Here is a 56574-nt window from a genome sequence, read left to right on the forward strand (position 1 = left end):
GTTGTGGACAGTTCAAATGAAGATTACGTCAATCATGAAAAAACGGTCTATAAACTGCTTGAAGAACTGAAGGTCACGACAATTCCTGTCTTAACGGTGTACAACAAGCAAGATAAGCAGTCGCAAGGCTTTGTTCCTTCCCCAAAAGGCGAGCATGTGCTGATCAGCGCCTTTTCAGATGCGGATATTGCAAAACTGAAACAGAAAATTCAGTCGTTTTCGATGGAGCAGATGGAAGAATACAGCATTGATGTGCCTGCTTCAGAAGGCAAGTTTCTGGCTTTATTAAAAACAGAAACAATGGTAGGGCATTTTGCCTTTAATGAAGAAGAAAATCATTATGAAATACAGGGACACTTCCTGCCGGGGCATGCAGCTTCCGGCCAGATAGAGATGTATAAGAGAAAGGGAAACAAACATGTTTAACCAATTGAAGTACGGCGATAAGCTTGCGCAGCTTGCTGCACAGGCAGAAGAAAAAATTAGAGACACCCACAAAAAAATTGATGAACGAATGGAAATGAACCAGTTCCGGGTTCTTCAAAGCTACAGAGACCATAGAGTAAGCGACTCTCATTTTATCCCGACCACAGGATATGGATACGATGATCATGGACGGGATACGCTGGAACAGATTTATGCGGATGTTTTCGGCGGGGAGTCAGGGCTTGTAAGGCCGCAGATCATTTCAGGCACCCATGCCATTTCCATTGCCCTGTTCGGAGTGCTGCGTCCATTTGATGAACTTCTATATATAACGGGAAAGCCTTATGATACCCTTGAAGAGATTGTAGGCATCAGAGGCAGCGGCACCGGTTCACTCAGCGAATTCAAAATCGGTTACCGGGCAGTTGAACTGAAAGAAGATGGCGGCATAGATTATGATGCCGTCGGTGCTGCCATTACAGAAAAGACAAAGATGATCGGCATTCAGCGCTCAAAAGGATATGCCACAAGGCCTTCTTATACCCTTGCAGAAATCAAGCAGATGATTGACTTTGTCAAATCCATTAAGCCTGATGTTGTCGTTTTCGTGGACAATTGCTACGGTGAATTTGTTGAAGAACTTGAACCTTGTCACGTTGGTGCTGACCTTATGGCAGGTTCGCTTATTAAAAATCCTGGCGGCGGACTTGCGAAAACAGGCGGTTATATCGTTGGGCGCAAGGATCTTGTGGAAGCATGCTCCTACCGGATGACATCTCCCGGAATTGGGGCAGAGGCAGGTGCGTCCCTTTACAGTCTTCAGGAAATGTATCAGGGGTTCTTCCTTGCTCCGCACGTTGTTGCACAATCTTTGAAAGGTGCAGTGTTTACAGCAGCGATGCTTGAACTTGCAGGGCTTAAAACGAACCCGTCATGGGATGCAGTCCGCACAGACCTTATTCAGTCTGTCCAGTTTGAGCAGTCTGATTTAATGGTTGCGTTCTGCCAGGCCATTCAATATGCATCACCGGTCAATTCGCACGTGACGCCATATCCGAGCTATATGCCGGGATATGAGAACGATGTCATAATGGCTGCAGGTACATTCGTACAGGGAGCAAGCATCGAACTTTCGGCAGACGGTCCGCTGCGTCCCCCGTATACAGCGTATGTTCAGGGCGGATTAACGTATTCGCATGTGAAAATTGCCATCTGTTCTGCACTTGATCATCTTCTGGATAAGAATTTAATTCATCTGTAAACCAATATAAATACAAATGTCATTTTTCCTAACATAGTGTTGACACATTATATGACATGGAATATAATATGATTAAGTTAAGAAAAGGAGGGAATACAATGGGTGATACGATTCGACGCTCGATGCCCTTATTCCCGATCGGAATTGTCATGCAGCTGACAGAGCTCTCTGCCAGACAAATTCGATATTATGAAGAAAACGGCTTGATTTTCCCTGCAAGAACTGAAGGGAACAGACGCCTATTTTCATTTAATGACGTAGATACGCTTCTTGAAATAAGAAGCCTTATCGAACAAGGCATTAACATGGCCGGCATCAAGCAGATTTTTTCTTCTAAGGATAAAAGGATGGAACGCGAGGAAGAAGGCCAGCCTAAAAAAGTGGAAAAACCGGATCTGACCGACGCTGAACTCAGAAAGCTTCTGAAAGCTGAACTGATGCAGGCCGGAAGGTTTCAGAGATCATCACTCAGACAGGGTGACATGTCTAGATTTTTCCATTAATTAACGCAGCTTCACTTAAATTTCACAATAAATATTACTTAGTATTGTTAGGAGAGGATTTTCACAATGGCAAAGTATTCGAGAGAAGATATTGTACGCTTAGTACAAGAAGAAAACGTAAAATACATCAGACTGCAGTTCACGGACATCCTTGGAACAATCAAAAACGTAGAAATTCCTGCAAGCCAGCTTGAAAAAGCACTTGACAACAAATGCATGTTTGACGGATCTTCAATTGAAGGATTTGTCCGCATCGAAGAATCTGACATGTATCTGTATCCTGATCTTGATACGTTTGTTATTTTCCCTTGGACATCTGAAAAAGGCAAAGTTGCACGTTTCATCTGCGACATCTACAGCCCTGACGGAACACCATTTGATGGAGATCCGCGCAACAACTTAAGACGCATGCTGAAAGAAATGGAAGACCTTGGATTCACTGACTTCAACCTTGGGCCTGAGCCTGAATTCTTCCTTTTCAAGCTTGACGAAAAAGGAGAACCTACTCTTGAGCTTAACGATCACGGCGGCTACTTCGACCTTGCTCCAACTGACCTTGGAGAAAACTGCAGACGCGACATCGTGCTTGAGCTTGAAGAAATGGGCTTTGAAATTGAAGCATCCCACCATGAGGTAGCTCCCGGCCAGCATGAAATTGACTTTAAATATGCAGGCGCAGTAAAAGCTTGTGATGATATCCAAACGTTCAAACTTGTCGTTAAAACAATTGCGCGCAAACACGGATTGCATGCTACATTCATGCCAAAACCGCTGTTTGGAGTAAATGGATCTGGAATGCACATGAACCTCTCTCTTTTCAAAGACGGAGTGAACTCATTCTATGACAAAAACAGTGAACTTGAGCTGAGCGAAACAGCTAGACATTTCATCGCCGGCGTCATCAAGCATGCTCCAAACTTCACAGCTGTTACGAATCCGACAGTTAACTCATATAAGCGTCTAGTACCTGGCTACGAGGCACCATGCTATGTTGCCTGGTCTGCACAAAACAGAAGCCCGCTTATCCGTATCCCTGCTTCACGCGGACTAAGCACACGCGTAGAAGTGCGCAGTGTTGACCCTTCTGCAAACCCGTACCTTGCAATGAGCGTATTGCTTGCTGCTGGTCTTGACGGCATTAAAAACAAACTTGCTGCTCCAAAACCGATTGACCGCAACATCTATGTCATGACGAAAGAAGAGCGCGTTGAGAATGGAATCGTAGATCTTCCTGCAACTCTTGCACAGGCTCTTGATCTTCTGAAAACAGACGAAGTGATCATCAACGCACTTGGCGAGCATTTGTTTGAGCATTTTGTGGAAGCGAAAGAAATTGAATGGGATATGTTCCGCACCCAAGTTCACCCATGGGAACGCGAGCAGTACATGTCTCAATACTAAGAATCACATTCAAAAACCTCAGCTGTTTGCTGAGGTTTTTTTGCTTATTTTTAGTCAATCCCGTCTGATTTTCTCTTCTGTAAATAATCCTTCAGCAGTCTCATAATAGCTATTGCGGCAAGCACTGAGCCAACTGCAATTCCTGATAAAGCAACCACCAGTGAAATGTATTCAAACACAGAGTAATCTGCAAGCTTGTTCCAGCTTATGCTGCCTTTCCAGTCCTCAATGACAAGGTTCATGCCATAGATTCCGGAAATAACCGTATAAGTAGTAAGGATCAGCAGCAGGGAATTATGGCGTTTGCTGGCCAGCTTCTCCTGATTTTGATAAAGACTGTCCATCGTATTCTTCACTTCTTTATAGAGGGTCTCAATTTTAAACCGGTCTTTCATCATGACAGAAAGCTCCTGTCCTTCCGTTCTGCTGCTGATTTCTGAAAAGATATACTTAGCCGTGAAATTAGCAATCGAGCGAATCAGACCTTCCATTTTATCCTGTTTCCGGTCAATGTAGAGCTGTGAATAGCTGTATGAAAGTTTTAAAAGGACAATTTTATAGAAAAGATGCAGGATGAGATTGTAATAGAGCTGACCGACCATTTCTTCCGCGGTCACGTTCTCCTGACCCACATCATTCGTAATTTTAGTGAATGTATGATCACTCACAACGTGAAAACTGCCTGGGGACCACCTGTCGTAAATGTGATCTTGAATATACTGGCTGATATAAGCAGGATTGCTTGCGGACATATACGGTTTGCCATTTTGATCATAACCATTTATGTGCCCTGTGCGAAACAAGGTTTCAGGTGATATTTCTGCGTCCTTTTCTGTCAAAAGATAACTGCTGACAAACATTCTCTCGTCAATAAAGTAGGGAAGGCTTCCAAGATAGGTTGACTGACTGTTTTCACTCTTCTCTATATATGGGACAACAGAGGGGCACAGCTCTTCAAAGATAAAATCCTGAATCTTTTCATAAGTGCCTTGTCCTGAATGGAGAACAGTTCCTTTTTCTTCTGTAATAAACGGTTCAAGAACTCTGAAGTGATCCATAAAATCAAGTGCATCGCTCAGTGTCAATGTTTTGCTGTCAGATGTAAGCTCCGTCCTGATTGTAATCATTCCAACAGAAAATGGGCAAATATACAGATCGATAGAGTGGATAGTGAAAGAATATTCATTTACAGCTGTACGAAGCGTGCATTTTTTGTCAAAGGATTTGGAGTATCTGTTAATAGCCTTATCCTTATGCTGATCTGGAAAGAGAATCTGTTCTATGTACGGCATAAAATAATGCTTCAGCCGTTTATGGGGAAGGCTCGTTTTCTCTCCGTAAAATTTGTTCTGCTGAGCGCTGCTGTTAATGCTGAAAAATTCAAATCCGCTTGCCTTAAGTTCATCAGTCAGCTGGGAGATGCAGTCCTTGTCCCATGAAAAAGGAAAAATAAACTGGGCATTTGCCCGCAGAATAGCAGGTTCTTTAGTCATAGGCACCCTCTCATCTTTTTTTCATTATTATCTTCCCCTGAGAGAAGGCTGTAAAACAGGCAAATAAAAAAACTTTGCCTGTAAAAGCAAAGTTTTCAGTGTATGTTTCTATAAACTCCAACAACTTTTCCCAAGATAACGACATGTCTGAGAATGATCGGTTCAAGTGTTGAGTTCTCCGGCTGAAGACGCACATAATCTTTTTCTTTGAAAAAACGTTTGACAGTTGCCTCATCATCCTCTGTCATGGCAACAACGATATCCCCGTTGTTTGCAGTGTTCTGCTGCTTGACAATGACCATGTCCCCATCAAGAATGCCGGCTTCAATCATACTGTCTCCCATAATCTCAAGCATGAAGATCTGATCATCGGATGCGGCGAACGTATCTGGAAGAGGAAAATATTCCTCGACGTTTTCAATGGCTGTGATCGGGGAACCGGCTGTAACTTTCCCGATTACAGGAACGTTAATCACACTTGAACGCGGAATCATCGCTGTCTCGTCCTCTAATATTTCAATCGCTCTAGGCTTTGTCGGATCCCGTCTGATCAATCCTTTGCTTTCAAGCCTGGCAAGATGGCCGTGCACAGTGGAGCTGGAAGCAAGGCCCACTGCTTCGCCGATCTCGCGGACTGATGGCGGATATCCTTTCTTTTGTACTTCAAGTTTTATAAAAGTGAGGATATCCTGCTGCCTCTTTGAAAGTTTTGTCATTTTATCCACCTCGCGTCCTGTAATTTATGTTGATTATAGCATGTTTTTCCTGCGCATACAAACATAAGTTCGAAAAACGGCGTTGACAGAAACGTTTGTTCGCATTATACTGAAAGTATCAAATATGCGAACAAACATTCTATTAAGGTGGGGATTGGGTTGAAAGGTTCATTATCTTACGTTATTTCTTTCTTTGCAGTTGTCATTGTAGCTGTCTTTGCATTATCATACACAGGTGAAAAAGAAAACCTTGATCATTATGTATCCATTGAAATAGCAGAAGGTGACAGCATCTGGAGCCTTGCAGATCAATATGAGGAGCATCACCGCATGTCCAAGACCGATTTCGTTGAATGGGTGCAGGACAAAAACGGACTGCCGACAGCTGTGATCAAGACAGGAGATTCTGTGGTTCTTCCTATTGATAAACAAACCTACCATGACGGGACACAGCTTGCATCAAGAAAATAGGGAAGTGAGAACACTGAACGCAATCATCTACTGCAGAGTCAGCACAAGAAAAGAAGAACAGGAGACATCACTCGCCAGGCAAAAAGAAGAACTTTTGGCCCTTTCAGCAGCGCACGGCATGAATGTGGCAAAGGTTATTGAGGAGCAGGCGAGCGGATATGAGGTTGAAAGAGAAGGTATTTTTGAAATATTTGACTGCATAAAGGAACAGAAAATTGACGCCATTGTTATTCAGGATGAGACAAGACTGGGGAGAGGGAATGCCCGCATCGCCCTTATTCATTTTTTCGCAAAAGAAGGCATTACGATATATACGGCCACGCAGAATGGAAAGCTTTTTTTGTCTGAAGCAGATTCTATGGTTCTGGAAATTGTAAGCATTGTTGAAGAATATCAGCGGAAGATCCATAATCTGAAAATTAAACGCGGCATGCAGCGGGCGGTTGAAAAAGGGTATAAACCTCAAAGGAATCTTACTAACAGAGATAAAGGGAGCGGCAGAGAGAAGAAGGAAGTGCCTGTCAGCGAGATTATCAGGCTTAAACAGAATAAACTGACATTCTCAGAGATTGCGGCTACGTTAAGAGGGTTTGGATACGAGGTTTCTAAAGCGACAGTACATAGAAGATATCAAGAGCACATGAAAGAGGAACAGGTCTAATCTGTTGTTTTTTGCCCCCGTATTTAGTACGATAGCATAGTAAATCGTATTAGGTAAAGGAGCTGCAGTCATGCTGCCAAAAGAAAAGATGGCAAGAATCAATACCTTATCCAGAAAATCAAAAACGTCCGGTCTTTCTCCGGAGGAAAAACAGGAACAGCAATCACTTAGACAGGAATATCTCAAGGCATTCCGGGGTTCTATGAAAAATACATTAAAAGGCGTTACAGTACTGGATCCAAACGGAAATGATGTAACACCTGAAAAATTAAAAGAAGAGCGCAGACGCGATCTTCATTAATCACCGGAATACGTCAATTTTTGATGTATTCCTTTTCATTTTGCACATAATACATTAGAATAGGTTCTTACACTTCTCATTTTTGCAATTCCCATGCGAAATGGTTGTATGAATAGGCCAGTAAAGCTATGATAAAAAAGTAGAATGTTATTTCTGAAAGGATGATCAATTAATGTCACATTCAATTCAAGACTTATCAATTGCTACCATTCGAACACTGTCGATTGATGCGATTGAAAAAGCAAAATCAGGACATCCTGGAATGCCTATGGGGGCAGCTCCAATGGCGTATTCGCTCTGGACGCAATTTATGAATCACAATCCTAAAAATCCTGAATGGTTCAACCGCGACCGCTTTGTCTTATCTGCAGGTCACGGATCTATGCTGCTGTACAGCCTTCTTCATTTATCAGGCTATGACTTGACGATGGATGATCTTAAAGAATTCAGACAATGGGGAAGCAAAACACCGGGACACCCTGAATTCCGCCACACAGCAGGTGTAGATGCAACAACAGGTCCGCTTGGCCAGGGAATTGGGATGGCTGTCGGAATGGCTATGGCAGAACGTCATCTTGCACATACATATAACCAAGAGTCTTATCCGGTTGTCGATCACTACACATATGCAATCTGTGGAGATGGTGACCTGATGGAAGGAATCTCTTCTGAGGCAGCTTCACTTGCAGGGCATCTAAAGCTTGGCAAATTAGTTGTTCTTTACGATTCAAACGACATTTCTCTCGATGGAGATCTTGACCGCTCATTCTCTGAAAACGTGGAAGACCGTTTCAAAGCAATCGGCTGGCAGGTCATTCGTGTAGAAGACGGCAACAACCTTGAAGAAATCGCTAAAGCGATTGAAGCTGCTAAACAAGATGAAACTCATCCTACTCTGATTGAAGTGAAAACGACAATCGGCTACGGATCACCGAATATGTCAGGAAAATCAGATGTTCACGGCAAGCCGCTTGGAGCAGATGAGATCAAACTGACGAAAGAAGCATATGCATGGACATTCGAACAGGACTTCCACGTTCCTGACGAAGTGTATGCTCATTTCAAAGAATCGGCAGAACAGTTCGGTTCGAAAAAAGAAGAAGAATGGAACGCTCTTTATGATAGCTATAAAAAAGAATTCCCTGACCTTGCAAAAGCTCTTGAAGCAGGAATTAAAGGCGAGCTTCCTGAAAATTGGGATTCCGAAGTGCCTGTATATGAAGACGGCAAAGCACTTGCTTCACGTGCTTCTTCCGGTGAAGTGTTAAATGGCCTTGCGAAAAATGTTCCTTACATTTTCGGAGGATCAGCTGACCTTGCAGGTTCAAACAATACTTCTATCAAGGGAGCAGCAGATTTCACAGCTGAGGACTACAGCGGACGCAACATCTGGTTCGGTGTCCGTGAATTCGCAATGGGTGCTGCACTAAACGGCATGGCGCTGCATGGCGGTCTTCGGGTTTACGGCGGAACGTTCTTTGTATTCTCTGACTACCTGCGTCCGGCAATTCGTCTTGCTGCCTTAATGGGTCTTCCGGTAACGTACGTATTTACACATGACAGTATTGCTGTAGGAGAAGACGGCCCGACTCATGAGCCGATTGAACAGCTTCCTGCCTTGCGTGCAATGCCGAACCTGTCGGTCATCCGTCCGGCAGACGGCAATGAGACTGCTGCTGCATGGAGACTTGCCCTTCAATCTGAAACGGCACCGACAGCACTTGTTCTTACCCGTCAGAATCTAAAAACGATTAAAGGTACGTCTGAAACGGCATATGAAGGAGTTTCTAAAGGAGCTTATACGATTTCTCCAAGCAAAAAAGAAACGGCTGACGCACTTCTTTTAGCATCAGGCTCTGAAGTAGGACTTGCTATCGAAGCACAAGATGCTCTTCAAAAAGAAGGCATCGATGTTGCGGTTGTAAGCATGCCGTCATGGAACCGTTTTGAAAGCCAGTCAAAAGAGTACCGCGCATCCGTACTTCCAAAAACAGTGAAGAAGCGTCTTGCTATTGAGATGGCAGCTCCTCTGGGCTGGGAGCGATATACTGGAGATGAGGGTGACGTTCTTGGCATCAACCAGTTCGGGGCCTCAGCACCAGGTGAAAGAATTATGAAAGAGTTTGGCTTTACAGTTGAAAATGTAACGGCACGAGTAAAGGCACTATTAGAAAAATAAGCCTTATGAGAGAGAACGAATATCTTCGTTCTCTCTTTTTCGACAAAAAAAGTGAAGTTTTGCCTTTCATTTAGACAAAATTCTTCCTCAACTTTCCAGTATAATAATGGGTAACCGTCATACGGAAGGGTGAAAGCATGAGACACTACACTGTCTATTTAATAGAGGAAGAGTTTGCGAATCACTTTTTTGGCCGTGAAGTAAAACTTTTTCAGCTTTTTCAGGAATTTATGCGGACAAGCCCTGAACAGCCTGAGTTTATTCACCTGAAAAAACAAATTACTTATATTACGAGAGAAATTCCGATAGACTATATAGATGAGATGATCAGAAGCAGCTTAAACGGACGATACAACTATGCATATTCCCACAACCGCCATCATATTGAGAGTGAATCCATGCAGGGAGGAGCCATCCTTGAAACGGGTGACAGATCGGTTACAGTCACGTCAGAAGGAAGCTTTGACATGGAAGCGATTTTCTTTGAAGTTCTCAGAAAGGCGGATTCATGCTTTTTAGCGATGGATTTTGAGGAAAAGCGGCACGGGTGGCTAAAACCGATAAAAGAAAGAAAATTTGTCTAAAAAGGCAGAAATTATAGAGTATATGTTGTATAATATCCTATGGTTTAGTACACTGTAAAATAGACAACATGAAGGAGGAAAGACGATGGATCTGTGGGTAGTCATTCTAGTAGGCGTTCTGGCTTTGCTTGCCGGAGTAGCACTAGGATTTTTCATTGCTCGCCAGTATATGATGAGTTATTTAAAGAAAAATCCGCCAATTAACGAGCAAATGTTAAAAATGATGATGATGCAAATGGGCATGAAACCGTCCCAGAAGAAAATTAACCAAATGATGAAAATGATGAATAATCAGGCAAAATAAAAACCCGGTTGCGGGATTTTAATAAAAAAGCACGCTTTCAAAGCGTGCTTTTTTTGCGGGGATTTTTAAGAATATGTAACCCGTTTCATGGCAGAGTAGCTGTACCGGTTGTATTCATTCAGCAAGTGATCCAGTTCCTGGCTGTATTGAATGGACACGTTCGAATTAATTCCATTTTTAGTGGCAATTTCGATCATTTCCGCTCGTTTTTTTTCAATTAGTTTTAATAGTTCTTGTTTAGACACGAAAACTTGTCCTTTCTGTATGTAAGTTCTGCACGAACCTTGCTGGTAATTTCTATTATATCCTAAAATGGAAAATAATTCGAAGGGAAAATAAGGATTTTTTTCTTTAATCTATGACTATTATAAAGGGAAGTCCGGGCCGAATAAATCCTTTTTAGCAGATGTTAAGGAATTGACATAAAACTGTCACACAGTGAAACATATGTTTTTCAGGCAGTATTTGCTAAAATATAGTGTGACTTTAAAGTTGAAAGGAGGATGCATGGATGACGGATGTTAATGTATTCTTAGCATTTGGAGCAGGATTTCTTTCTTTTATCTCTCCTTGCTGTCTGCCTTTATATCCTGCGTTTCTGTCATACATAACAGGCGTTTCAGTCGGGGAACTGAAGACAGAAAATGCGATGCTTCAAAAACGGAGTATGCTGCACACACTGTGCTTCCTGATTGGATTTTCCATTATCTTTATTGCTCTTGGATTTGGAAGTTCTTTTATTGCCGATTTCTTCTTTGGCTATAATGATCTGATCAGACAAATTGGCGCCATTTTAATCATTCTTTTCGGGCTTGTCATTGTGGGTGTTCTGCAGCCGGAATTTCTGATGAAGGAACGCCGGTTTGAATTAAAAAACAGACCCTCGGGGTATATTGGTTCCGTGCTTATCGGTCTTGCTTTTGCAGCAGGATGGACACCATGCACCGGACCTATTCTTACAGCTGTCTTCGGGCTTACACTGAGCAATCCAGGTTCTGCTATGCTCTATATGTTTGCCTATGTACTCGGTTTTTCCATTCCTTTTTTTATCATGGCCTTCTTTATTGGAAAGCTGGGATGGATCCGCAAGCACAGCCTGGTTATTATGAAAACGGGCGGATGGATCATGATCATCATTGGGATCATGCTGTTTTTTAACTGGATGACAAAGATTATTATCGTTATGAGCAGGCTTTTTGGAGGCTTTACGGGATTTTAGACCTATTTTTTAGAAATTTTTGAGTCTTTTTTACTACATTTTCTTCTGAAATTTGATATAATATCTCATAGAATAGTAGATCTTGCGTTCGTCGATTTAAAAAGGAGGCGCTTGCATGGCCAGAGTGCTAATTGTTGATGATGCCAAATTCATGAGATTAACCTTATCAAAGATTCTCGCATCCAAAGGACACGAGATTGCAGGAGAAGCGGAGAATGGCGCCGAAGCAGTCAAACTTTATGAAGAACTTAAACCGGACCTTGTCACGATGGACATTACGATGCCTGAAATGAACGGAATCGAAGCTTTGAGAGTGATAAGAGAAATGGATCCCGCTGCCAAAGTCATTATTTGCTCAGCAATGGGCCAGCAGAAAATGGTGGTAGAGGCCATTGAAGCAGGAGCAAAGGATTTTATTACGAAGCCATTTGATGAAACAAGAGTAAACGACGCGGTTTACCGCGTTTTGGGGTAAATTGCATGGAACGGCCATCTTTTGTGTAAAGAGATGGTTTTTTATTTGCTTCAGTAGTATATTATAGTAGTAACCATTTTAAAAAGGATTGATCACATTGGTCATTTTCTCAACAATTGCTGCTGTTATCATGGCTCTTGGCGTCATGATGATCCGCATGAGAGCTTCTAAGAAACCCGCAAGTGCCAGAAAGATTATCCTGCCGCCGATTTTTATGAGCACGGGAGCGTTAATGTTTCTGCACCCGATGTTCAGGGTGACGCCGCTTGAATTCCTGGAAGCGATCACACTGGGGTTTTTTTTCTCCATCTTTCTTATTAAAACATCAAATTTTGAAGTCAAGGAAGATAAAATCTACCTGAAGCGTTCAAAAGCCTTTGCATTTATATTAATCGGGCTTCTCGTAATCAGGATTGCACTTAAATTTTATTTGAGCAACAGCATTGATGTCGGTGAATTGAGCGGCATGTTCTGGATTCTTGCTTTCGGAATGATCGTTCCGTGGAGAATCGCCATGTATCTGTCTTTCAGAAAGCTTGAGAATCAGCTTCCTCCATCGAACATTCAGGCAACATAAAAACCCGCCGGGCTCATAAATTTGAGCCAGCGGGTTTTTTAAAATAATGCCCTGTACGGGGTATGATCAATATCTTTCTCTTTAAGACGCTTTAAAAGAAACTTATGGTCGCGCTTTGGAGTAGCTGTTATATATCCGCGAATCACAAGGTCCTGTGTAATAGTTCCCGCATTTTCCTGAAGTGCCAGCTCGCCGATTTTGCCTGCAATTTTAGCCCGGGCTACATCCCTGAAAAGTTCAGGAACCGGCTCGACCAGATCCTCAAGGAGCTGCTTTTGGCTTGTATTCCATAAGTGCCTCGTCTGTTCAATATAATACGCTTCCCAATCAAGATCTGATTTTCCGTCTTCTTTAGGCAAGCGCTTTAAAAATTTCCGGAACATGAAAAACCCGCCTATTGCGAGCATGCCTGCAAGAAAAACGACCCAAAACAGTATGAACCATAGAAACCAGCCGTCAAGCATAGTTGTAACCCCCGTCCGTCAATCAATCTGCTATTATTATACACCAGGGGAAATCGCTTGAAAAGGCTGTCTCAGCCGGAATGGACCTGCTTTGAAAGCTCAAGAAGGGATTTTTTGACGGCTGTCAGTTTATTGCGGTCCTTGCCCGTTGACAGGTGTCCCAGCAGTTCGGCATGAGCGATATAGACAGAGCGTTTATAAGACAAATCGACCCTGATCGTTCCACAATTTGTCGGCAAATACAGAATTTCATACAATAATGTCATAAACGCTCCTCCTAGAAATGTCGTTTTCTTTCTATTATATGATTAAATCAGCCTATAAAAAAGAATTATTTTCATATTTTTGTAAAAATTTGTAGGATAATTCAGGTATTTTGACATAAAAGAAAAGACTTCCTGTCAGCAGGATGTCTTTTTTTGCGAGAAAAACGGATGTGCAAAGGTTTTATTTATTTCTCTAGTGCCTGATCATACAAATTCCGGAGTACAAACGTTTTGTACATTTTCAGTTTTCTTCTCTCAATCGGGTGCCTGGTGATTCCCATTTCTCTGAGTGCTTTCACATACCATCCCTTGGAGCCGTAATAGGCCATAAGCATACCCCTTTTGTCTTTTAGAAAAAAATATGTTTTGCCATCCGTTTTCAGAACGGGAGTGACAGAAAAAAGAAACATTTAAGCCCTGTCAACATAAGCTGAATGATAGGGGGTTTCTTAAATGGAAAAGTTCTATTGCACAAACTGCATGCTGCTCCTGGAACAAAACAAAATGTGTCCTCGGTGCGGAAATCAGCTGATCAAAAAAATAGAAATCAATGTTCAGGCCCAAAGCACCAAACCTTCAAAAAAACCATCTGAATTGTAAACGCGGCATCTGTTCGGATGCCGTTTCATTTTCCTCAGACGGCTGTTCGGAATCCTGAACGGTTTTGCTTGCTTCATTCGAAGACATGCGGATACAATTGCCGAAATTGACTGTGCCGCCAGTAATTTCGTTGATCACAAGGTTTTTAATATAGATTCCCACTGCAAACACTCTCCTTCTTTCTTATACATATGCCGGACAAGAAGGACTTGTCTGAGCAGAAACCTACCAAATGACACTTTCTGCGCAGTTTTTGGCGGAAAAAATAAAAAAGCAAGCTGTGCTTGCTTTAATGAGCAAATTGAACAGGTATATATGAGCTTTTGCGTGAGAAGCTGCCTTCTTTAAATATTTTCACTTCAAGAATATCATTTGAAAAAATAGCCTCAATCTTTTTATTCTCAAGTGAAAAGGGAAGTAGAACGGATCTCTCCAGCTGATCTGATTCTGTCATCTGCCCGGCAGTCTGTGCTGTGATAATGAGCGTTTCCCGGCTTGCTCTAATCTGTATATCTTCCGGTTGTACCTCTGCGAACTCTGCCTCAACAATGTATTCCTCGCTTGTTTCAAACAAATCCACCCGGAAGGATCTGCAATCAAGGAGGGCAGAGAACGGGTCTGTGAAGAACTGGTTCATCCAGTCTTCGATACAGCTCAAATCAGATGGTTTTGAACGCTTTTTTTTGTCCATCTCATGTTGACCTCCAAAAACCATGCTACTTTCATTTTATTCAGCTCATTATCAGGACGTGAATAGAAGACAGATTGTGCAGAAATATTGTGAAGCTGACATGCGGAAGGCAGTGCAACAGTTATTTGCGGGGCTCTTTCTATAGTTCAGTTTATTTCCTGCCGATTGTGTTCATGCCTGGCATAAAAAGAAAAATTGCACGAACGGATGGGCTGTTTAGTGCAATTTTATAGTGGCTGTATTTGGTGGGAGCGGGAGGGGGGAAATGATTGTGGTTTGAACATTGTCCAAGTGCATCTCTCAACTCATCTTTCAGAACAAAATCCTTAAAAGTCAAAAGCGGACTTTTTAAGGGGATATCATATGTATGCGTAGGAGTTAAAGACGTCTTTTGGTTCATTGCGATATGCACACTGTCCAGCTCCATCAGCCAACTCCTCTGCCAGAACAAAATCCCCTGAAAAGTCAAACCCGGACTTTCCAGGGTATTTCTTATCTGGCTGCCGGAGCTAAACGGCTGATTCCGCTTTTCTAATCACATATCATGATGCGAATGATTCTTTTGCCTTGTGTGGTTGCGGTTTTTTACTTTTTTGGATCCGTCCAGCGGTTCGGGCTGGCCGGGGTTGTTTCCTTTTGGTGCGTTCTTGTGCATGTCTTTGCTGTTGTTTTTGTTTGTCATTAGTGTCACCTTCCTTTATCTATATCATGATGCAATGGCAGGTCCTTCATGCAAAAGGGAGGCTGTATAATATGACCATTGAAAAACCAAAATAAAGACAGATTCAGCAACTTTAAGGAGGGAAAATCATGCCTTATCATAAAAATAAACAGCAGGCGTTTCAGGCCGCACAGCAGGGGACTGCACAGGCGGAGAATATGTACCAGCAGCTTTCAGCAGAAACACCGGATTACGGAATTCAGCTCAGTCATTTGAAAGAAGAGATCAACGAAGCTTATGAACAGATCAACAATGCGCTTGAAGTTGCATCAGAAACGCAGAGGGAAACACTTGAACAATACAGAAGAGATTTGTCAAAGATTGTTGCTGAAGTAAATATTGAAGAACAATAAACAAAAACGACGGGAAATCCGTCGTTTTTTGTTTATTGATTAGATTTGCGTTTCTTATTATTCTGCTTCTGCGCTGCTGATAGAGGCTCATTTGAAAATTCTTCGTTGTATCCTGCCCCTTTTCCTTGAGCGGAAGCTGCATTCATGCCTTCATTTGCATGGTTAGCCTTGCGTTTGGCCATAACTGTCACCCCCATGCTGATAGTGTTTGTTTTCTTTTAAAATTGATGTGCGCGGTTAAAATTCTTTCTATTGAAAAAGATCTGAAGTTTACAACTATAAGAACTACTTATGTACTTTGATAACAGCATTGTTATTTACTTATGTTAAAACATGTATTAAGATGAACATGTGCGAAGTAATTGGTGGGAGAGACCGAGGTTTCGACACAAACGTCGATTTTGATTTAAAAGGGGAGAAAACATATGACGAAACAAGAGCAATTAGCACATCACGATGTTTTCCAAGCGCGTAAAAGTTTTACAGTAGGCGGAAAAACATACAACTATTATTCATTAAAAGCATTAGAAGATGCAGGAATCGGCAATGTTTCCAAACTGCCGTATTCCATTAAAGTTCTGCTTGAATCTGTCTTGAGACAAGTAGATGGAAGAGTTATTACAAAAGAGCACGTTGAAAACCTTGCAAAATGGGGCACAGCTGAGCAAAAAGAACTTGATGTGCCATTTAAGCCATCACGCGTCATTCTTCAGGATTTTACAGGCGTTCCTGCCGTTGTTGACTTGGCATCCCTTAGAAAAGCAATGGCTGACATCGGCGGAAATCCTGATGTCATCAATCCAGAAATTCCGGTTGATCTTGTCATTGACCACTCTGTTCAGGTTGATAAAGCCGGTACAATGGACTCTCTTCAATTTAACATGGAGCTTGAGTTCGAGCGCAACGCAGAACGCTACAAATTTTTAAGCTGGGCTAAGAAAGCGTTTAACAACTACCGCGCGGTTCCTCCTGCAACAGGAATCGTTCACCAGGTAAACCTTGAGTACCTTGCAAATGTCGTTCACGCTGTTGAGGGTGCAGACGGCACATTTGAAACATATCCGGATTCACTTGTAGGAACAGATTCCCATACGACAATGATCAACGGCATCGGTGTCCTTGGATGGGGTGTCGGCGGAATTGAAGCTGAAGCAGGCATGCTTGGCCAGCCTTCATATTTCCCGGTTCCTGAAGTAATTGGCGTTAAACTTACAGGTAAAATGCCAAACGGAACAACGGCTACAGACCTTGCACTGAAAGTGACTCAGGTTCTACGCCAAAAAGGCGTAGTAGGCAAATTCGTGGAATTCTTCGGACCTGGCGTACCGCAGCTTCCGCTTGCAGACCGCGCGACAATTGCCAACATGGCACCAGAGTATGGCGCAACATGCGGATTCTTCCCGGTTGACGGCGAATCACTTGAATATATGAAGCTTACAGGCCGCGACAGCGAGCTTGTTGATATGGTTGAGGCATACTGCAGAGAGAACGAACTTTTCTTCTCGCCTGATGTGGAGCCTACGTACACTTCGGTTGTAGAAATTGACCTTGCAGAAATCGAGCCGAATCTTTCAGGACCTAAACGACCTCAGGATCTAATTCCTCTTTCTGCTATGCAAAAATCGTTCCAGACAGCTCTTGCTGCACCTGCCGGAAATCAGGGCTTTGGTCTTGAAGCTGCAGAAGCAGGAAAAGAGATTTCTGTTACGCTTGCAAACGGCGAAGTGACAAAAATGAAGACTGGCGCGATTGCGATTGCTGCCATTACAAGCTGTACAAACACATCGAATCCTTATGTTCTTGTAGGTGCAGGTCTTGTAGCTAAAAAAGCGATTGAAAAAGGAATGAAGGTGCCGGCTTACGTAAAAACTTCTTTAGCTCCAGGCTCAAAAGTTGTTACAGGCTACCTTGAAAATTCCGGCCTTCTGCCATATATGAACCAATTAGGCTTCAACGTGGTAGGGTACGGCTGTACGACTTGTATCGGAAACTCAGGTCCGCTTGCTGATGAAATTGAAAAAGCGGTTGCTGAAAACGATCTACTAGTTACATCCGTTCTTTCCGGAAACCGTAACTTTGAAGGACGAATCCATCCACTGGTAAAAGGAAACTATCTTGCTTCTCCGCCGCTTGTTGTGGCATATGCACTTGCAGGCACAGTGAACATTGACCTTAAAAATGATTCACTTGGAAAAGACAAAGACGGAAATGATGTCTTCTTTGATGACATCTGGCCTTCTATGGATGAGATTAATGAAATCGTTAAGCAAACGGTAACTCCTGAGCTGTTCAGACAGGAATATGGCCGCGTGTTTGACGACAATGAGCGCTGGAATGCCATTCAGACAACAGATGAGGCTCTTTACAAATGGGATCAGGATTCTACTTACATTCAGAACCCTCCATTTTTCGAGAACCTGAATCCGGAGCCGGGTCTTGTTGAACCGCTCAGAAATCTCCGCGTTGTAGCTAAGTTTGGTGACTCTGTGACAACAGACCACATTTCACCGGCAGGTTCAATCGGAAAAGACACGCCTGCGGGCCGTTACCTTCAGGAAAAAGGCGTAAGCCCTAGAGAGTTTAACTCATACGGTTCACGCCGCGGTAATCATGAAGTGATGATGCGCGGTACATTTGCCAATATCCGCATTAAAAACCAAGTAGCACCTGGAACAGAGGGCGGATACACTACGTACTGGCCTACTGGTGAAGTAACGTCCATTTACGATGCATGCATGAAGTACAAACAAGACGGCACAGGCCTTGTTGTTCTTGCCGGCAAAGATTACGGAATGGGAAGCTCACGCGACTGGGCTGCTAAAGGCACAAACCTTCTTGGCATTAAAACGGTTATTGCTGAAAGCTTTGAACGCATTCACAGAAGCAACCTTGTATTCATGGGCGTTCTGCCGCTCCAGTTTAAACAAGGCGAAAATGCTGAAGTGCTTGGTTTGACTGGAACTGAATCAATCGAAGTGCTGATTGACGAGACGGTTAAGCCGCGCGACCATGTGAAAGTGAGAGCGACTGATGCAGAAGGCAATGCAAAAGAATTTGAAGTGCTTGTCCGCTTCGACAGCGATGTTGAAGTTGACTACTACCGCCATGGCGGAATTCTTCAAATGGTTCTTCGCGAGAAGATTAAAGGCTGATGATAAAGAGGGCGGACTTCCGCCCTTTTTTATTTTGTTCAATTCAGTTGTTCTTTTGAAAAAGAGATGATTTAATGAAAAAGAGACTTGTCCATTTGGGGACAGCATATACATAAACAGACAAGCATGCACCAAGGGGGAAAAACGGTGAAAAGAATACTTGCCATAGGACTGCTCGTGTTTTTGGCAGGCTATGCCGTCTGGTTTGCCATCCTGCCGAAAGAACCTGAAGAAGGACTTGAAATAGGCAACAAACCGCCGGAATTTGAAATGGAAACACTTAGTGGAGAGACCGTCACGCTTGATGATGTGAAAGGCAAAAAAGTAATGGTGAATTTCTGGGCGACATGGTGTCCGCCGTGCGAAGCGGAAATGCCGGAAATGCAAAAACTGCAGGATGAGCATAAGGAAGAACTGGTTGTTCTGGCTGTAAATATGACGAACGCCGAGAAAAGCCTCGATGATGTGGAAACGTTTATTTCAAAGCGGAAATTAACGTTTCCTGTGGCACTTGATAAGGATGGCCGCGTCAGCATTCAATATGAGGTTTATTCATATCCGACGACCTATTTCCTTGATGAGGAAGGCAGTATCCTGAATATATCAAGAGGAGGAATGACAAAGGAAACGATGGAAAAACTTTTGGAACTGTAGGGACTGTTCATAACGAACAGTCTTTTTTCATTTAATTAAAAATCCTCGATTAATTTACAGATTATTGGAAATAATGGATGTAATACATATGGAGGTGTACTGCATGAGAAAAATGAAAAAAATGACGTTTGAAGAGTTAGTGCTCGAAAATAAAAAAGAGCTTATGAAAGATCAGGAAGCTCTTGATAAGCTTGAGGAAAGAGTCGAGCAGCGTCTGCTTGACAAGCTCAGCTAAATCCAACACTTGGCTGTCATGTTCGCTTTCTCTCTGGAGAAGATAAAGGAGAGGAGGCGAGTGACCATGACAAATTCAAATGACAAACAAAGCCACTTTACCCCGAACCATATCGGAACAAAGTCAAGAGGCTTTGGCGGGAATAAGGGAAAACAGATGCAGAATAAATCGAATGAACATGCACAGGTTATACAGACTAAAGGAGAATAATTAAGTTATCATAATTTTATTATGTTAACTAATCAGCTCCATTTTCCATCATCTTAGAAAAGGAAGTGTTCATATGGCCTATAAAGCAAATCCGGATGATCGTTCTGATAACGTAGAAAAATTGCAGGACATGATTCAAAATACAATGGAAAACATTGATAAATCCCAGGACAGCCTGCAATTTTCAAATGAAGAGGAACGTGCGCGCATTGAAGCAAAAAATGAGCGCAGAGAAGAGAGCATACAGGCTTTCCGTACTGAAATTAAAGATGAAGCTTCTGCTCGAGAAAACGGTTATAAGTAACCGTACAGGAGACGGCTCTGTGCCGTCTCTATTTTTGTGCGAAAAAAAAGCTTATGGTATGATAATGGGTATTCATGGTGTGATTAGGAGAGGAACTAGATGCTTGTTTCAAAAAAAGAAATAGAAGTAAGATATGCAGAAACAGATCAGATGGGCGTTGTCTATCATGCCAATTATCTGATCTGGATGGAAGTAGGAAGAACAAAACTTGTTCAGGACCTTGGCTTTTCTTATGCTGAAATGGAAAAAGAGGGCGTTATTTCACCTGTTATCGACCTGCAGGTCCGCTATAAAAAGCCGCTTACATATGGAGATACTGTAACAGTCCATACATGGATTGAAGAGTACAATGGATTTAAAGTAGCCTATGGCTACGAAATGTACACTCCCCAGGGAGAGCTTGCTCTTCAGGCGGTATCCAATCACGTGTGTGTAAAAAAGGATACATTTAAACCCATTCAAATCCGAAAAGCTTATCCTGAATGGCATAAAGCATACGAGAAAGCGAAAAAGCAGGGATAACCTTGGCATTTGGGATAAATCGGAGCGAACTTAACGAGTGGAAGTCGCAAGTGGAAAAAGGTGAAATCGCCTTTCTTACTCATTTCTGGATGGATCCGCGCTTCAAGAACTCGCATGCTGTGACAAAAGCAGGATGTTCTGACGTGGACAAACTGATCAGGTGGGGAGATAGATACGGGCTGAAAAAAGAGTGGATTCATGACTACAAAAACCTGCCGCATTATGACCTTATGGGGGAACTGCAGCTTAGAGTCCTGAAGGATCATGGGCTAAGCAGCCATATTGAGCGGTTTCATCTCGAGAAAAAACCCGCGGATCATTGATCTGCGGGTTTTTTATAGTCAAATACAGGTTCGCCTCTATCATGGTCATAATCGACAAGCAAATCATTCTGATCAAAGTACCAGACATCGCTCTCCTCGATGAAAAACGTGATGCCGTTCTTCTCCGTTTTGGCTCCGGCTTCTTTCGGCGAATCTTTGACAACACCCAGCGAAAATCCTTTTTGAATGGTGCTGCTTCCGCCATATCTCACAAAGAAGCGAAAAGAGTCCCCGCTCTCGATGTTCATCTCTTCCTGATACCATTTTACAGCTTCGTCACTCATATGTATTTTCATGAAAGCTTCACTCCTTCTCTCATACTTTACCACGAAAAAGCAAATCAAAACTCATTTTTTTACTCGTTTTGGTTCAAATATTGAAACATGTGCTCCTGAATTTCTTTATTTTGGGCAGCATTGACGTTTTTCAGTTCTTTTACGCGGTATGTGCGATTGTTCTGATTCACAACAATCGTCGGCTCAAAGGATGGGTCAGCGAGCAGTATCTGCTTGTTTCCATTTTCCGCTTTTTTGCTGATTTTAATGGAGAAAACTCCGCCGATATCCTTATAGTCGCTGACTTGTCCTGAAAGGAAGTTTCCGAGAGAATAGACGACAAAAGTTCTGTTCCCGTCCTGTCCATTCACCCATTCCATTGGCTGCAGGACGTGGGGATGGTGGCCGATGACAAGGTGAACGCCCTCATCAGCCAAAAAACGGGCAAGCTCCTGCTGTTCTTCGTTCGGGAGCCTGATATATTCAACTCCCCAGTGCATGCTGACGATGACCGCATCTGCCTGTTTTTTCATTTCCTGTATTTCCCGTTTCATCTTAGGCTTATCAATCAGGTTCACAAGATGGGGTTTTCCTTCTGGTACGGGAATGCCGTTTGTTCCGTATGTGTAGGCGAGAAATCCAAGTTTAATGCCGTTGACATTTAAGATTCTCGGCTCTTCAGCATCTTTCGGACTGCGGTAGGAGCCAACATAAGGCATCTGAATCTCGTCGTAGCGCGCCGTTGCATTTAATATCGCTTTTTCTCCTCTGTCAAGCGTGTGGTTATTCGCTATCCCTGCAATATCAACCCCTGCATCCTGAAAAGCGTCAATCACCTCAAAGGGACTGTTAAAAGAAGGGTAGGTAGACAGCCCGATTTCTTTCCCGCCAATCATGGTTTCCTGATTGGCAAATGTGATGTCGGCCTGTCCGATCAGAGGTTTTACATCTTTGATCATGGGCTTAAAATCGTATGTACCTGAAGGCTGTTTTGCATCATTGTATACTCTGCCGTGAATGAGAATATCTCCGATTGCAGACAATGTCAGCTCAGACTGAAACGTTTTTGGCTGATGCTTTGTCTGGATGGTTTGATGAAGCTCCACTTTCTTTTGAGGGGCTTCAGCAGGTTCTGCTGCCAGGAAAAAGGCAGCTGTGCCCATTGCAGCAATAGCTGCAGCTGCTGTAATAATCCATTTATTCTTCATGATGGTATCTCCTAAAAGGTTTCTTTTCCTTCATCATATATGAAGTGGTCAAAAAAGAAAACGTTTTACGGAAAACAGAAAAAGCCGCCTGGGGCAGCTTTAAATCCATTTTACTTTAGGTTCTGTTTTTTCTTTAATGCGTTTAATGTTTGCACGGTGGCGGTATATAACAAACAGGGCCAGCACACTGACAACGGACGTCAGAATGACATCACCGTAAAAGATGCTGAAGACGACCGCATAGATGCCCGTCAGCATGGACGACAGAGATACATACTTCGTCAGGTAAAGGAAAAGAAAAAAGACCGCAAGCATCGTAACAAACATCAGGGGTGCCGAGAAAAGCAGAATGCCGCCTGAAGTAGCAACGGCTTTTCCTCCTTTAAATCCTGCAAAAACCGGGTATGTATGGCCGATGACAGCGAATACGCCAATCAGAAGCGGGTGAACACCTTCAAATCCGAAAAGAACGGGCAGAGAGGCTGCAAGGGTTCCTTTCAGAATATCTGCGGCAGTAACAAGCAAACCGGCTTTAACCCCAAGCGTTCTAAACGTATTCGTACCTCCAAGGTTGCCGCTTCCATGTTCGCGGATGTCAATTCCGTATCCCGCTTTGCCTACAATCAGGCCTGAAGGAATGGAACCCAGCAAATAAGCTAAAATAATAATGGCAGCAATGAACAATGGATCCGCTCCTAACACTTTAAAAATAGATAATCTTATTTTATCATGTAACTAGCACTTAAGACTACGTCATAAAAAGAAAAAACCAAAAAAGGAGTGTCCAAAGATGAATATAGAAATCCCATCAAGAGAAGAAATCGGCAAGATTTTAAAGAAAAGCAGGCGCATTGCTGTTGTAGGATTGTCCGATCAGCCTGACAGAACGTCTTACATGGTCAGCAAAGCTATGCAGGATGCAGGGTATGAAATTATTCCGGTAAATCCTATGGTTAAAGAAGTGCTGGGAGTAAAAGCAGTCAGTTCTTTAAAAGAAATTGAAGGCCACATTGATATTGTGAATGTATTCAGAAGATCCGAACATCTCCTGCCTGTGGCAGAAGAGTTTCTTGAGGCAGACGCGGATGTGTTCTGGGCGCAGCTCGGGCTTGTAAATGAGGAAGCCTACAATCTCCTTAAGGATAAAGGATATACCGTCATTATGGACCGCTGCATTAAAGTTGAACATGCTTTAACAAAATAAAAAAATCACATGGGCCATGTCCCATGTGATTTTTTTGTCTGTCCCACGCCATCAACACAGCGGCAAACGGGCCGATAAATAGCTATGAGAGGAATGCTTTCCCCTTTTTTTGCATATCAGATGAGATTCAGCCTAATACTGGATAAAAATGATTGTAATCGGATGCGTCTGTTAAGGTGAGAGGGAATTCAACATTTTTCCAAAAAATTTTCAATTTTGCCGTACATCTGCTAAGATTTAGTTTGCGAAACTTACGGCAGCAAATAAAATATAGCATAGGCATTTATTTTTATACGCTGTCATTTCTAATCAATGGTAAACTTAAAAAGAGTAATAGGTAAAGGCTTGTCACGCTGTCCGGATGTAAGATACAATAGATGCAAACGTACGTTCTTGTTTGCGGGACAGGTTATTATCAGCGGCACTTGTTTTTTTGAAAGGAGCTTAAATCGTTTGAGTAAGCAGCAATTTGAGTACAATGATGATGCGATCCAAGTATTAGAGGGGCTTGAGGCTGTGCGCAAAAGACCGGGGATGTATATCGGCAGCACGGATGCAAGAGGACTGCATCACCTCGTTTATGAAATCGTGGATAATTCCGTCGATGAAGCACTCGGCGGATTTGGCGACCATATCATTGTCAAAATACATAAAGACAACAGTATATCTGTTACAGACAAAGGCCGGGGGATGCCAACAGGCATGCACAAACTCGGAAAACCAACAGCGGAAGTCATCATGACTGTTCTCCATGCAGGAGGAAAATTCGGTCAGGGAGGCTATAAAACGAGCGGCGGACTTCACGGTGTCGGTGCATCGGTTGTAAATGCCCTTTCTGAATGGGTGACTGTCACCATTCACCGCGATGGATTTACCTATCAGCAGCGGTTTGAAAATGGCGGAAAACCAGTTACAACGCTAGAGAAGATCGGAAAATCAGCCAAAACGGGCACAATTATTCACTTTAAGCCGGATCCGGTAATTTTCAGCACAACGACCTATAATGCCGAAACATTAAGCGAGCGCTTACGCGAATCAGCCTTTCTTTTAAAAGGCTTAAAAATAGAACTGATTGACGACCGGAATCAGACGAAAGAAGTCTATCATTATGAAACCGGAATTGAAGCCTTTGTTTCCTATCTTAATGAGGAAAAGGATTCCCTTCATAATGTCGTATTCTTTGAAGGGATCCAAAACAGCATTGAAGTTGAATTTGCCTTTCAGTTCAATGATGGCTATTCGGAGAATATTCTCTCTTTCGTCAATAACGTGCGCACGAAAGACGGCGGCACACATGAATCCGGATCCAAGACCGCAATGACACGCGCTTTTAATGAATACGCCAGAAAAACAGGCATTTTAAAAGAGAAAGATAAAAATCTTGATGGATCAGACATTCGCGAGGGCCTTTCAGCCATCGTTTCTGTCCGCATACCGGAAGAGCTTCTTCAGTTTGAAGGACAGACAAAAGGGAAGCTTGGAACGAGTGAGGCAAGATCAGCGGTAGATGCTGTTGTTTCAGAAAACCTTGCCTATTTCCTTGAGGAAAATCCGGAAACGAGCACGCTTTTAGTCAGAAAAGCGATAAAGGCCTATCAGGCAAGAGAAGCTGCCAGAAAAGCGCGGGAAGAAGCAAGAAGCGGGAAGAAACGAAAGCGGTCTGAAGCGACGCTGAGCGGGAAGCTGACGCCTGCACAATCAAGAAACCCCCAGAAAAATGAACTGTACCTGGTGGAAGGAGACTCTGCGGGAGGCTCAGCAAAGCAAGGGAGAGACCGGCGTTTTCAGGCAGTTCTTCCTCTGCGAGGAAAAGTGATTAACACTGAAAAAGCGAAGCTTGCGGATATTTTCAAAAATGAAGAGATCAATACCATTATTCATGCAATCGGCGCTGGTGTCGGTGCAGATTTTCAGGTGGAAGACTGCAATTACGACAAAGTTGTCATTATGACGGATGCCGACACAGACGGCGCTCATATCCAGGTGCTGATCCTGACTTTCTTCTACCGTTATATGAAACCGCTGATTGAAGCGGGGAAAGTGTTTATTGCCCTGCCTCCCCTGTACAAGGTGAGCAAAGGCACCGGAAAAAAAGCCGTCATCGAGTATGCCTGGTCTGATGAAGAACTTCAGGGCGTACTGAAAAAAGTCGGCCGGGGATATATGATCCAGCGCTATAAGGGTCTTGGCGAAATGAATGCTGATCAGCTCTGGGAAACAACGATGGATCCTGCAACAAGAACGCTTATCAGGGTGCGCATTGATGATGCTGCACGTGCTGAGCGCCGGGTAACAACCCTTATGGGAGATAAAGTAGAGCCGAGAAGAAAATGGATTGAAAGCAATGTCGCATTTGGGCTTGATGAAGAAACAAATATTCTTGAAAACGAAAACTTATCCGTCACAGAGGAGGAATAACAGATGACACAACAAGAAAAATACCGCGATCTCCCTCTTGAAGATGTGATAGGTGACAGGTTCGGCCGCTACAGCAAATACATCATACAGGACCGAGCGCTGCCTGATGCCCGTGACGGGCTGAAGCCTGTGCAGCGCAGAATCCTGTATGCCATGCATGTTGACGGCAATACAAACGATAAAAACTTCAGAAAATCAGCAAAAACAGTCGGTAATGTTATCGGTAATTATCATCCTCACGGAGACACATCTGTTTATGATGCCATGGTAAGGATGAGCCAGGACTGGAAAGTGCGCAATCTCCTGATTGAGATGCACGGCAACAACGGAAGCAATGACGGCGACCCGCCTGCTGCGATGCGTTATACAGAGGCGCGTCTTTCACCGATTGCATCTGAGCTTTTAAGGGATATCGAAAAACGGACAGTAGAATTTGTGCCGAACTTCGATGATACAAGCAGTGAACCTCTTGTTCTGCCTGCCATGTATCCAAATCTCCTTGTAAACGGGTCAACAGGTATATCAGCGGGTTACGCAACAGACATTCCGCCTCACCATCTTGGAGAGGTCATTGATGCTGTGATGAAACGCATTGACAAACCGGACTGCACAGTTGACGAACTCATGACTGTTATAAACGGCCCTGATTTTCCGACAGGAGGCATTATTCAGGGAATTGACGGCATCAAGAAAGCTTATGAAACGGGTAAAGGGAAAGTCATTATCCGGGGAAAAGCGGAGATTGAAAGCGTCAGGGGCGGCAAACAGCAGATTGTCATCACAGAAATTCCATTTGAAGTAAATAAGGCAAACCTTGTGAAGCGCATGGACGAGTTCCGGATTGAGCGAAAGCTTGACGGCATTGCTGAGGTCCGTGATGAAACTGACCGGACCGGAATGAGGGTTGTCGTCGAACTGAAAAAAGACGCTGATGCACAGGGAATTCTGAATTACCTGTACAAAAACAGCGACCTGCAGGTTCCTTATAATTTTAATATGGTGGCCATACATAACAGACGCCCGACACTCATGACGCTGCCTGCCATTCTTGATGCTTATATTTCGCATCAGAAGGAAGTCATCACAAACCGCTCCAAATACGATCTTGAAAAGGCCAAAGAGCGCCAGCATATCGTCGAAGGACTCATTAAAGCCCTGTCTATCCTCGATGAGGTGATCGCTGTTATCAGGGCATCCAAAGACAAACGGGATGCAAAGGATAACTTAATTGCAAAGTTTGCGTTTACAGAAATTCAGGCTGAAGCCATTGTATCCCTTCAGCTTTATAGATTAACAAACACGGATATCACGGCTCTTCAAAATGAAGCGAAAGAGCTTGATGAAAAAATAGCACAGCTTCTTGACATCCTGAACAATGAGAAAAAACTGTATCAGGTGATCAAAACAGATTTGAAAAAAATCAAAAAAACCTATGCGGATCAAAGACGCTCTGTCATCCAGCATGAGATTCAGGAAATAAAAATCAACCTTGAAGTGATGATTCCGTCAGAAGACGTCATTGTTACAGTAACAAAGGACGGCTATATCAAACGTACGAGCAGCCGTTCATACTCTGCATCAAATGGCCAGGATTTCGGCATGAAAGAAACAGACAGGCTGCTGGGGAAATTTGACATTAATACAACCGAAACCATTCTGCTGTTCACAAGCAAGGGCAATTACATCTATTGTCCGGTTCATGAAATTCCTGATATCCGCTGGAAGGACCTCGGCCAGCATATTGCCAATCTTGTCAGCCTGGAGCGGGATGAACAGCTGATAAAGGCCATGCCTGTTAAAGATTTTGAAGCCGCGCAGTACCTGCTCTTTGTCACAAAGAACGGGATGGTCAAGAAAACCGAACTTAAATTGTACAAGGCCCAGCGGTACTCGAAAGCCTTAATGGCTGTCAATCTTAAAAGCGATGACGAGTTGGTCAATGTTTTTATGACATCTGGAAACGATGATCTGTTCCTCGCGACGCAGTTCGGATATGGATTGTGGTTTGCTGAGGAAGAAGTCGGCATTGTGGGCGCAAGAGCAGCAGGAGTCAAAGGAATGAATCTGAAAGAGGGAGATACAGTAGCAGGCGCTGCGGTTTTCCCTGCAGGAGACATTCCGCAGATTGTCATTGTGACACAGCGGGGCGCTGCAAAGAAAATGTCGCTTAAAGAATTTGAAAAGACTTCAAGAGCCAAGCGCGGATTAATTATGCTGAGAGAGCTGAAGAACAATCCTCACAGAGTCGTTGGCATGCACCTTGTCGATCAGTCCAGCAAACTGATGCTGAAGACAGAAAAAGGGCATACAGAAGAAATTCACGCAGCACAGCTGCGCGCAAATGACAGGTACAGCAATGGATCTTTCTTTATCGATGAGGGAGATTCCGGGTCAGTTAAAGAAGTGTGGGTGCCAGTCACCCAGTAAATGAAAAGACATCCCTGAAATGAAAAGGGATGTCTTTTTTGCGTCTTATTTATTTTTAGAGAAGTATTCAGTAAACGCGTGCATAATCTCAATTCCCTGATACAAAAATAGACTGAAGGCCGTTAATGAAAAACCAGTCACCATAATTAGTCTCATCCAGAACATCGCATTTCCCTCCTTTTTTAAAAAGATTCTAGGGTCTTAGCGATGAACGGCCATAATAGGAGGACTGGTAAAAAACAGACAGCAGAAATTTCTTGAACTGGCCTGCTGAAGCTGACAAAGCAGCAATCACGGCAGCCGCTAAAAGTACAGGTATCAAGCTTGACTCGCTTTGTTCCATGCTGAAAGGCATTTTCTCGTATTCAGCTTTATCCGCTGAAACCAGCTGAACATGCTCTTCAACATCAAAAGCCGGTGTCTTTACGGGATGATGCTGCACATGCGGCGAAACCCCGGTCAGGAGAAGGGCAATGAGAAATAGAAAGATTGTCTGTCTCATAACATTCCTCCTTTTAAATCGTGCAATCGAATATACATAATCATAACGCATAATGACGGATTCGAACAGTGGAAACTTTTTTCGTTTTTACTGTGCAAAACGACAATTTCTGATATACTCTAACTTTGTGATGTTAGGATTCCTAACATAAAGTTAGAAAATTTATTTTTTTCAGGAGGTTTAATATGGATTTTTTAAATGGAATTATTTCCGGCGGGAATACAATTCTGTGGTCATACTTGCTGATCTATATGCTTGTAGGACTTGGTTTGTATTTCACAGTCCGTTCAAGATTTGTCCAGTTCTGCTACTTTGGCGAAATGTTCAGGCTTCTAAAGGAACCTGCAATGGTATCCAAAGAAGGCAAGAGAGGCATTTCGTCCCTGCAGGCATTCTTTATCAGTGCAGCATCAAGGGTTGGCACCGGTAATTTAGCGGGAGTAGCTATTGCCATTGCCGTTGGAGGACCGGGTGCGGTTTTCTGGATGTGGCTGATTGCGCTTGTAGGAATGGCTTCAAGCTTTGTAGAAAGCACACTTGCGCAGGTCTACAAAGTAAAAGACGGAGATCAGTTCCGCGGCGGACCTGCTTACTATATGGAAAAAGCGCTGAAGGCAAGGTGGATGGGCATCCTGTTTGCCGTTTTAATAACGTTATGCTTCGGGCTGATTTTCAATGCTGTTCAAGCCAATACCATTGCTCTTGCTTTTGACAGTGCATTTGCTGTGGACAAAACGGTTATGGGCATCATTTTGGCTGTCTTCACCGCACTGATTATTTTCGGCGGTCTGAAAAGAGTAGCTGCAGCATCCCAGATCATCGTGCCTGTTATGGCGCTGATCTACATAGCTGTTGCTCTTGTCGTTGTTATTATGAACATTACAGAAGTGCCGAACGTCATCGCCGTCATTTTTGCAAATGCTTTTGGATTCGAGCAGGCAGTAGGCGGAGGTATTGGCGCTGCAGTTGAAAACGGAATTAAAAGAGGACTGTTCTCGAATGAAGCAGGTATGGGAAGTGCACCGAACGCTGCCGCTACGGCAAACGTTTCTCACCCTGCTAAACAAGGTTTCATCCAGACACTTGGCGTGTTTTTCGACACGATTATCATCTGCAGCACAACAGCATTCCTGATTCTTCTGTTTGACACGACACCGGATCCTTCGCTGGACGGTATTCAAATCACCCAGGCAGCTTTGCAGTCTCACATTGGAGACTGGGCAGGCACGTTCCTGGCTGTAGCGATTCTGCTGTTCGCCTTTAGTTCGGTTATTGGAAACTACTACTACGGGGAAACAAATATTGAGTTTTTAAACGGAAGCAAGACCGTTCTGTTTATCTACCGTTTAGCAGTAGTAGGGATGGTTATCTTCGGATCGGTATCAGGTTTCCAGCTGATTTGGGATATGGCTGATCTCTTTATGGGTCTTATGGCCGTTACGAACCTTATTGCCATTGCCATCCTTTCAAAAATTGCATTTGAAGTGCTGAAAGATTATGCACGCCAGCGCAAAGAAGGCAAAAATCCTGTATTTAAAGCAAGCTCCATCAAAGGACTTAAAAATACTGAATGCTGGGGAGACGATGAGGTTTAACCTCTGAATAAGAAGCATTAACGGATTCATCCACTGCTAAAGCACACCTTTCAGTTTCTGAGCGGTGTGCTTTTTCTTTTGAAAAGCGGAGGCCGGCAAATGGGGAGGAAGCAGATTTTTATAGAGAAGGCATAGGGGCTTTGTCAAATGTCCTGCTGTAAAAACAGCGAAGAGTTTGTGAAAATGTGAACAAACTTTATCAATTCATGTATTTCTATCGTTTTACAGATGAATTTGGGCTAAACTAATCAGTAGAAGCAGATCATTCCATTTATTTATGTGAAAACATTCACAAACATTTGTTTTAATTTTCCTGATTAGAGGAAAAGAATGGATAAACTGCTATTTATTGCGTGAAGTAGGGGGGAACGAAATTGTTTGAGTATGATCCGGTATTGTACAGCAGAATTCTGACAGGCTTGACACTTGCATTTCATACGATTTTTTCCACACTTGGAGTAGGTGTGCCGCTGCTCATTGCTCTTGCAGAGTGGATTGGCATCAAGCGAAATGATGAACATTACCATCTGCTTGCAAGGAGATGGGCGCGGGGCTACATCATCACAGTGGCTGTCGGGGTTGTTACAGGAACGGCAATAGCCCTTCAGCTCAGTCTGCTGTGGCCGAACTTTATGCAGGTTGCAGGCCAGACAATCAGTCTGCCGCTGTTTTTAGAAACTTTTGCGTTTTTCTTTGAAGCTATTTTTCTAGGTATCTACCTTTATACATGGGACCGCTTCAAAAAGAAAATCTACCATTTGCTGCTGCTGATTCCGGTGGCTCTCGGAGCGACGCTTTCCGGTTTCTTTATTACAACTGTGAATGCTTTTATGAACGCTCCGCTTGGATTTAATATGGAAAACGGAGTTTTGACTGGTGTAAACCCGCTGCTTGCGATGTTTAATCCGGCAACGCCGACAAAAATGGCGCACGTGCTGTCTTCAGCCTACTTAACATCTGCCTGTGTGCTGGCCGCCATTGCCGCATTTATGATTCTAAGGGGCAGAAAGCATGTTTATTACAAAAAAGCACTCAGACTTTCTATGACTGTGGCTTTTGTCTGTGCAATAAGTACAGCCGTTATTGGCGATCTATCAGGAAAATATTTGGCAGAGTACCAGCCTGAAAAGCTGGCTGCTGCAGAATGGCATTTTGAAACAACAGAAGAAGCATCATTAATTCTCGGAGGAATCCTTGATGAAAACAATGAGGTCAAGTATGCGCTTGAGATTCCCTACGCATTGAGCATTCTTGCGCACGGAACGCCGGATGCAGAGGTGGCGGGGCTTGAAGAGTTCCCGGAGGAAGAATGGCCGCCGCTGATTGTCCATTATTTCTTTGATCTGATGGTTGGAATCGGCATGTTTTTGGCGTTTGTATCCTTCCTGTACATGGTCATGAGATGGCGGAAAAAATCTAATGAGCTGAACCGGATTCTCTTATGGCTGATTGTCAGCACGGGTCCTCTTGCCATGCTTGCCATTGAAGCGGGGTGGTTCTTTACAGAAGAGGGCAGACAGCCTTGGATCTTAAGAGGCTACATGACAACGGCGGAAGGTGCCACAACATCAGGCTACGTTGACATCATGCTGTATTTGTTCATCGCCCTGTACGCGGTGCTTGCTGTATCAGCCGTTGCTGTGCTTCGCCGTACATTTAAGGCAAATCCCGCTGAGCGCGAGCTTGAAAAATTAGGATTGAAATAGGAGAGGACAAGATGGATTATGAACTGATTGGAATTACCGTGCTCTGGACATTTTTGTACGGATACCTTATTGTGGCGTCCATTGATTTTGGTGCAGGTTTTTTCAATTATTACTCTGCACTGACAGGACGTGGGCCTATTGTAAAAAAAGTGATTAACCGGTATTTGTCTCCGGTCTGGGAAGTGACGAATGTATTCCTGATCTTCTTCTACATTGGATTGGTCGGATTTTTTCCGTCGCTTGCCTTTTACTACGGTACAGCCCTTCTCGTGCCAGGAAGCATAGCCATTATTCTAATTGCCCTGCGCGGTTCGTATTATGCGTTTCATCACTACGGTAACCGAGAAAGTCTCTGGTATCAGTTTTTATATGGAGCGACAGGCCTGCTGATTCCGGCTTCTCTGTCCGTTGTGCTTACACTGTCTGAAGGCGGCTTTATTGACGTCAGCGGGGATGAGGTACAGCTGAATTACGCCGAGCTCTTTACAAGCACGTATGCGTGGGCCGTCGTCTTTCTGGCGATTGTAAGTGTGCTCTATATCTCTGCAAGCTTTCTGACGTTTTATGCTCATAAAGCGGGAGACAGCAGTGCCTTCAACCTTCTGCGCAAATATGCGCTGTTTTGGAGCGGCCCGACCATTCTTGCAAGCCTGCTCGTTTTTGTGTCCTTAAGAGAGCATAATCCGGGTCATTTTCAGCGGATGATGGATATGTCCTGGCTTTTTGGTTTATCTCTTCTGTTTTTTGCGGGTGCCGTGTATTTGATTTGGAAAAAGAAGCGTTTGGGCGTTTCGTTTATCCTGGTCATGCTGCAGTTTGCGGCTGCATTTTACGGATACGGGGCATCGCATCTGCCGTATGTGCTTTATCCGTACGTCACGATCTACACAAGCTTTACAAACGATACCATGGCCCTGGCACTCATCCTTGCATTTCTTGCAGGATTAATGCTCCTTGTACCGTCGTTATACTTGCTGATGAGGCTGTTCCTGTTTGATAACGATTATGTGAAAGGCAAAAAATAGGAGGGATATCATGCAGACCTTTTTGATAATGGTGGCACCGGTACTAATTGTCGCAGTGACCGTTACAGGATTATTTGTCTGGGGTGCTTACGCAAAAGAGCCCTATGAAAAATAAAACGTGCAAAAGCTTGATAGGCTTAAACGCATAAAGGAGTCCGTGTGATGCAGCTGAAACATCTGGCGTCAAAACATAAAAAACATATTTGGCTTTTGAGGCTGCATGCTTTTTTAACAGGTGCAGCCGTTATAGCACAGGCGTGGCTGTTCGTCAGTATCACAGATGCCGTCTTTTTAAAAGACACGCCATTCCGGGATGTTGTTCCTGAACTATTTATTTTGCTCGCAGTGTCCCTTTGCAGGGCAGGATTTATGTATTTCGGCAAAAAAACCGGCGTTACATTAGCGGCAGCCGTTAAGAAAGATATACGTTCATCGCTTCTCAAAAAGATGTCCAGAGAATCTGTTTTATCCTCTTCCGGCGGACAAACCGGCAGGAAAGTAAATGTACTGCTGGATGCAGTGGATGAAATAACACCTTATTTCAGCACATACATTCCTCAAATGATCCAGACGGGAATCATTCCGCTGATGATGGCCGCTGCCGTATTTACGCAGCATGTGTACTCCGGCATCATTCTGCTGGTCACAGCCCCTTTTATACCGCTTGCAATGGCACTGGCAGGCAGGAAAAGCAAAGATAAAGCAGAGCGGCAGATGGAGAGGCTCTCGCAATTTTCCGGCCATTTTCTTGATGTTCTTCAGGGGCTTGTGACATTGAAGATGTTCGGACGTTCAAAGGAGCAGAAAGACAAGATTGCAGAGAGCAGTCTGGAAATCCGTGATGCCACAATGCAGGTTTTGAAGGTAGCATTTCTCTCAGCGCTATCCTTGGAGTTTATTTCAATGCTCAGCATTGGACTGATTGCCTTTGAACTTGGCCTACAGATTGTTGTCTTTCAGACTGTGACATTCTTTTCTGCCTTCTTTATTCTCATTCTTGTTCCTGATTTCTACCTGCTACTTAAAGATTATGGCAGTGCCTTTCATGCAGGCAGAGGAAGCATGGGTGCTGCGAAGCTGATAGCAGAAGAACTAGAGGAGCGGGATAAAGCTGCAGTGTGGGGAGATCAGGAGACTGGCGGAGGACCGCCTGAGCTTCATCTGAAAAAGGCTTCTTACTCATATAAGAACAGTTCATTTGCATTGCATGACATTCATGTTCACCTTAAACCGTTCGAAAAAGCAGCCATTGTCGGCAGAAACGGATCAGGTAAGACGACCCTTCTTCATCTGATCAGCGGGCTGATACAGCCTGATGAAGGTGAGTTGATCATAAATGGCAAAGAGAGGGCAGCTTATGATGAAATGAGCTGGTTCAGCAGGATGGTTTACATTTCTCAGCATCCCTATATCTTCTCAGGGACAATTGCAGAAAATATAGCCATTGGCCAGCTGAAAGAGACGAGCCGGCGGGAAATAGAAGATGCAGCCCGCAAAGCGGGTCTTGCTTCCATGATTGAAGCTCTTGAACACGGGTTTGATACGGTCATTGGAGAAGGGGGAAGGGGTCTTTCTGGAGGCGAAAAGCAAAGGCTTGCTCTAGCCAGGGCATTTCTGAAGAAACCGGCATTCATTTTGTTTGATGAACCGACCACAGGCCTTGACCTTCATACAGAAAGGATTCTCCAGCAGTCGATAAAAGAGCTTGGGGAAAACGCATCAGTTATTACCGTGGCTCACAGGCTGTACACAATTAAAGACGCAGACGTTATTTTTTATATGGAAAACGGAAGACTTGCGGCTCAGGAGACTCATTTGGAACTGCTGGAGCGTTCCGAGTCTTACAGCAGCATGTTTCATATGCAAGTAAAGGAGGCGGCCAGATGAAAGACATTTCTCATATTGCACGTTTAATGTGGAATGAAAAAAAGGATATTTGGCTTACAGTCTTATTGGGCTTCCTTGCGGGTATAACGGGAATCGCGCTATTTGCATCGAGCGGCTACTTGATTTCAAAAGCCGCTCTGCTGCCGCCTCTTTACACACTCACAGTTATGCTCGCGCTATTGAAGCTTGCGGGTATTGCGAGAGCACTCAGCAGATATGCAGAGAGGCTTGTTTCCCACAGGGCAACCTTTACCATTTTGAAGGATGTGCGCGCCTCCTTTTATGAAAAGCTTGAACCAATGGTCCCAAGGATCTTCAATACGTACCGGAGCGGCGACCTGCTTTCAAGAATAGTCGGGGATGTAGAGAACCTTCAGAACTTTTTCCTGAGGGTATTTTATCCGCCGGTCGTCTTTCTGTTTGTCTTTTTAAGCACGATTGCATTTGTATCGTTTTACTCCGTCCCCATTGCCATAATGCTTTTAGCTGGTATGGTGCTGACAGGAATGGTGATCCCGGGGTACTTTGCATTTCTTCAAAAAAAAATCGATGACTCAGTCCGGGACATGAGAAGCCTGTTCTCATCAGAAGCGGCTGAATTTTACTATGGGTACAGAGATTTAAAGATCTATGGACAGACGGCAGAAAAAGAAGAAAAGCTTCGCAGGATGTCTGATATTCTTGCCGATAAACAGGCGCAATTAGATAACAGGGTGAATCAGACACAATCCATCAATACGGCCATTACGGTCATCATAAACTGCGGGGTTTTGGCACTCGGAGCTTATCAGGCAGCAGCGGGAGAGCTTGACGGTCTGTATCTTGCCATGCTGGTGATGATTTCTCTTAATGTATTTGAGTTTGCCGTTCCGATGGCTGCTTTTCCAGTTTATTACGAAGAAAGCATGCGTGCTTCTAAAAGATTGTACTCACTCCCGGAAGAGCCGGTCATACAGGAAGAAAAGAAGCAGGCTGACATCACAAAGGATGGGTTTTCTATTCAAGTAAAGAATGTTCATTATTCTTACGGAACAGCGGGCTCCGGTCTAAATGGTGTTACTGTCACGTTTCCGCAAGGTTCAAAAACGGCTGTTGTCGGACCATCCGGTTCAGGAAAATCCACGCTGCTTATGCTGTTAATGAAAATGTATGAACCGGAAGCTGGAGAAATTATTTTGAATGAAAAGCCGCTTTTCGACATCAGCAGTGAGAGCATGTGGGATAGCTGCAATATTGTTCTGCAGGATAACCACTTTTTCTATGGGACTATCCGTGAAAATTTACTGATCGCTGTTAAAGAAGAAACAGAGGACTCAGAGCTGATACACGCACTGAAGGAGGCAGGACTTGAGAACAAACGGCTTGATGATCCTGTTCTTGAAAAAGGCGATAACCTGTCAGGCGGCGAAAAACAGAAGCTTGCCATCGCAAGAATCCTGCTGAAAAAAGCGGGGCTGTGGCTGCTTGATGAACCAACAGCTTCAATGGATCTCCTGTCAGAGCAGAGCATTCAAGACACCTTATTTAAGCATGCCGGCGGCAATACACTCATCCTCGTCAGTCACCGGCTAACCGGGCTTGAGAAGATGGATCAGATCATTGTCATGGATGGAGGGCGCATTCTTGAAAAGGGATCCTATGCAGAACTCATGGAGAGAAAAGGTTATTTTTACGGTCTGAAGCAGATTGAACAAGAGGTGTTAGTATAAAAGATAAAATCCCTCTCGATATGGAGAGGGATTTTTTGTGTGCCTACTGTCCTTTCGACAGCAGGCTGTCTACATGGAACTTCTCAGGCGGCGTTTCAAAACCGGCAGAGGTCTGTAAATCAAGTATTTTAAAAGTAACTTCAAGGCTTGACGCAGCATCATTCAGCGGGATGTTGAATGTTTCAGCACCTTTAGAGGTAATAAACAGCTTCTCATCTGATGCCAGTTCAACTCCATCCTGGAAATAGGTGATGTCTGCTTTTATGGCAACCTGTGATTGATCGGAAGCAGCAAAGGTGATTTTATCTTTTTGAACCTTTTTTAATTGGGGCTCTGTAAGAATTCTGCCCCTGTCAGGCGTTACGCCTGTTTCTTTTTCAAGATAATCAATAAGCTCCTTGTTTTCAAGCACATTAGGAAGGTCCTTATTTTCATGCTGTGTCATTTGATAGAAAGGCTCATTGCTTGATAGAAGATCGTTTTTGCTCGTTTTTCTCCCTGAACCATACAGCAGCACATAGTCATCAGCCATAATTTCCTGTGGATACCACATATGATTTCCATCCGAATAGTTCCAAAAAGCATCCCACAGCACAGGGGCATCTTCAAGTCCTCTAAGTTTACTCCACTCAGAGAACGGAAAGTGATGGCTTTTTATATAGTGATAGGCAAAATGGTGCCCATATTCATGTGAGAGAGTATCTCTGTAGGAGGAGACATTTGTATATGTGTCTCCCTTATAAAGGGTAATTGTGTCTGTTAGTGCGTGAAACCTTCCTTTTGTCGCTGATCCGTTTAAAGAATCTCCTTGAATACGCACTTCCTGAAGAAGAGATATCTCTTTTCCATGTTTATTTTGAATCAATTCCTTATATAGTTCTTTTAAATTTTCTTCATCCCATTCATCGCTGTAGCTTAGAAACATAATCCCTTCTGGAGACTGATAGCTTGCTTGATAGCGTGTATCATAAACCAGCGGGTCAAGACTGACCAGAAAGGGAAGGGAAAACAGCAATAGCAGATGTTTCATCATCTTGTTCACTCCTCTAACATGAGTCTAACATGCTGAGAACCGACAATGAATTACCAATACTTGTATGTAAAGAAATGCATGATAAATTTCCCAGAATGATTCACATGATTGATAACATTCTGACATCTCATTTTCACATTGGATACATATTCATCCAGTAAACTGAAGCTGTTCTTACAAATGAAGATAGAGGAGACGATAAAATGATGAAAACTTGGGCAGCTGGAGCGGGAATGGCCATCATATTGCTTGGAGCACCGTTATTGCAGCCGTCAGCAGCAGATGCTTCAGCGGTGAAAAAAGTGGAAAATGTAGCACACAGGGGGGCTTCAGGCTATGCTCCGGAAAATACACTTGCAGCCTTTGATAAAGCGGTAGAGATGAAAGCGGATTATATTGAAATCGACGTTCAGCAGAGCAAGGACGGCGAGCTCGTGATCATTCATGACACCACAGTCGACCGGACGACTGACGGGAGCGGCAAAGTAAAGGATCTTACATACGATGAACTCAGCAAGCTTGACGCAGGCAGCTGGAAGGGCGAAGAATTTACTGGTGAAAAAATTCCTACATTTGATGATATTCTTGACCGCTACAGAGGGAAAACCGGCATTCTGATTGAGCTGAAAGCACCTGAGCTTTATCCGGGCATCGAAGAAAAAGTGGCTGAAGAGCTTCAGGAACGCAACATGGACAAGCCTCAAAATGAAAAAATCATTGTTCAGTCATTTAACTTTGACTCAATGAAAAAGATGGATTCCCTGCTGCCTAAAGTACCAATCGGCGTGCTGACATCTTCGATTCTTCATACAACTGATACGGCACTGAATGAATTCAGCACATATGCAGATTACTTTAATCCAAACTACGGCATCGTTTCAAAGGATTTAGTAGCAAACGTGCATGAAAAGGGCATGAAAATCCAGTCTTGGACCGTCCGGACACAGGAAACTGCCGATTTTCTGCTTGAGATGGGTGTAGACGGAATCATTACGGATTATCCCGATTATGTTGATCCACGAAAATAAGAAGATAAGCCGGCTCTCTAGAGAATAGAGGCCGGTTTTTTTGATTTAGCAAAGAAAACATCTGGAAATGAGTGGATTATTAAAACTAGTAAAACAATGTTCTAAATAATCATTATAAAGAAGCTTTAGCCATAAGAGATGATAACCATTAGTTTATAATCGTCAGCAAGCTGTAAAAAGAACCAGATAAAAAGATTCAATCATAAAAACGTTATGTAAACTGAGTTTAAATTGTAGAAGAGGTATTGGGAATTAGTTCAATGAGTAATGTGCATAATCAAGAGCAAATTTAACGAATAAAAAAATCGTCAGCTGAAAATATGCGTAGATGTATATAATTATATAAATAATCTATAGAGAAATGCGTGCAGCATATGCAGTTTAATAAAAAGATTCCAGTGATCTGAAGAAAATCTTAATAGTGTGTCTAAGACGTTATTTTTTGTTTCTGTCTCACTTACTTAAGTTTACTTGTTGTTTGAGACTAGAAAATACACTTCATATGTAACTGTCTATAATTTATATTATGTAAACAGGACAATTGTTAATTAAAAAGAGGTCAGAATCACCTCTTTCTACATTTATATATTGTATTTTGTTCTCCAGTTCTTAATTGTCTGCGGTTTTACGTTTAGGATACTGCAGATTTCTTCTATTGATTTATTTTGTTCGTAAAGCTCTTTAAACAATTTTAGACGTTCGTTCACTGCTGCTTTTGTCATTTTAAGAGGTCGATCATTTAATTGTTCTAAAGGAATCTTATCTAATCTAAACTCGTTAAATTTCCTTATTAAATATAGCGTTTTATTCCTGTAAATCCATTCTCCGAACATTTGAATGGTTCTTGCACCAGTCAGAAAAAGTCTGCTGAAATTTTTCTTATGAATCAAAAAGGGTTCAAAACCATTTTCTTCAAGTGAATTTTTTAACTAAAGATAAACTCTTTTGATCCGCTAACAAAGCTTATTTGTTTCTTTTTATGATTCACGTACCCATCTCCATCAAAATACCCTCTAATAAAATGACTTATGTACTCTTCTGGTACATAAGGGAATTTAACAGATCCGGACTTATTAGAAGAAAAACCGTGTAAATTAATCAGATCGGATTTCATTATTTTGCTGTTCAGATTTAATATAAACACACCAGTTTTTTTGTTTTGTAAAAGAGGCTGATCGGTATTCAGTTCTTTTTTAATCAGAATTAAAATATAACTCTCCTTTTGAGAAATACTGATTTGCTGCAGCTTATCATGAATGCATCCGTCAGCAGCAAAAAAACCGAGCAGATATGCCATTGTTGGACTCCATTGCTTGAAGTAATGCTCATTAAAGACATACTTCCTCTTCCAGCTCCCCCTCGGCCGCATTTCTACCCCATGTTTTGAAAGAATATTGCGTATGCTGCCTGCTGTAACACCTGCCAGTTCGGCGATTTCCGATGTGCTCTGGCCATCTTTGTAAAGCCTGATTACTTCTTCGCTTTCAAGCAAACATTTCCTGTTTTTAGATGCTGACACGGTATAACAGCCTCCAGTACAAATGGTTTTCGGTTCATTTTTATTATATCGAACACTTGTTCTGTACGTCTATTTTTAGCACTTTTCTATGTGAACATAAGAAAAAGCCCCTTTAAAGGAGCTCTTCATTGCTTATCCCAAACTTCTTTCAGCATATCCCTGAAAAGTTCATTCAATTGTGCAGTGGGATCCTTCTTAACTGTCCTCCATTGTTCTGCAGCAATCTTCAGCCGGGTTATTTCTGCATCAAGGAACGAATTAATCACATCTATTCTAGGTTCTTTATCAAGTTCGTCTCCCTTTATTTTTCTTGCAAGCAGGATAAGTATCTCCTGCTTAAGCGGACCTTCCGGCAGCAATTCAAGAAGAGTCTGGAATTCCATCGGCGGAAATTCATTCTTTTCTTCAATCCATTTGGCTGCAAGCACCGGGCGAAGCACATAAAAGTATTTTTTGATTTTAACGGTGCTTCCCTGCAAATAATCCCTGTAGTTCCCGCTTGCCATATTCAAATAATGATACATCGCAGACTGCGGGGTAAAAACGCTGTCCTGAATTTCAGCCATGCGATCAAGGGCTGAAAAAGCACGATAGTAGACAATCGGAGACTTCATCCATTCCATGAGCGGCGGATTGGATTTTCTGAATAGCTTCAGTGCTTTTGTCAGATCCCACCCTGAAACATCAAGCAGATCATTGATGGGTCTTTCTATCACATCACGGTTGGAACCGACTCCGACCGGGTCAATGCTCAAGTAATGCTCTGGTTTGTGTATGTAGAGAAACCGCACGTCATAATCGCTGTCCTTTGAAGGAAATCCCCATGCTCTGCTGCCTGATTCACAGGCGTAAAGGATTTTAACGTCATTTGTTTCCTCTATATCATGTAAAATCTCAAGAATCTGTTCTCTCATTGCTGTTTCTCCTTATTTGTTTTTATTTGTTTTGTGATAAGTATACACCTTATAAGGAAAGGAATGGAAACAAAAAAAGCCGCCGCAGCAGCTTTTCTAACGGTTTATTTCAATGTAGCGAGCAACTCGTCAAGACACTCAAATTGTGATGACATTCCTTCTACTACGCCCATTTCTGTCACCTTTTTAAGTTCTTCCTCAGTTGCAAATTCAGATTTGACGACTAGTTTTGTTGTGTCACCAAAATCTTCAAAAACCATCGTAATCACCATTTCCGGCATTTGCTCTGAAACCGCGCCTGTTTCATCTGAAAATGCATCCACATAGACAATTTTCTCAGGGACCGAGATTTCTTTGTAGGTTGCAATTCCCCATGATTCCATGCCGTAAAAGTCACCCTGGTCTTTGTCTTCGCAGCGCATGCAGTAATGCCAGACGCCGCCAGGCTCAAATTCAAACCGTTTGTTTGCAGTACTCCATCCTTTTGGCCCCCACCAGGCTGCAAGCAGATCAGGTTCGGCGTATGCTCTGAAAACAAGTTCTCTTGGAGCTTGAAACATTCTCTCAATAATAAGCTCTTTTCCCTCAACTCTTGAGACAACTGAAGCCGCACTCTTATTTACTGACATGGAAATTCCTCCTTTTTGTTGCATACCCTACTGTCATTCGAGCTGCATAAACGAATTCCTGCACCAAATTTAATGGACCAAATAAAAAAACTCTCCATTTTCAGAGAGTTTTTGAAAGGATGAATCAGCTTTCTTTTACTTGAACGGTCTGCTGGGCAATCACGTTCTCATCCTTCAATTTGAACAGCGGCATGATCAGCATCGTCCCAAGCAGGAACAAAACGCCGGATACGGTATATACGCCTGAAAGGCTCAGCGGAGTTTTCAGGAGACCCGACAGCGACATGCCTGCGACCATCATTCCCATAAAGAGCGGATTGAGAACCCCATTGACACGGCCGACAAATGCTTCATCTGTATTTTTTAGGATCAGCGTGTTGATGCCTATGTGAATACACGGGAAGAAAAATCCGTTAAGCAGCTGCAGGCCGATTGTAAGCGGAAAGCTTGTGGACCAGCCGATGCTGATGGTGAAAATCATGCTTGAGAAAATACCTAAAGCAAGCAGCTTTTGCGGTGAGATCTTCTTTGAGAAGGCAATGACAATTCCCCCTCCGGCAAGCATCCCGATTCCATTGGCCATAATCAGCCACTGCAGGTAGTCTTTCGTCAGACCGAGATTTTCAATCGTAATAAAAATCATCAGCGGCGAAATCAAGCCGACAGCAAGACCGCAAACCGCAAATACTCCGCCCATTGTCGTCAGAACTTTTTTGCCGATGACATAGCGGAATCCGTCTGCAAGTTCCTTTTTAAAGCTTGTTTCGTCATCTGATTTGACTTTTTCAAGATCGCGGGGCAAAAACGTCAGAACAGCAGCGGATAGGAGAAACATAACGCCCATTACAATAATGGATGTGTAAATGCCGTAAGACTGGTACACAATTGTTCCAATGACAGGTCCGATTACCATGAAAACAGCCATCAATGACTGGAAAATGGCCATTGCCGACTGCAGCTGGTCTTCAGGAACGTGCTGCTTGAGCAGTCTCATCGCTGAAGGCATTGAGAATTGTGACAGAATGGCAGATACGAGCGTTGCAAAGAAAATCGCGTGCCATGACCCGTATACAAGAGTTAATAAAACAACAAAGATCGATACGGCGGACAGCACGTCACACCAGACCATCGTCAGTTTCGGTTTCCATCTGTCAGCAAACGTTCCGCCGATGATGGAAAAAATGAAGATCGGTGCAAACTCGGCAATGGAAATAAGCGACACATAGACAGGATCGTTATTCGTAAGCTCTGTTACATACAGTAAAATGGCAAAGTTCCGTATCCAGATTCCGAGCTGCAGCAGGAAGTTGGATCCCATGATCGCAAGAACGATCCGGTTTTTGAATAAATTTCCTGAAGGCGTGCCTTTTGCCGGCATGGCTTCAGTCAAACTGTTTTCCATACATATCATGCCTTTCAAGCTTAATGTAAGTCTTTTACATGATTTCCGTTTCTGCAGAAGCTAAGACAAGTGACGTCATACTTATTCGTGCTCCGGTCTTTATCCCCTTTAAGAATTTATAAAGAATAATCACAATGAAGATTATATACGAAACTCATAACGTTTAGATACTAAATTTTTCAAAATAAAAAAAGGGACAAAGCCCTTATTTTACCTTCTTTACAAGTCCATGCCACACGCTGTGAATATGCGTGCATACGGCAGCGGCATCCTGCTGGATCCATCCGGTTACATCTCTCAGATGTCTTTCTTTCTCAGAGACCGGCACAATCCCTTTACCGACTTCAAGCATGATGATAATGGTTTCCTGTTTCCGTTCAAGCAGTTCATTTAAAAATCCGCTGTATTGTGTTCTAACTGCCTTTAAGTCGGTCAGATCCTCTTTCTCAATCCATTGTTCAAAGCCTTCAAGAACAAGAGGACCATCTTCGGCCTTTTTCCAATCAGACATATGGTTCCCGCTGTAAGCCGTAATCCATGCTGCATGGGGCCATCTGCTTTTCACATATGCTCTTTTCCCGCTATAGGCTCCTCCGATAATGAGATGCACGTCCATCCCTCCTCCCTTTCTTCAGCATTTATAATGACTGCTTTACCAAATGGTGCTGAGATGTGCCAAAAATCCGGAGTGTTCAGAAAAGAAGAGGCAATCTGTCTGATCACTCCTCCGTGTGTGACGATTGCTGCAGTATCCAGTTCTCCTTCAAGAAGTTCTTCTAAAAAAGACGATACTCTCTCCTGAAATGAAATACCTGTTTCTCCGCCTGGAGGGCCGGTGCTTTCCCAGTTGTCGAGCCAGGAGGAATATATGCTGCAATGTTTCAGCTCTTCATACGTCCTCCCTTCCCACTCCCCGAAATGGAGTTCTCTGAGGCGGGCATCATATGTTACCTGCTGGCTGGGAAAAAGAAAGGCTGCTGTTTCCCGGCATCTGAGGAGGTCGCTTGAATACACCTTTAGAGTGCCGTATTGATGCAGAACATTTTTTAATGGAAAATAGTCATCCAGAGAACGGCTATTCACCGGAATATCGCTGTGTCCTAAATACTTTCTTTCAGCATTCCATTGCGTCAAACCATGCCGAATAAGAAAAAGCTGTACAGTACGCCCAGATTCCAAATTTCTGCCCCCTCAATAGAGGCACCTGCAGTGTCTCCGTTTATTCCGTCAAACTGCTTTTGTGACCACCGGCCGAAAAGAAAACAAAAGAGAATTTGCAGCAGAAACATCAGGCCGACTATCCAATTGAACGCCATAAATGGAAGGAGCCAGCATGCGGCAATGATTAGTTCTTTCATTGAAAGATGCTGTTTCCAGAAGGATGCCATTCCGCCAGTCTGAAAAGCTTTAAACCCATACAGATGCATTAGGACCTGATATCTCGACAGCATGGGAATGACAATCAGATACATGCCTGTTTGGTCCAGGGGAAGCAAATTGTGCACAATCACCAGTTTCCAGCCCAATAAAAAAATCACGGCCAGCACGGCAAAACTGCCTGCACGTGAATCTTTTAAAATCTCTCTCTTCTTCTCGACATCACCATTTGATCCCGCTGCGTCTGCAACATCCATGACGCCATCAAGATGAAGGCCGCCTGATAAGTAAACCCAGACACTGATCAGCAGGAGCGCCAACATGGAAGCTGGCAGGATATCATTCAGCAGCTGAAAAAGCACAAACATGCAGGCTCCTATGACAAGCCCTGAAGCAGGAAAAAAACGCAAAGCCCACTTTAGTGTTTTTACATCCGTGCCGCATTCAATCCTGAGCGGTATTCTCGTCAAAAACTGCAGAGCGAGAATTCCACCATGAAAGACTTGTTTCATTGATTATTTCCTCCCCAGATCCCTTCAGGGTATTGACCATCTTTTTTCCAGACAACCGGCAGGCCGCATAGGACTTCATAAACATCATCCGCTGCAAGGACGGCTAGTTTATGAACCGACTCAAGACATTGAATATAGTGATCTATTCCTTTGTTTTTTAAGGGAATTCCTTCATTTACATCATTTGATACTAGATACAGATTAAGGTTCTTTCTTTTAGAAATGCTCAGCAGGTTGTTGAAACGGGCTGCTGTCTCCTCAATAGACAAGTGCTCTGAAAACATGACATTGCTTGTCCAGACCGTCAGACAGTCAATTAAAACAACAGCTGAATCAGGAAGATTTCCGGCTGCCAGGTCTATGTGCAGCGGCTCTTCAATCGTGATCCACATGTTTCCTCTGTCCAGCTGATGAATGGAAATGCGTTTTGGCATTTCGCTTTTCCTTGCAGTGGCCATATAAAATGGCTTCCTGTCCCCTGCAGCATCCGCTGCCAGTTGTTCTGCGAGCCTGCTTTTTCCTGACCGGGCTCCTCCTGAAATAAATGTCAACATGCGGTATTTCTCCATTTTCTTAACGCTTTAAGCAAAATCATGTTTTCCTCTCTCGTCCTTACAGCAAGCCGAAGAGCGCTCCCTTCAATCAGCGGAAAATTAACCGTGTGCCTTGCCAGTATTCCTTCTCCTGCAAGAAACAGAAGAAGCGGTTCATGATCTTGAAGAAGCGGATCTCGGAGCAAATAGAAATTTACTTCTGTATCAGACACCTGAAACTTTATCTCCAAGAGTTCACCTCTTAAAAACTGCCATTCCTCCCTCAGCCATTCTTTTGCTGCAATCAGGAAGTCCTTTGTTTCCGGCAGCGCATGTATGACGGAAAGCGCCGCAGAATTGACGCTCCAAGGGACTGAAAGGGACGCAAGCTTTCGTATGATATGCTCTTGTGCAAGCACATAACCAAACCTGATGCCGGGAATGGCAAAGATTTTGGTCAGTGACCTCAAGAGGATGAGGTTTGGAAATGCTCCCAGTAAATGAGCAAGACTAGAGTCCGAAAAATGGACAAAAGCTTCATCAACGACTATGTATTGACCAGCTTGTTTTGCTGTTTCAAGCAATCTGACAATCTTTTCTTCAGGAAGCATCTCTCCTGTAGGATTGTTTGGGCGGCATAGAAAAAACAGATCTGTCTCGATAGCTTCCGAATCTTTTAGATCCTCATAGCTGCAGTGGTTTATGTGAAGCTGATGGATCCGGCATGCCCGCTCATACTCGCTGAAGGCCGGCTGAAAGATACCGGCACGTTTCCTTTTAAACAACTGTGCAACTAAAAAAATAGCTTCCGCACCGCCGTTAGTAAGCCAAATGTTTTCCATCTTCACGCCTTCAAAAGCAGCCAGAATGCCCCGTTCCTCTATATAAGCAGGATCGGGATATACTGTGCTTTTTAGAAGGCTTTTCTGCATGGACAACAGGACGGTGTCAGGGATGCCAAGCGGGTTTAGATTGGCGCTGAAATCAAGCATGTTACTTCCCGCTTCAATTCCTTTCATTGTCAGCAGATTCTGAATGGCAGATGAATTACCCCCATGCTGCGGCCACATAGTACATCCTCCTTAACATGAACAAGCAAAGATAGATTGCAAGAAACACAATCCAGGCGCCGTTCATAATATGTATTGATTGTTTGATATGGACGGGTAATAGACTTGACTGTGCATCACCGAGCTTTGCACGATGTGAAACCGCTCCTGAATACGTATTTGCTCCCCCAAGCTGAATGCCAAGCAGTCCTGCAGTCATCGCCTCCGGCCAGCCGCTGTTTGGACTTGGATGCTTTTTGGCATCCCTCCGTGTCACCTGCCAGCCATATCTTCTTTTCATTCCCCTGATAAAAAAACTGCCTACCCACATGCATAAGGCGCAAAGCCTTGCAGGAAAAAGATTCATAAGATCATCAAGTCTTGCAGAACCAAAGCCAAAATCATGGTATCGCTCATTTTTGTAGCCAACCATAGAATCCAGTGTATTTACTGCCCTGTAGGCAAGGGCAAGCGGTGCTCCGCCAACAATAGCGAATACAAGAGGACTTATGATAGCGTCCACTGTATTTTCCGCTACTGTTTCCACAGCTCCCCTTGTGATTTCACCGGAGGGCAAATCGGCGGTATCTCTTCCCACGATCTCGCTCAGTTTTTTTCGCGCTTCTGAAAGATTGCCTGCAGCAAGAGGCGTGTAAACCTCCAGTGCAGCTTTCTTAAGTCCTTTGATCGCCAAAGTTGTAGAAATCAAATAAACCTCTGCACACAAGCCTCCTGCGTAGTGGATGGAATAAAGCCACTTTAAAATCAATAATGAAGGGATAAAAACCGCTGCCGGCAGACAAACGGCAAGCACTATTCCTTTTATTTTTCTCCGGTCGCCTTTATTAAGACTCCCTTCTGCTATACGAATCACTTTTCCGAAAAAAATGACCGGATGAGGCAGCCATTTTGGATCGCCGATGATTAAGTCCAGCAGCACACTCCCTGCCGCCAGTAATAGAGTATGTTCAGCAAATGGCTGCAAGGGAATTCTCCAGTCTTTTCAGAGTTTTTATGATCAGCGCATCAGCAGCCTGCATGACGGAAGGATCATCCGGTGTGCTGCCGCTGTAAGAACCTGCAGCAAGATCAGGCTTTGCGTCCGGAAACAGTCTTGTTATCCCCGCATTCATCTTAAGGGTGAGGTTCATAAGACCGCAGTCAGTGATTGCAGCATCTGTTAAAAGGGCAGCAGTCAGCATGCTGCCCGAATAGGAAACGATCATGTAAAACGTGTGCATCGAATCATTTTTGATAAAGTGATCAGGGACCCTTTTGTGATTGCAGATGAAAATGTTGTTTCCAAGTGACCACAGGAAAAGCTGTCCGGCTGTTTCTTTCTGACCGGCGCTTACTTCCAGTCGGCTGGACCAGTGCAGGCCGCTGCCGTTTGGCCCTGCTGTCAGCATTCGAAATGGCTGTTCCATCGTAATGATTGAAGGGTTTCCCTGTTCAATATGCAGCGCTGAAAGCAAATCGCTCTGTTTTCCTTGCAGATAATCCGGCGATAAAGTAATATGCTGCTTTGGAGCGGCCGGATGAGACGAAAAGTGAAGAGAAAGGTCATAAACGTCAGAGAACGTTTGCTCATTTTCTTTTTTCAGTCCAGCGTAGCAACCTGCAAGCATACCCCGGTCCAGCAAGGCAATTTGATCCGCATAAAGCGAGGCAAGATTCAAGTCATGAAGGATGGCCAGGATGGTCAGATTCATTTCCTTCTGCAGGGTTTTCAGAAGTTCAAGAAGCTCTTTTGTATGTTTCATATCCAGATGGTTTGTCGGCTCATCGAGCAGCAGAAGCTCAGGCTCCTGTGCGAGAGCTTTTGCAAGAAGCACACGCTGCTTTTCTCCGCCGCTTAACGCCTGAAAAGGTCTTTTTCTGTACTGCCAGACAGCCGTCTGTTTCATCGCTTTTTCAGCAGCTTTCCTGTCTGCATCAGAATGTTCTTTAAAAAACATGCCTTTTTGATGAGGGTATCTCCCTAGCATCACGATTTCCTCTGCTGTAAAATCAAGCCCTGATTGATTTTCCTGCGTCATGACGGCTGTTTTTCTGGCAAGTTCTTTTTGCGAGTAGGATGAAAGCTTTTTTCCATCTAAAATGATGTGGCCATTGTTTACAGGCAGCGCTCCCATGATTAAACGAATCACCGTCGTCTTCCCGCTGCCGTTTGGTCCTGCCAGCGCCAGGAAATCACCTTTCTTAATGGTGAAGGAAAGATCATGGATGACTGTTTTTTTTGCATCATAGCCTCCTGAAAGGTTTATCACTTGCAGCATAGTGCCTCCTCCTTTCTCATCCGTGCTTTTGTTTCCGGTTTTTCACCAGCAAAAAAGTAAAGATCGGTGAGCCGATCAGGGCTGTGATCACACCGATTGGCAGCTCCTTCGGTGAAATGATGGATCTTGCAAGCAAATCTGCAAGCACCAGATATCCGCCGCCAACCAGCATAGACAGCGGGAGAACGTGCCGGTGGTTTGGCCCTGCAAGCAGTCTCACGAGATGAGGAATGACAAGACCGACAAAGCTGATGGCTCCGGAAACCGCAACGGCGCTCCCTGTAAGAATCGACGCGGCTATTAGAATGATTGTTTTCTTCCTTTTTACATTCATTCCTGCAAACTGTGCCGACTGCTCGCCAAGTGCCAAATTGTTCAGTTCCCTGTAATGATAGAGGATCATCAGTGCGCCTATTACAAAAAAGGGGAAAATCAGCTGGACATGTCCCCATCCTCTCATAGAGACACTTCCCATGATCCAATAGAGAATTTGACTGATGTCCTCACGCGGAACGAGAGCAATCAGCAGTGAGATAAAGGCGCTGATAAAAGAAGAGACAATAATGCCTGCAAGGATAATGGTTTCATTCGTCAGCTTTCCGCTTGCAAGCTGTGTGAGAGCAAAAACAATGAGCAGGGTAATCATGCCGAAAAGGACAGCAATTACCGGGAGCGTGTAACTGCCTAAGAATGTCAGCTGAATCTGGAAAAAGATAATGATGACTGCCCCAAGCGAAGCACCTGAAGATACACCGATTGTATACGGGTCTGCAAGCGGGTTCTGCAGCAGCCCCTGGAAAGCGGCTCCCGCCAAAGATAGGGAGGCTCCAACAAAAAAGGCAAGCATCACCCTTGAAAACCTGATTTCCCAAATAATCATTTCTGTGCTCTGCCCTCCGTCATACAGCGGTACATGAAAGATCTTGCCGGCAAGAATAGTTATAATATCAGGGACGGTCACTTGTACCGCCCCAGCCAAAACTCCTAACAGGATGCTGCATGCTGCAAAGCAGACAGCACCAATCAATAAGAGCCATTTTTTATTTTTTGAAGATGTCTGGATAGATAAGTCTGCCAAGCTCTTCAGCTCCATCCGCAAGACGCGGTCCCGGACGGGTAACCAGGTCACTGTTTACATCAAATACCTGTTTCGACTGAACGGCTTTAATGGAGTTCCACCCGCTTCTTGAAAGGACTTGCTCTGCCGGGTTTTCAACATAGTAGCCATACGTTGTGATGATGGTGTCCGGATTGCTGCTGATGATTTTCTCCTCATCCATTTTGACCCAGCCTTCTTCAGAAGCCGCGACGTTCTCTGCGCCGATCATTTCTAGCATTTCGTTCATGAAGGTTCCTTTGCCAGTCGTGTAGATTTCAGGCTGAGGCGATACTTCAATCCAGACGCGTTTTGGCTTTTTTACTTCTTTGGCTTTTTCTTTTATGGAAGCAACCTTCTCCTCCATGTCCTTTATGATCCTGTCTGCCTGATCCAGCGTGTCTGTTGCTTTTCCAATTGTTCTGATTGCCGTGTAAACCTGATCAAATGAAGTTTGTGAACCGACGATAAAAACCTTTATGCCGGCAGCTTCAAACTGCTTGATGATTTCGCCGTGATTTTGTGCATGGTACTCCTGCAGAAGAGCAAGGTCAGGCTGAAGGGCAATGATTTTTTCTGCATTCAAGTCCTGAGCACCGACTTTTTCTATTTTTGCAGCTTCTTCCGGGTAATTGTCATAGTCGGAAACTCCGGCAATTTCATCCTGAAGTCCAAGAGCAAAAAGGATTTCCGTCGTGCTCGGAAGCAGGGACACGATTTTCTCCGGCTTTTCTTCAAGCGTTATTTCGTTTCCTGCATCATCTGTGACCGTAACTGGGTAGGAGGCATCTTGTTTTTCAGCCTGTTCTGTCTGACCGCTTGCAGGCTTTGTTGGATCTCCCTGTGCACATCCTGTGAGGATGCCTGCAAGAAGCATCAGGATAAGGCTTATTCGGGTAAAATATGTAGTCGATTTCATAGATTTATTCCGCCTTTATTTGACTTTTTTCTTAACTGTGTTCTTTTGAAACACCTGCTGCATCAAATGTCGCCATTTCTTTTATCATGTCTGAAGCTGCCTGGACAAAAGGAAAGACAAGAACAGCTCCAGTCCCTTCCCCAAGCCGAAGACCCATTGATACAAGCGGTTTTTTTCCGAGTTTGTTCAAAATCAGGAGATGACCGGGTTCAACGGATAAGTGGCCGGCAATCATATAGTCTTTTGCATGTTCACATATGTGTGCAGCTAAAAGGGCTGATGTGGTGCATATAAAACCGTCCAGGAGCACAGGGATTCTGCGGTAAGCAGCATACAGCATGGCTCCTGTCATGGCGCCGATTTCAAATCCTCCAACCTTTGAAAGAACATCGATCGGGTCACTTGGATCCGGCCTGTGTAGTTCGAGGGCCCTGCGGATGATTTCAGACTTGAAGGCAATTTGCTTCGACTTAATTCCTGTGCCTCTTCCAGTCAGATGTTCAGGCTTGATTCCGGTCAGTGCAGCTGCTATGGCGCTGCTTGACGTTGTGTTGCCAATGCCCATTTCACCGAGAATCAGCAGCTTTGCACCCTTTTCAATGGTTTCTTCCGCAAGACTCATTCCCATTTGAATGCTCCTTAGTGCATCTTTTCGCGACATAGCAGGTTCAGCTGCGAAATTTTTAGTACCGTATCCGATTTTCTCCGCTCTGACACCGGGTATATCTGTTTTGACGCCTGCGTCTACGATTTCAAGAAACCCTTTTACACGCTTTGTGAACACATTAATCGCAGCTCCGCCCGTTAAGAAATTCCTGACCATTTGCCCTGTTACTTCCTGGGGATAAGCAGAGATGCCTTCTTCAGCAATCCCATGGTCCGCTGCAAAGACAATCACGCCTGGAGGGGAAATATCGGGTTTTACCTCTCCCGTCATTTCAGCCAGTTGAACAGCCAATCGCTCTATTTCTCCTAAACTGTTTACGGGTTTAGTCAGCGTTTGTATATAGGCTTCTGCCTCCTGTCCTTTCGCTTTGTTTACTGGTTTAATTGCATCAATAATCTGATAAACATCTATCATTTTTTCACCTCCTTTTCATGATTTCATAGATTTTATCTAAATCCAGTGCAGCTCTTACATGATCTGCAAGTCTGTCAAATTCTCTTTTTTTCAATTCGCGAAAGAAGAGCGAGCGCTCAATCGGCTGCAGCCCTTTCTTGCTGCGGAGCCTGTTCAAAAAGCGCCATCTGAATGCATCATTGTGAAACACATCGTGCAAGTAGGTTCCCGTTGCGTTTTCTTTTGCGTACCCTTCACCGGTCCCTTTTTGGATTGAAAATGGTGATGGGTCATCTAACAGCAAAGTTTGTCCCATGTGTATCTCGTAACCTGAAAGCGTTAGATCCTCATATCCGGGGACAGCACAAGATCCTTCCGTCTGAACGGTTTTCTTATCCGCATACAGGACAGTTGAAACAGGGAAAATGGCAAGCCCGTCCTGTTCTCTAATGCCGGATTCAACGCCTTCTGGATCAAACAGTTTTTCTCCCATCATCTGATACCCGCCGCATATCCCCACGATCTGGCTGCCAATTTTATAGGCTGCCTGCACTCTATTAAATAATCCAGTTTCCTTTAGAAATCGCAAATCTTCAGCTGTATTTTTACTGCCTGGAAGAATAATTAGATCCGGCCGGCCAAATTCTGATGCTTTTCGGACAAAGCGGATATTCACATCAGGTTCCAGTCTCAGAGGATCAATGTCCGTAAAATTAGACAGTCTTGGGTATGAAAGAACGGCGACATCCAAATCTCCTTCAAGATTTGTGCCTCGGGAGTACTGATTGAGGACGAGGGAATCTTCACCATCGATTTCAAGATCTGATATAAACGGGATAACACCAACTACAGGTATTCCTGTGTACTCTTCAAACCATTGGAGCCCCGGTTCAAGCAGGGCAAAATCTCCCCTGAATTTATTGATAACAACTCCGGCAACCCGTTTTCGGTCTTTTTCCTGAAGGAGCTGAAGCGTTCCGACAAGGCTTGCGAAAACACCCCCTCTATCAATGTCTCCCACTAGTAAAACAGGTGCATCTGCAATCTCTGCAACGCGCATGTTGACGAGCTCCCTGTCATTTAAATTGACTTCAGCAGGTGAACCTGCCCCTTCGATTACAACCGCGTCATAGTTCGTCAGCAGCTTGTGCAACGATTTTTTAATCGCTTCAAGACCAAGGCTGAAAAAGTCTTCCCGGTAGACTGCGGTGTTCATGACAGCAAATGGTCTGCCGTGAAAAACGATCTGGGATTCCATCTCTCCTGAAGGTTTAATTAAAATCGGGTTCATATCCGTGTCAGCTTCAATTCCTGCTGCTTCAGCCTGAACTCCCTGGGCTCTGCCGATTTCTTTGCCGTCTTTTGTTATGTATGAGTTCAGTGCCATGTTCTGTGATTTAAAGGGAGCGGTTTTATACCCGTCCTGCCTGAAAATCCTGCACAGTGCGGTTGACAGAATGCTTTTGCCTGCATCCGAATGAGTCCCCTGAATCATGAGTCTGAGCGCCTTTTTCTTCCCATTTTCTTTAATATTCAATTCCATATATGGCGTCGACACCTTCATCGTAATAATGCTTTTCAACGTCGATCACAGAGACGAGATCAGCTATTTCCCTGATTTCTCTTTTGGCGTTTCTGCCTGTCAGGACAAGGTGGACATGAAGAGGACGGTTTTGAATGGTCAAAATGACGTCTTCAAGAGGAAGAACATCGTCCACAGGAAAGGTCTGAATGGCAAGGGCATTGTTGATTTCATCAAGAATGACAACATCGCTTTCCCCGCTCAGAATGGTTTCTTTTGCTGTTATCCAAGCCTGTTTTAAAGCTTCCCGGTGAATCTCAGGTGTTTTGGTCCAGGTAAATCCGGCACCGAGCTGCTGAATACTGACTCCGGGCAAAGCATTTAAAATTGTTCTCTCACCGTATGTCCGCTCAGGAGATTTAATAAATTGCAGAATGGAAACGGTCATTTGTCTTCCGGCAGCCCGCACAGCAAGACCGATTGCAGCTGTCGTTTTTCCTTTTCCATTGCCTGTGTAGACAAGCACTCTTCCTTTTTCGTTTTTCATCGCCATATATCCATCTCCCATCTTTTTAACCAATATAAAAAGGCCCTGACTGAAGACAGTCAAGGCCTAAATAAGCATAGTGAAGTAACGCATACAGGGGTCCTGACTCGTTCTTCCCACCGAAAAACAAGCAAAAATCAATTAAAGCAGGTCTCCTGGCTTTGCGCTTCATCTTGATCCTGAGCCTTCCCGACATTAGAGTCAGTGGCAATTCAGTTTAATCTGCGCTTACAGTAGCGGGGGCTGCGCCGGATTTCCACCGGCTTCCCTATTATCCTGAGTATTCAGGCACTTTAAAAGAATCATATTTTTTGTTCATTGTAATCTATAAAACTGGAAAAGTCATCAAGATTTTTTTAAATTTGTCGTTTTTTCTCTTAATTTGGTTTTCTCAAGCTCAAGTCTCTTTGTCGTTTCCAGCTGAAGAACGTTCCCGAACGTAATGTCGATTTTTTTTGTAAACAGCGGCCCGTCGTAGACGAAAGTATGGTATTCACCAGCCTCTCCCATCGGACAGATGTCTGTATTTAAAGCGCGGTCGATGAATGGCTGATTAACCTCCATTCCGAGCCAGGATGGATCGAGTTTGTCATCCCTTACTCTGATTACAGCTGCTTTATATCCGCTGACTGCAAACTGCTGAAGTGCAAGTATGGCGTTCTCTTTTTCCATCCATAAAGGGTAAAGCGGTTCAAGACCTGCTTCGGCCGAAGCTTTTTCTCCCCACTCCCGGTGCTCGTCCAAATAAAGATCGCCGAAAGCAACAGCTGTAAGGGAGTATTGCTCCTTCAACTCTTTCAGCGCACCGATAAAGTGATCCGTATAGCTTTCATAGGTGCATGATATAAAATGCACTGGTATTTCAAGCGCAAGACTTTGCTGTTTGATCGCATCTATTTTCTCTCCGTGCCCGAATGTTCTTCCAGTTTCAGCCGGAACCGTCGTTATAAGGCATGCGATTTCATGCCCCTCGGCTGCAAGTTTATGAAGGGCCATGCATCCGTCTTTCCCTCCGCTCCAGGATACAGCTGTTTTCTTTTTCAATTCCATCCACCATCCCATCAAGAGTATAGCCTTGATTATGATGGGTTCAGAATGTTTAGTCAAAAAGAAAAATAGACTGCTTTGTTTATTTCACTGCCATTTTTAAGGCTGTCCTGTATAGAAGTTCGGTTCCGAGCGAAATATCTTCCATCGTTGAAAACTCTTTCGGATTATGGCTGATGCCGTCCTTGCAGCGGACAAAAATCATCCCGTAGTCACATTCATAAGACATCGCGAGCGCATCATGAAAGGGTCCGCTCATCAGTTCAGGCGCATTCAGACCGATCTCGTTGCTTGCTGCCCTCATAATTTCCATAATGTCTTCCGAGCAATACCGCGGTTCACTGTTTGTGTCTTCAGATAAGATATATGTCAGTCCGTGATCCTCGCAGATCAGATGCAGCCGTTTTCTCAACTGATTCTCTATGATATTTCTTCTTTCCATTTGAATATCCCTGAGGTCCACCGTAAACATCACTTTTTCAGGTATGATGTTCCGTGAATCAGGAAAAACCTTTAAGCTCCCGACGGTTCCGACAGTAGGTGCAGATGGATCTTCTGAAGCGAGATCATTCAGGGCAACGATGACCTTTGCCGCTCCCACTAAAGCATCCTGTCTCATATGCATTGGCACAGATCCGGCATGGCCTGCAAAGCCTTCAAGCTCAACTGTCAGCCACAATGGGCCAGAGATGCCCGTTACAATGCCAATGGGCGCATCCTTAGACTCAAGAACCGGTCCCTGTTCAATGTGCAGCTCAAGATAGGCTGAAATGCTTCCGGGAGCGTACTCTGACTCCTTAAAGCGCTCGGGATCACATCCGAAGGAAATTAGTGCATCCCGCCGTGTTACACCGTTTTTATCTTTCCGGTCAAGTTCTCCCTCTTCAAGTTTGCCGAGTATCCCTCTGACGCCAAATAACCCTTTATTAAAGCGTGCTCCCTCTTCATCGCAAAAAGCAGCAACTTCGATTGGCATTTCGGGAATAAACGAGTTCTCCTGCAATGTCTGAACGGCTTCGATTGCCCCAAGAACACCGATGACTCCATCAAATCTTCCGCCATACGGCTGTGAATCAATATGGGACC

62 protein-coding genes, 2 pseudogenes and 1 riboswitch (1 of these 65 running past the window's edge) are annotated in these 56574 nt (G+C 43.8%); of the genes and pseudogenes, 31 read left to right on the plus strand and 33 right to left on the minus strand.

What is annotated here, in order from left to right; all coding sequences use genetic code 11:
* From ACTSEZ_RS05465 to glnA, 4 genes and pseudogenes are all read left to right on the plus strand, one after another.
* A pseudogene (locus ACTSEZ_RS05465) lies at positions 1–426 on the plus strand (GTPase HflX); the annotation flags it as partial.
* Complete coding sequence (locus ACTSEZ_RS05470) at positions 419–1687, plus strand: methionine gamma-lyase family protein (protein ID WP_369733180.1); 1269 nt, start codon at positions 419–421, stop codon at positions 1685–1687. The pseudogene ACTSEZ_RS05465 and the gene ACTSEZ_RS05470, both read left to right, overlap by 8 nt.
* A 98-nt stretch (positions 1688–1785) precedes the next feature.
* Entirely contained in the window at positions 1786–2190 is a 405-nt protein-coding gene (locus tag ACTSEZ_RS05475) for a MerR family transcriptional regulator (RefSeq protein WP_369733181.1), read from the plus strand.
* Between the two features lie 66 nt (positions 2191–2256).
* A complete protein-coding gene (gene glnA, locus ACTSEZ_RS05480) occupies positions 2257–3591 on the plus strand; it encodes a type I glutamate--ammonia ligase (protein WP_029281139.1) in 1335 nt (444 codons plus the stop codon).
* A 50-nt stretch (positions 3592–3641) separates the two neighbouring features.
* Here glnA and ACTSEZ_RS05485 read toward each other — a convergent pair whose 3' ends face one another.
* Positions 3642–5084 carry a magnesium transporter CorA family protein gene (locus ACTSEZ_RS05485; RefSeq protein ID WP_369733182.1) on the minus strand — a complete coding sequence of 481 codons (1443 nt, stop codon included), beginning with the start codon at positions 5082–5084 and terminating at the stop codon, positions 3642–3644.
* A 95-nt stretch (positions 5085–5179) separates the two neighbouring features.
* Positions 5180–5800: a transcriptional repressor LexA gene (gene lexA / locus ACTSEZ_RS05490; protein WP_029281135.1), complete on the minus strand. Its 621-nt coding sequence runs from the start codon at positions 5798–5800 to the stop codon at positions 5180–5182.
* A gap of 159 nt (positions 5801–5959) precedes the next feature.
* Between lexA and yneA the strand changes: the two genes are divergently transcribed.
* The 6 genes from yneA (at position 5960) to ACTSEZ_RS05520 (ending at position 10300) form a co-directional block, all read left to right on the plus strand.
* On the plus strand, positions 5960–6271 hold the full coding sequence (yneA, locus tag ACTSEZ_RS05495; RefSeq protein ID WP_369733183.1) for a cell division suppressor protein YneA: 312 nt from the start codon (positions 5960–5962) through the stop codon (positions 6269–6271).
* 13 nt (positions 6272–6284) lie between these two features.
* A complete protein-coding gene (locus tag ACTSEZ_RS05500; protein WP_369734057.1) occupies positions 6285–6932 on the plus strand; it encodes a YneB family resolvase-like protein in 648 nt (215 codons plus the stop codon).
* Between the two features lie 70 nt (positions 6933–7002).
* On the plus strand, positions 7003–7233 hold the full coding sequence (locus ACTSEZ_RS05505; RefSeq protein WP_029281129.1) for a DUF896 domain-containing protein: 231 nt from the start codon (positions 7003–7005) through the stop codon (positions 7231–7233).
* A gap of 172 nt (positions 7234–7405) precedes the next feature.
* The gene (gene tkt / locus ACTSEZ_RS05510) at positions 7406–9412 is read left to right on the plus strand and encodes a transketolase (protein ID WP_369733184.1); all 2007 of its coding nucleotides are present in this window, start codon (positions 7406–7408) and stop codon (positions 9410–9412) included.
* Positions 9413–9549: 137 nt separating this feature from the next.
* Positions 9550–9996: a sporulation inhibitor of replication protein SirA gene (sirA, locus tag ACTSEZ_RS05515; RefSeq protein WP_369733185.1), complete on the plus strand. Its 447-nt coding sequence runs from the start codon at positions 9550–9552 to the stop codon at positions 9994–9996.
* A gap of 85 nt (positions 9997–10081) precedes the next feature.
* The gene (locus ACTSEZ_RS05520; protein ID WP_029281123.1) at positions 10082–10300 is read left to right on the plus strand and encodes a YneF family protein; all 219 of its coding nucleotides are present in this window, start codon (positions 10082–10084) and stop codon (positions 10298–10300) included.
* Between the two features lie 65 nt (positions 10301–10365).
* On the opposite strand, the gene ACTSEZ_RS05525 is transcribed toward ACTSEZ_RS05520, so the two are convergent.
* Positions 10366–10545, minus strand: coding sequence for a Spo0E family sporulation regulatory protein-aspartic acid phosphatase (locus tag ACTSEZ_RS05525; protein WP_369733186.1), 180 nt, complete (start codon positions 10543–10545; stop codon positions 10366–10368).
* Between the two features lie 266 nt (positions 10546–10811).
* On the opposite strand from ACTSEZ_RS05525, the gene ACTSEZ_RS05530 reads away from it, so the two are divergent.
* The 3 genes from ACTSEZ_RS05530 (at position 10812) to ACTSEZ_RS05540 (ending at position 12571) form a co-directional block, all read left to right on the plus strand.
* Positions 10812–11519 (plus strand): cytochrome c biogenesis CcdA family protein, encoded by a 708-nt coding sequence (locus ACTSEZ_RS05530; protein WP_203290190.1) that lies wholly within the window; start codon positions 10812–10814, stop codon positions 11517–11519.
* Positions 11520–11634: 115 nt separating this feature from the next.
* Positions 11635–11994, plus strand: a complete 360-nt coding sequence (locus ACTSEZ_RS05535; RefSeq protein ID WP_369733187.1) for a response regulator — start codon at positions 11635–11637, stop codon at positions 11992–11994.
* 97 nt (positions 11995–12091) lie between these two features.
* Positions 12092–12571, plus strand: coding sequence for a CcdC family protein (locus ACTSEZ_RS05540; RefSeq protein WP_369733188.1), 480 nt, complete (start codon positions 12092–12094; stop codon positions 12569–12571).
* A gap of 38 nt (positions 12572–12609) precedes the next feature.
* Here ACTSEZ_RS05540 and ACTSEZ_RS05545 read toward each other — a convergent pair whose 3' ends face one another.
* The 6 genes from ACTSEZ_RS05545 to ACTSEZ_RS05570 form a co-directional block, all read right to left on the minus strand.
* Positions 12610–13035 (minus strand): DUF2621 domain-containing protein, encoded by a 426-nt coding sequence (locus ACTSEZ_RS05545; protein WP_369733189.1) that lies wholly within the window; start codon positions 13033–13035, stop codon positions 12610–12612.
* A gap of 71 nt (positions 13036–13106) precedes the next feature.
* Positions 13107–13301 (minus strand): hypothetical protein, encoded by a 195-nt coding sequence (locus ACTSEZ_RS05550; RefSeq protein WP_369733190.1) that lies wholly within the window; start codon positions 13299–13301, stop codon positions 13107–13109.
* A gap of 185 nt (positions 13302–13486) precedes the next feature.
* Positions 13487–13630 (minus strand): YflJ family protein, encoded by a 144-nt coding sequence (locus tag ACTSEZ_RS05555; protein WP_369733191.1) that lies wholly within the window; start codon positions 13628–13630, stop codon positions 13487–13489.
* Positions 13631–13877: 247 nt separating this feature from the next.
* Positions 13878–14063, minus strand: a complete 186-nt coding sequence (locus tag ACTSEZ_RS05560) for a hypothetical protein (protein WP_369733192.1) — start codon at positions 14061–14063, stop codon at positions 13878–13880.
* A 127-nt stretch (positions 14064–14190) separates the two neighbouring features.
* Positions 14191–14592, minus strand: coding sequence for an Hsp20/alpha crystallin family protein (locus ACTSEZ_RS05565; protein ID WP_369733193.1), 402 nt, complete (start codon positions 14590–14592; stop codon positions 14191–14193).
* 535 nt (positions 14593–15127) lie between these two features.
* Positions 15128–15274: a small acid-soluble spore protein P gene (locus ACTSEZ_RS05570; RefSeq protein WP_081414079.1), complete on the minus strand. Its 147-nt coding sequence runs from the start codon at positions 15272–15274 to the stop codon at positions 15128–15130.
* A 128-nt stretch (positions 15275–15402) separates the two neighbouring features.
* On the opposite strand from ACTSEZ_RS05570, the gene ACTSEZ_RS05575 reads away from it, so the two are divergent.
* On the plus strand, positions 15403–15666 hold the full coding sequence (locus tag ACTSEZ_RS05575) for a hypothetical protein (protein WP_029281106.1): 264 nt from the start codon (positions 15403–15405) through the stop codon (positions 15664–15666).
* 32 nt (positions 15667–15698) lie between these two features.
* On the opposite strand, the gene sspO is transcribed toward ACTSEZ_RS05575, so the two are convergent.
* A complete protein-coding gene (gene sspO, locus ACTSEZ_RS05580) occupies positions 15699–15848 on the minus strand; it encodes a small acid-soluble spore protein SspO (protein WP_369733194.1) in 150 nt (49 codons plus the stop codon).
* Positions 15849–16091: 243 nt separating this feature from the next.
* Here sspO and acnA point away from each other — a divergent pair, with 243 nt between their 5' ends.
* The 7 genes from acnA to ACTSEZ_RS05615 all read left to right on the plus strand — a co-directional run bounded on the left by acnA (position 16092) and on the right by ACTSEZ_RS05615 (position 21066).
* Entirely contained in the window at positions 16092–18818 is a 2727-nt protein-coding gene (acnA, locus tag ACTSEZ_RS05585; protein ID WP_369733195.1) for an aconitate hydratase AcnA, read from the plus strand.
* A gap of 126 nt (positions 18819–18944) precedes the next feature.
* Positions 18945–19472 carry a TlpA family protein disulfide reductase gene (locus ACTSEZ_RS05590; protein WP_369734058.1) on the plus strand — a complete coding sequence of 176 codons (528 nt, stop codon included), beginning with the start codon at positions 18945–18947 and terminating at the stop codon, positions 19470–19472.
* Positions 19473–19575: 103 nt separating this feature from the next.
* Complete coding sequence (locus tag ACTSEZ_RS05595) at positions 19576–19707, plus strand: FbpB family small basic protein (RefSeq protein WP_081870140.1); 132 nt, start codon at positions 19576–19578, stop codon at positions 19705–19707.
* Positions 19708–19773: 66 nt separating this feature from the next.
* Entirely contained in the window at positions 19774–19917 is a 144-nt protein-coding gene (locus tag ACTSEZ_RS05600; protein WP_369733196.1) for an acid-soluble spore protein N, read from the plus strand.
* A 73-nt stretch (positions 19918–19990) separates the two neighbouring features.
* Positions 19991–20221, plus strand: a complete 231-nt coding sequence (tlp, locus tag ACTSEZ_RS05605; RefSeq protein ID WP_369733197.1) for a small acid-soluble spore protein Tlp — start codon at positions 19991–19993, stop codon at positions 20219–20221.
* Positions 20222–20320: 99 nt separating this feature from the next.
* Entirely contained in the window at positions 20321–20743 is a 423-nt protein-coding gene (locus ACTSEZ_RS05610; RefSeq protein ID WP_369733198.1) for an acyl-CoA thioesterase, read from the plus strand.
* 2 nt (positions 20744–20745) lie between these two features.
* The gene (locus tag ACTSEZ_RS05615) at positions 20746–21066 is read left to right on the plus strand and encodes a hypothetical protein (RefSeq protein ID WP_369733199.1); all 321 of its coding nucleotides are present in this window, start codon (positions 20746–20748) and stop codon (positions 21064–21066) included.
* On the opposite strand, the gene ACTSEZ_RS05620 is transcribed toward ACTSEZ_RS05615, so the two are convergent.
* The 3 genes from ACTSEZ_RS05620 to plsY all read right to left on the minus strand — a co-directional run bounded on the left by ACTSEZ_RS05620 (position 21060) and on the right by plsY (position 23233).
* On the minus strand, positions 21060–21362 hold the full coding sequence (locus ACTSEZ_RS05620; protein WP_369733200.1) for a HesB/YadR/YfhF family protein: 303 nt from the start codon (positions 21360–21362) through the stop codon (positions 21060–21062). The genes ACTSEZ_RS05615 and ACTSEZ_RS05620 overlap by 7 nt on opposite strands.
* Before the next feature lie 59 nt (positions 21363–21421).
* The gene (locus tag ACTSEZ_RS05625) at positions 21422–22549 is read right to left on the minus strand and encodes a CapA family protein (RefSeq protein WP_369733201.1); all 1128 of its coding nucleotides are present in this window, start codon (positions 22547–22549) and stop codon (positions 21422–21424) included.
* A 99-nt stretch (positions 22550–22648) separates the two neighbouring features.
* Positions 22649–23233 carry a glycerol-3-phosphate 1-O-acyltransferase PlsY gene (plsY, locus tag ACTSEZ_RS05630; protein ID WP_369733202.1) on the minus strand — a complete coding sequence of 195 codons (585 nt, stop codon included), beginning with the start codon at positions 23231–23233 and terminating at the stop codon, positions 22649–22651.
* A gap of 106 nt (positions 23234–23339) precedes the next feature.
* Here plsY and ACTSEZ_RS05635 point away from each other — a divergent pair, with 106 nt between their 5' ends.
* The 3 genes from ACTSEZ_RS05635 (at position 23340) to parC (ending at position 28598) form a co-directional block, all read left to right on the plus strand.
* On the plus strand, positions 23340–23753 hold the full coding sequence (locus ACTSEZ_RS05635) for a CoA-binding protein (protein WP_369733203.1): 414 nt from the start codon (positions 23340–23342) through the stop codon (positions 23751–23753).
* A gap of 453 nt (positions 23754–24206) precedes the next feature.
* The gene (parE, locus tag ACTSEZ_RS05640; RefSeq protein ID WP_369733204.1) at positions 24207–26171 is read left to right on the plus strand and encodes a DNA topoisomerase IV subunit B; all 1965 of its coding nucleotides are present in this window, start codon (positions 24207–24209) and stop codon (positions 26169–26171) included.
* A gap of 3 nt (positions 26172–26174) precedes the next feature.
* Positions 26175–28598, plus strand: coding sequence for a DNA topoisomerase IV subunit A (parC, locus tag ACTSEZ_RS05645; RefSeq protein ID WP_369733205.1), 2424 nt, complete (start codon positions 26175–26177; stop codon positions 28596–28598).
* Between the two features lie 193 nt (positions 28599–28791).
* Here parC and ACTSEZ_RS05650 read toward each other — a convergent pair whose 3' ends face one another.
* Positions 28792–29100 carry a hypothetical protein gene (locus tag ACTSEZ_RS05650; RefSeq protein ID WP_369733206.1) on the minus strand — a complete coding sequence of 103 codons (309 nt, stop codon included), beginning with the start codon at positions 29098–29100 and terminating at the stop codon, positions 28792–28794.
* A 185-nt stretch (positions 29101–29285) separates the two neighbouring features.
* On the opposite strand from ACTSEZ_RS05650, the gene ACTSEZ_RS05655 reads away from it, so the two are divergent.
* The 6 genes from ACTSEZ_RS05655 to cydC all read left to right on the plus strand — a co-directional run bounded on the left by ACTSEZ_RS05655 (position 29286) and on the right by cydC (position 37022).
* The gene (locus ACTSEZ_RS05655; protein WP_369733207.1) at positions 29286–30695 is read left to right on the plus strand and encodes an alanine/glycine:cation symporter family protein; all 1410 of its coding nucleotides are present in this window, start codon (positions 29286–29288) and stop codon (positions 30693–30695) included.
* Between the two features lie 374 nt (positions 30696–31069).
* Positions 31070–32401, plus strand: a complete 1332-nt coding sequence (locus ACTSEZ_RS05660) for a cytochrome ubiquinol oxidase subunit I (protein ID WP_369733208.1) — start codon at positions 31070–31072, stop codon at positions 32399–32401.
* 11 nt (positions 32402–32412) lie between these two features.
* Positions 32413–33426: a cytochrome d ubiquinol oxidase subunit II gene (locus tag ACTSEZ_RS05665; RefSeq protein WP_369733209.1), complete on the plus strand. Its 1014-nt coding sequence runs from the start codon at positions 32413–32415 to the stop codon at positions 33424–33426.
* A gap of 10 nt (positions 33427–33436) precedes the next feature.
* Positions 33437–33541 carry a cytochrome bd oxidase small subunit CydS family protein gene (gene cydS / locus ACTSEZ_RS05670; RefSeq protein WP_407656354.1) on the plus strand — a complete coding sequence of 35 codons (105 nt, stop codon included), beginning with the start codon at positions 33437–33439 and terminating at the stop codon, positions 33539–33541.
* A gap of 47 nt (positions 33542–33588) precedes the next feature.
* Positions 33589–35313: a thiol reductant ABC exporter subunit CydD gene (gene cydD, locus ACTSEZ_RS05675; RefSeq protein ID WP_369733210.1), complete on the plus strand. Its 1725-nt coding sequence runs from the start codon at positions 33589–33591 to the stop codon at positions 35311–35313.
* Positions 35310–37022 (plus strand): thiol reductant ABC exporter subunit CydC, encoded by a 1713-nt coding sequence (gene cydC, locus ACTSEZ_RS05680; protein ID WP_369733211.1) that lies wholly within the window; start codon positions 35310–35312, stop codon positions 37020–37022. Before cydD ends, cydC begins: the two co-directional genes overlap by 4 nt.
* 43 nt (positions 37023–37065) lie before the next feature.
* Here the strand turns inward: cydC and ACTSEZ_RS05685 are convergent, their stop codons facing one another.
* Positions 37066–38055, minus strand: coding sequence for a hypothetical protein (locus ACTSEZ_RS05685; protein ID WP_369733212.1), 990 nt, complete (start codon positions 38053–38055; stop codon positions 37066–37068).
* Positions 38056–38258: 203 nt separating this feature from the next.
* Between ACTSEZ_RS05685 and ACTSEZ_RS05690 the strand changes: the two genes are divergently transcribed.
* Complete coding sequence (locus tag ACTSEZ_RS05690; protein ID WP_369733213.1) at positions 38259–39083, plus strand: glycerophosphodiester phosphodiesterase; 825 nt, start codon at positions 38259–38261, stop codon at positions 39081–39083.
* 581 nt (positions 39084–39664) lie between these two features.
* Here ACTSEZ_RS05690 and ACTSEZ_RS05695 read toward each other — a convergent pair.
* The 18 genes and pseudogenes from ACTSEZ_RS05695 to ACTSEZ_RS05780 form a co-directional block, all read right to left on the minus strand.
* A pseudogene (locus ACTSEZ_RS05695) lies at positions 39665–40602 on the minus strand (LAGLIDADG family homing endonuclease).
* A gap of 125 nt (positions 40603–40727) precedes the next feature.
* Positions 40728–41516 carry a nucleotidyltransferase domain-containing protein gene (locus tag ACTSEZ_RS05700; RefSeq protein ID WP_369733214.1) on the minus strand — a complete coding sequence of 263 codons (789 nt, stop codon included), beginning with the start codon at positions 41514–41516 and terminating at the stop codon, positions 40728–40730.
* A 104-nt stretch (positions 41517–41620) separates the two neighbouring features.
* A complete protein-coding gene (locus ACTSEZ_RS05705) occupies positions 41621–42145 on the minus strand; it encodes an SRPBCC domain-containing protein (RefSeq protein WP_369733215.1) in 525 nt (174 codons plus the stop codon).
* A gap of 124 nt (positions 42146–42269) precedes the next feature.
* Positions 42270–43547, minus strand: a complete 1278-nt coding sequence (locus ACTSEZ_RS05710) for an MFS transporter (protein WP_369733216.1) — start codon at positions 43545–43547, stop codon at positions 42270–42272.
* A gap of 205 nt (positions 43548–43752) precedes the next feature.
* Positions 43753–44163: a bifunctional adenosylcobinamide kinase/adenosylcobinamide-phosphate guanylyltransferase gene (locus ACTSEZ_RS05715; protein ID WP_369733217.1), complete on the minus strand. Its 411-nt coding sequence runs from the start codon at positions 44161–44163 to the stop codon at positions 43753–43755.
* Positions 44109–44726, minus strand: a complete 618-nt coding sequence (locus tag ACTSEZ_RS05720; protein WP_369733218.1) for a histidine phosphatase family protein — start codon at positions 44724–44726, stop codon at positions 44109–44111. The genes ACTSEZ_RS05715 and ACTSEZ_RS05720 overlap by 55 nt, the downstream gene beginning before the upstream one ends.
* Positions 44678–45436 (minus strand): adenosylcobinamide-GDP ribazoletransferase, encoded by a 759-nt coding sequence (gene cobS, locus ACTSEZ_RS05725; protein WP_369733219.1) that lies wholly within the window; start codon positions 45434–45436, stop codon positions 44678–44680. The genes ACTSEZ_RS05720 and cobS overlap by 49 nt, the downstream gene beginning before the upstream one ends.
* The gene (locus tag ACTSEZ_RS05730) at positions 45433–45990 is read right to left on the minus strand and encodes a bifunctional adenosylcobinamide kinase/adenosylcobinamide-phosphate guanylyltransferase (protein ID WP_369733220.1); all 558 of its coding nucleotides are present in this window, start codon (positions 45988–45990) and stop codon (positions 45433–45435) included. The genes cobS and ACTSEZ_RS05730 overlap by 4 nt, the downstream gene beginning before the upstream one ends.
* Positions 45984–47039, minus strand: a complete 1056-nt coding sequence (locus ACTSEZ_RS05735; protein WP_369733221.1) for a threonine-phosphate decarboxylase — start codon at positions 47037–47039, stop codon at positions 45984–45986. The genes ACTSEZ_RS05730 and ACTSEZ_RS05735 overlap by 7 nt, the downstream gene beginning before the upstream one ends.
* A complete protein-coding gene (gene cbiB, locus ACTSEZ_RS05740; protein WP_369733222.1) occupies positions 47017–48003 on the minus strand; it encodes an adenosylcobinamide-phosphate synthase CbiB in 987 nt (328 codons plus the stop codon). The genes ACTSEZ_RS05735 and cbiB overlap by 23 nt, the downstream gene beginning before the upstream one ends.
* A complete protein-coding gene (locus ACTSEZ_RS05745; protein WP_369733223.1) occupies positions 47987–49297 on the minus strand; it encodes an ABC transporter ATP-binding protein in 1311 nt (436 codons plus the stop codon). The genes cbiB and ACTSEZ_RS05745 overlap by 17 nt, the downstream gene beginning before the upstream one ends.
* A 16-nt stretch (positions 49298–49313) precedes the next feature.
* On the minus strand, positions 49314–50375 hold the full coding sequence (locus ACTSEZ_RS05750) for a FecCD family ABC transporter permease (protein WP_369733224.1): 1062 nt from the start codon (positions 50373–50375) through the stop codon (positions 49314–49316).
* On the minus strand, positions 50338–51312 hold the full coding sequence (locus ACTSEZ_RS05755) for an ABC transporter substrate-binding protein (protein ID WP_369733225.1): 975 nt from the start codon (positions 51310–51312) through the stop codon (positions 50338–50340). The genes ACTSEZ_RS05750 and ACTSEZ_RS05755 overlap by 38 nt, the downstream gene beginning before the upstream one ends.
* Positions 51313–51343: 31 nt before the next feature.
* Positions 51344–52393: a nicotinate-nucleotide--dimethylbenzimidazole phosphoribosyltransferase gene (gene cobT, locus ACTSEZ_RS05760; RefSeq protein ID WP_369733226.1), complete on the minus strand. Its 1050-nt coding sequence runs from the start codon at positions 52391–52393 to the stop codon at positions 51344–51346.
* Between the two features lie 4 nt (positions 52394–52397).
* Positions 52398–53915: a cobyric acid synthase gene (locus ACTSEZ_RS05765; protein ID WP_369733227.1), complete on the minus strand. Its 1518-nt coding sequence runs from the start codon at positions 53913–53915 to the stop codon at positions 52398–52400.
* Positions 53899–54441 (minus strand): cob(I)yrinic acid a,c-diamide adenosyltransferase, encoded by a 543-nt coding sequence (locus tag ACTSEZ_RS05770; protein WP_369734059.1) that lies wholly within the window; start codon positions 54439–54441, stop codon positions 53899–53901. The genes ACTSEZ_RS05765 and ACTSEZ_RS05770 overlap by 17 nt, the downstream gene beginning before the upstream one ends.
* Before the next feature lie 128 nt (positions 54442–54569).
* Positions 54570–54752, minus strand: a riboswitch (cobalamin riboswitch).
* Between the two features lie 34 nt (positions 54753–54786).
* A complete protein-coding gene (locus ACTSEZ_RS05775; RefSeq protein WP_369733228.1) occupies positions 54787–55485 on the minus strand; it encodes a Dph6-related ATP pyrophosphatase in 699 nt (232 codons plus the stop codon).
* 85 nt (positions 55486–55570) lie between these two features.
* A protein-coding gene (locus ACTSEZ_RS05780) for a M20 family metallo-hydrolase (protein ID WP_369733229.1) crosses the window boundary here: on the minus strand, positions 55571–56574 show its 3' portion. It continues 247 nt past the right edge of the window; only the last 1004 of its 1251 coding nucleotides appear in the window; its start codon lies off the right edge, out of view — the gene reads right to left on this strand; it ends in the stop codon at positions 55571–55573.

Origin of the sequence: Metabacillus mesotrionivorans (assembly GCF_052171315.1) — a bacterium.
Classification (GTDB): Bacteria; Bacillota; Bacilli; order Bacillales; family Bacillaceae; genus Bacillus_P.

Coding starts and splice junctions, on each gene's coding strand:
- sirA (WP_369733185.1), top strand. CDS start 9,550: ATGAGACACTACACTGTCTATTTAATAGAGGAAGAGTTTGCGAATCAC.
- ACTSEZ_RS05475 (WP_369733181.1), top strand. CDS start 1,786: ATGGGTGATACGATTCGACGCTCGATGCCCTTATTCCCGATCGGAATT.
- ACTSEZ_RS05520 (WP_029281123.1), top strand. CDS start 10,082: ATGGATCTGTGGGTAGTCATTCTAGTAGGCGTTCTGGCTTTGCTTGCC.
- ACTSEZ_RS05620 (WP_369733200.1), bottom strand. CDS start 21,362: ATGAAAATACATATGAGTGACGAAGCTGTAAAATGGTATCAGGAAGAG.
- ACTSEZ_RS05600 (WP_369733196.1), top strand. CDS start 19,774: ATGACAAATTCAAATGACAAACAAAGCCACTTTACCCCGAACCATATC.
- ACTSEZ_RS05565 (WP_369733193.1), bottom strand. CDS start 14,592: ATGGACAAAAAAAAGCGTTCAAAACCATCTGATTTGAGCTGTATCGAA.
- ACTSEZ_RS05570 (WP_081414079.1), bottom strand. CDS start 15,274: ATGACAAACAAAAACAACAGCAAAGACATGCACAAGAACGCACCAAAA.
- cydC (WP_369733211.1), top strand. CDS start 35,310: ATGAAAGACATTTCTCATATTGCACGTTTAATGTGGAATGAAAAAAAG.
- ACTSEZ_RS05690 (WP_369733213.1), top strand. CDS start 38,259: ATGATGAAAACTTGGGCAGCTGGAGCGGGAATGGCCATCATATTGCTT.
- ACTSEZ_RS05485 (WP_369733182.1), bottom strand. CDS start 5,084: ATGACTAAAGAACCTGCTATTCTGCGGGCAAATGCCCAGTTTATTTTT.
- ACTSEZ_RS05700 (WP_369733214.1), bottom strand. CDS start 41,516: ATGAGAGAACAGATTCTTGAGATTTTACATGATATAGAGGAAACAAAT.
- ACTSEZ_RS05545 (WP_369733189.1), bottom strand. CDS start 13,035: ATGCTTGACGGCTGGTTTCTATGGTTCATACTGTTTTGGGTCGTTTTT.
- cobT (WP_369733226.1), bottom strand. CDS start 52,393: ATGATAGATGTTTATCAGATTATTGATGCAATTAAACCAGTAAACAAA.
- ACTSEZ_RS05765 (WP_369733227.1), bottom strand. CDS start 53,915: ATGGAATTGAATATTAAAGAAAATGGGAAGAAAAAGGCGCTCAGACTC.
- sspO (WP_369733194.1), bottom strand. CDS start 15,848: ATGGCCAAACGCAAGGCTAACCATGCAAATGAAGGCATGAATGCAGCT.
- ACTSEZ_RS05625 (WP_369733201.1), bottom strand. CDS start 22,549: ATGAAGAATAAATGGATTATTACAGCAGCTGCAGCTATTGCTGCAATG.
- cobS (WP_369733219.1), bottom strand. CDS start 45,436: ATGAAACAAGTCTTTCATGGTGGAATTCTCGCTCTGCAGTTTTTGACG.
- ACTSEZ_RS05655 (WP_369733207.1), top strand. CDS start 29,286: ATGGATTTTTTAAATGGAATTATTTCCGGCGGGAATACAATTCTGTGG.
- cydS (WP_407656354.1), top strand. CDS start 33,437: ATGCAGACCTTTTTGATAATGGTGGCACCGGTACTAATTGTCGCAGTG.
- ACTSEZ_RS05595 (WP_081870140.1), top strand. CDS start 19,576: ATGAGAAAAATGAAAAAAATGACGTTTGAAGAGTTAGTGCTCGAAAAT.
- ACTSEZ_RS05705 (WP_369733215.1), bottom strand. CDS start 42,145: ATGTCAGTAAATAAGAGTGCGGCTTCAGTTGTCTCAAGAGTTGAGGGA.
- ACTSEZ_RS05535 (WP_369733187.1), top strand. CDS start 11,635: ATGGCCAGAGTGCTAATTGTTGATGATGCCAAATTCATGAGATTAACC.
- tlp (WP_369733197.1), top strand. CDS start 19,991: ATGGCCTATAAAGCAAATCCGGATGATCGTTCTGATAACGTAGAAAAA.
- ACTSEZ_RS05715 (WP_369733217.1), bottom strand. CDS start 44,163: ATGGACGTGCATCTCATTATCGGAGGAGCCTATAGCGGGAAAAGAGCA.
- ACTSEZ_RS05650 (WP_369733206.1), bottom strand. CDS start 29,100: ATGAGACAGACAATCTTTCTATTTCTCATTGCCCTTCTCCTGACCGGG.
- ACTSEZ_RS05710 (WP_369733216.1), bottom strand. CDS start 43,547: ATGGAAAACAGTTTGACTGAAGCCATGCCGGCAAAAGGCACGCCTTCA.
- ACTSEZ_RS05665 (WP_369733209.1), top strand. CDS start 32,413: ATGGATTATGAACTGATTGGAATTACCGTGCTCTGGACATTTTTGTAC.
- cydD (WP_369733210.1), top strand. CDS start 33,589: ATGCAGCTGAAACATCTGGCGTCAAAACATAAAAAACATATTTGGCTT.
- ACTSEZ_RS05635 (WP_369733203.1), top strand. CDS start 23,340: ATGAATATAGAAATCCCATCAAGAGAAGAAATCGGCAAGATTTTAAAG.
- ACTSEZ_RS05610 (WP_369733198.1), top strand. CDS start 20,321: ATGCTTGTTTCAAAAAAAGAAATAGAAGTAAGATATGCAGAAACAGAT.
- parC (WP_369733205.1), top strand. CDS start 26,175: ATGACACAACAAGAAAAATACCGCGATCTCCCTCTTGAAGATGTGATA.
- ACTSEZ_RS05755 (WP_369733225.1), bottom strand. CDS start 51,312: ATGAAATCGACTACATATTTTACCCGAATAAGCCTTATCCTGATGCTT.
- ACTSEZ_RS05530 (WP_203290190.1), top strand. CDS start 10,812: ATGACGGATGTTAATGTATTCTTAGCATTTGGAGCAGGATTTCTTTCT.
- ACTSEZ_RS05470 (WP_369733180.1), top strand. CDS start 419: ATGTTTAACCAATTGAAGTACGGCGATAAGCTTGCGCAGCTTGCTGCA.
- ACTSEZ_RS05730 (WP_369733220.1), bottom strand. CDS start 45,990: ATGTTGACATTTATTTCAGGAGGAGCCCGGTCAGGAAAAAGCAGGCTC.
- ACTSEZ_RS05685 (WP_369733212.1), bottom strand. CDS start 38,055: ATGATGAAACATCTGCTATTGCTGTTTTCCCTTCCCTTTCTGGTCAGT.
- lexA (WP_029281135.1), bottom strand. CDS start 5,800: ATGACAAAACTTTCAAAGAGGCAGCAGGATATCCTCACTTTTATAAAA.
- ACTSEZ_RS05770 (WP_369734059.1), bottom strand. CDS start 54,441: ATGAAAAACGAAAAAGGAAGAGTGCTTGTCTACACAGGCAATGGAAAA.
- tkt (WP_369733184.1), top strand. CDS start 7,406: ATGTCACATTCAATTCAAGACTTATCAATTGCTACCATTCGAACACTG.
- ACTSEZ_RS05590 (WP_369734058.1), top strand. CDS start 18,945: ATGCACCAAGGGGGAAAAACGGTGAAAAGAATACTTGCCATAGGACTG.
- ACTSEZ_RS05555 (WP_369733191.1), bottom strand. CDS start 13,630: ATGGCCTATTACGGCTCCAAGGGATGGTATGTGAAAGCACTCAGAGAA.
- ACTSEZ_RS05745 (WP_369733223.1), bottom strand. CDS start 49,297: ATGCTGCAAGTGATAAACCTTTCAGGAGGCTATGATGCAAAAAAAACA.
- ACTSEZ_RS05550 (WP_369733190.1), bottom strand. CDS start 13,301: ATGACATTATTGTATGAAATTCTGTATTTGCCGACAAATTGTGGAACG.
- ACTSEZ_RS05735 (WP_369733221.1), bottom strand. CDS start 47,039: ATGTGGCCGCAGCATGGGGGTAATTCATCTGCCATTCAGAATCTGCTG.
- glnA (WP_029281139.1), top strand. CDS start 2,257: ATGGCAAAGTATTCGAGAGAAGATATTGTACGCTTAGTACAAGAAGAA.
- acnA (WP_369733195.1), top strand. CDS start 16,092: ATGACGAAACAAGAGCAATTAGCACATCACGATGTTTTCCAAGCGCGT.
- ACTSEZ_RS05575 (WP_029281106.1), top strand. CDS start 15,403: ATGCCTTATCATAAAAATAAACAGCAGGCGTTTCAGGCCGCACAGCAG.
- ACTSEZ_RS05505 (WP_029281129.1), top strand. CDS start 7,003: ATGCTGCCAAAAGAAAAGATGGCAAGAATCAATACCTTATCCAGAAAA.